This window comes from Mesorhizobium sp. WSM4819, from assembly GCF_055811215.1.
Genome location: NZ_JBVVQO010000016.1, coordinates 1 through 55,919 on the forward strand (window position 1 = coordinate 1; position 55,919 = coordinate 55,919).

Below are 55,919 nucleotides of genomic sequence, written 5' to 3' on the forward strand. Positions count from 1 at the left end.
GGGGAGTAGGGGAGTAGGGGAAGCAGTACTAACCGTGCGGCTTCGTGCCAGTTGTATTTTTCCTGGTCACTTATTCTTACTCCCCTACTGCCCTACTCCCCTACTCCCCTACTCCCCTACTCCCTTCCCTTCGGAACGTCTCCGGCGTCACCCCGTTGTTCGGACGTTATGGAGATACGCGGGTTCCTGTTGTTCTGGTCCATCTTGGCCGCCGTTGTCGCGGCGCTCAGCCTTGGGCCATCCTTCGCCCATGTCCTGGAATCAACTCCTCGGCTGACGAAATGGTCGCCTTCTCTCTGGCGCGAGACGACTGTCTTCAACGCCCAGTTCCAGCTGTTTGCCGTCATTGGCGCGCCACTGGACCTGGCCGCGATCGGCTGTCCGGGACTGCTCGCTTGGATGCTGCGCAATGACCGACCGGCGTTCTGGTACGCGTTGGCCGCTGCCGTACTCTATGCGGTGTCTCTTGCGATGTGGTTTGCTCTCGTCAAGCCGGCGAACGATATTCTGGCCACCTGGGTGCCTGGGCCGATTCCGGAGAATTTCGAAGCGATCCGGCTGCGTTGGGAAACCGGCCATATGATCGTCGCCGGCTTCAAGGCCGTCGGCTTCGTATCGCTGGTTGCCGCCCTGCTCTTCATCAGGCGCAGCTGACCGTTTCGGAAATGTCCGGCGACTGCGTTTGTTGCGCCGGTGAATGTGCTGTGGCAGAAGCGGGCCACGTCGCCCAGGAGATGCGCTTCTTGAAACCTTTTCGCGACAAACGCCGCGACAGCCGCTCGCATCAGCTCGCAAAGGGCGGGACGGAACCGCGCGGAACCGGCGCATCGGGCAACCGCACCGAGCCGATAGCCGCGCCGCGCGTCCTTTCCCGCCGCGACGGCGCCCTGCCCGCCGAATACCTGCCGCTGATCCTCGAAGTCGCGCCCAACGCCGACTACGCGTTGCTCGACAGCGGTGCCGGACAGAAGCTCGAGCAGTACGGCCCCCATCGCATCGTTCGGCCCGAAGGCCAGGCGATCTGGCAAAAAGCGTTGCCGGCCAAAGACTGGGACCGCGCCGACGCCATTTTCACCGGCGACACCGACGAGGAAGGCATCGGCCGCTGGCGTTTCCCCAGGACGCCGCTCGGCGAAACCTGGCCAATGAAGCATGACGGCATCGAATATCTCGGCCGCTTCACCTCGTTTCGCCATGTCGGCGTGTTCCCCGAGCAGGCCTCGCACTGGGATCACATGGCCGGGCTGATCGCGGCGGCGAAGCGGCCGGTCAAAGTGCTGAATCTGTTCGGCTATACCGGCCTTGCCTCGCTGGTGGCGGCGCGCGCTGGCGCCGAGGTCACCCATGTCGATGCTTCCAAGAAGGCGATCGGCTGGGCCAGGGAGAACCAGGAGATGGCGGGCCTGTCGCAAAAGCCGATCCGTTGGATCGTCGACGACGCCCTAAAATTCGCCGAGCGCGAGGAGCGCCGAGGCAGCCGTTACGACATCGTCCTGTTCGATCCGCCCGCCTATGGCCGTGGCCCCAGGGGCGAGGTCTGGCAATTGTTCGAGGATCTGCCGGCTCTGACCGACCTCTGCCGCTCGATCCTGACGCCGAAGCCGCTCGCTGTCGTGCTGACCGCCTATTCGATCCGCGCTTCCTTCTTCGCCATCCATGCCTTGATGCGCGACACTTTTGCCGGCATGGGCGGCACGGTCGAATCCGGCGAACTGATTATCCGCGAGAAATCCGCCGGCCGGGCGCTGTCCACCTCGCTGTTCTCGCGCTGGGTGGCCTGAATGAGCGAGCGGCACGCCGGCCCGCCAGGGCAGGTGAAGGAAGTCACCAGCCTTGCCAATCCGTTGATCAAGGACATCAAGGCGCTCTCGCTGAAGAAATACCGCGACCAGCAGAACGCATTCATGGCCGAGGGGCTGAAGCTGGTCATCGACGCGCTCGACCTCGGCTGGTCGATCCGGACGCTGGTCTTCGCCAAAGCCGGACGCGGCAACACGGCGGTCGAAAAAGTCGCGGCACGCACGGTTGCCGCCGGCGGCACCGTGCTCGAAGTTTCGGAAAAAGTGCTCGTCGCCATCACCCGCCGCGACAACCCGCAAATGGTGGTCGGCGTCTTTTCGCAAAAGTTCCTGCCGCTGAAGGACATCCGCGCTCAAGACGGCGATGTCTGGGTGGCGCTCGATCGCGTGCGCGACCCCGGCAATCTCGGTACCGTCATCCGCACCGTCGATGCCGTCGGCGCCAAGGGCATCATCCTGGTCGGCGAGACCACCGATCCTTTTTCCGTCGAGACCGTGCGCGCCACGATGGGCTCGATCTTCGCCGTGCCGGTGGCCAAGGCGACGCCGGAAGCCTTCCTTGCCTGGCGAAAAAGCTTTCCTGGCCTGGTTGCCGGCACACATCTGAAGGGTGCGGTCGATTACCGTTCGGTCGACTTTTCCAAACGCCCGGTGCTGCTGCTGATGGGCAACGAACAGCAGGGCCTGCCCGAAAGCCTGGCCGAAAGCTGCGACAGATTGCTGCGGATTCCACAGTCCGGTCGGGCCGATTCGCTCAATCTCGCTGTGGCCACCGGCATCATGCTGTTCGAGATCCGGCGCGGCGCGCTGAAACTTGCCCCGGAGGGCGCCTGACCGTGACATCCCGAACGGTGAAATCCCCAACGGCAAAATCCTGGTTGCCCTACGTCGTGCTGGTCGCCGCCGCAGTGACGCTCGACCAGTGGGTGAAATATCTGGTCGAGACCGGCCTCCCTTTTCAGGAAAAGGTCGATCTTGTCCCGTTCCTGGCATTGTATCGCACCTACAACACCGGCATCGCCTTCTCGATGTTTTCGTCCTTCGGTGACACCGGCCTGGTGGTCATCGCCGCTTTCGTCGTCGCTTTCGTGCTCTATCTCGCGGCCCGCACTCCGCCCGGCCACGTGCTTACCCGCATCGGCTTTGCGCTGATCGTCGGCGGCGCGCTCGGCAATCTGTTCGACCGCGTTACCTATGGTCACGTGATCGACTACATCCTGTTTCACACCCCAATATGGTCCTTCGCCATCTTCAACCTCGCCGACGCCTTCATCGCAGTCGGCGCGGTGGTGGTCGTCCTCGACGAACTCATTGGTTGGCGGCGTGAGGCCAAGCCCTCAAGCGATTGACCTGGCCTTCTGCCGCCATACAGTGTCCCATTCAAGAAGCCCGAGGAGAAGACATGCCCGAAACCTTCAAAGCCATCCTCGTTTCGCGCGACGCCGAGAAGAAGCAGTCGGTCGCGATCACCGACCTTACTGAAGCCGACCTGATGGAAGGCGATGTCACCGTCGCCGTAGAGGCGACGACGGTGAACTACAAGGACGGTCTCGCCATATCCGGCAAGGCGCCGGTGATCCGCCGCTGGCCGCTGGTGCCGGGCATTGATTTCGCCGGCACCGTCATCTCGTCCTCCCATGCCGACTGGCGCACGGGAGACAAGGTCATATTGAACGGCTGGGGCGTCGGCGAGACGCATTTTGGCGCCTATGCCGAGCGCGCCCGTGTCAAGGGCGACTGGCTGGTGCCGCTGCCCCAGGGCATGAGCCCGCATGATGCGATGGCGGTCGGCACGGCAGGTTACACCGCCATGCTTTGCGTTATCGCGCTGGAACGGCACGGCATCGTGCCCGAACGTGGCCCCGTCGTGGTGACGGGCGCGGCCGGCGGCGTCGGCTCGGTCGCGGTTTCGATTCTGTCCAGCCTCGGCTATCACGTCGTCGCCTCGACCGGCCGCAGCGCTGAAAGTTCCTACCTGACCGACCTGGGTGCTTTGGAGGTGATTTCGCGCGACGAGCTTGTCCAGCCGGCAAAGCCGCTCGCCAAGGAACGCTGGGCCGGCGGCGTCGACGCGGTCGGCAGTCACACCCTGGCCAACGTCCTTTCGATGACCTCCTATGGCGGCGCCGTCGCCGCCTGCGGCCTGGCCGGCGGCATGGATCTGCCGACGAGCGTCGCCCCGTTCATCCTGCGCGGCGTTTGTCTGCTCGGCATCGATTCGGTGATGGCGCCAAAAACGGTCCGCATGGAGGCGTGGCGCCGCATCGGCACGGACCTCGACCTCCAGAAGCTCGCCAACCTGTCCACGACCATTGGCTTCGATGGCATCATCGACGCCGCGCACGATATCGTCGAGGGCAAGGTCCGCGGTCGCGTGGTGGTGGACATGTGAGCTCTTCCTTTTTTAATGCATGTCGAGCAAAAAGCATGCCCTCGGGCCTGCAGCGGTTTGCGATAACGGCATGCATAAAAACAGCTACCTGAAGCGCCTCGCATGAGGCCGGCCAAACGCGACGCGCTTCAGGAGCGGAGAGGCAAAAAACGCGCGACCGCTAAAATTCGAACGATCCGCGGCAATTTTCCATAATCTCTGTCTGGCAAGGGTTTCCGCATGGTCACGGAATCCGGCATCAGAGAAACAGAGAGCGCCGAAAACGTCGACGGGATCGGCCCGGAGGCGCCAAGCCGGCAGCATATCGCGGCGCCGCCACTGGCGCCTGAATTGCCCGCCGCCAATCGCGAAGGCCTGCCGTTCCTGATGCTCGTCGCCATCGTCGTGCTGGCGGGCCTGTCGCATCTGACCGGCGCGCCGATCTTCATCACCGTCGGGCTTTTGTCGACTGGCATGGCAGGCCTTGCCGTGCATCTGCGTGCCAGGCGCACGGCGCGCCGCGCGGTTGCGCTGCTTGGCGAGACCGCAGCGCGCAGCCGCGCCGAGGTTGAGAGCCTGGCCGACCGCGTGTGGGAGATGCAGGAGAGCGAGGAACGCTTTCGCGGGCTGATCGACGCGCTCGGCGATCTCGTCGTCCATCGCGACCGTGACGGCCACGTCGTCTATGCCAACAAGGTTTTCGCCGAGCTTGTCGGAGCCGACCAGCGCGACCTTGCCGGCAGGGCCCTGGCCGACCTCGGCATCGACGTCGGCATCGTTCCCGATGCCGCTTTTTCCGACCATGAATGCCTGAGCTCCACCGACGTCGCCATTAGAACACCGAGCGGCCCGCGCTGGTTCTCATGGATCGAACTGTCCGTGCGCGACAAGGAGAGCGGTTCTGTCTCGCATCGCGCCATCGCCCGCGACATTACCGCACGCAAGCACGCCGAAACGTCGCTGATCACTGCCCGTGAGCGAGCCGAATATGCAAGCCAGGCCAAATCGCGCTTCCTCGCCACCGTCAGCCACGAGATCCGCACGCCGATGAACGGCATCATGGGCATGGCCAAGCTGCTGGCGGACACCGGGCTCTCGCCGCAACAACGGACCTATGTCGGCGCCATCTCGACCTCGGCCAGCGCCCTGCTGGCGCTGATCGAGGACCTGCTCGACTATTCCAAGATCGAGGCCGGCCGCTTCGATCCCGAGCCGCAGCCAATGTCGGTGCGCGAGATCGCCGACAACATCGTGGAACTCCTGGCGGCGCGTGCCTTCGCCAAGAACATCGGCCTTGGCTGCCATGTCGAACCCGACGTGCCGCAGATGATATCAGCCGATCCTGGAAGGGTCAGGCAGGTGCTGCTCAACCTCATCGGCAACGCCATCAAGTTCACCGACAGCGGCGGCGTGTTGGTGAGCATCGCTCGTGCCCGCACCGAAACCACCGACCGCATATGCTTCACCGTCACCGACACCGGTCCCGGCCTGCACGAGGACGACTTGGAGCGCATCTTCGAGGAATTCGAACAGGCTGACGGCACGTCGACCCGCGCGCATGGCGGCGCCGGGCTCGGTCTTGCCATCTCCAGGCGCCTGGTGATCGCCATGGGCGGCACGATCTCGGTGTCGAGCCAGTTCGGCCAGGGTTCGGAATTCGTCTTCGAAATCCCTGCAATATCGGCCACCGAGCCGCCGCAGAGCCGTCGGGATGCGCTGTCAGGGCGGCGCGCCGTGATCCTGTCGAAGAACGCCATCGAGGCCGACGCCATCGCCCGCACCATCCGCGCCAATGGCGGCAAGGTCGATCTGGCCACCACCGCCGCCCAGGCAGCGTCCTTCGCCGAAGGCTGCGACGCGCTTTTGGTCGATGCGGCCATGGAGGAAGGCGACGGCAGGTTGCTCAAGCGCCTTCGCCAGAGCGGCTTTGCCGATTGCGAGGCGATCACACTGATCGCGCCGACCGACCGCGGCATGCTGGGCGACTTCCGCGCCAGCGGCTACGCCACCTTTCTGGCAAGGCCGGTGCGTGGCGAAACGTTGCTTCGCGTGCTTTTGACCAGCAGCGTGCCTGCCCTCACCCAGCCGCAGCCGGAAAAGCGCGGCGCACCAACCGCCCGCGCCATTGGCAGCCGGCGGCGGGGCCTGTCCGTGCTGATCGCCGAGGATAACGACATCAACGCCATGCTTGCCCGTGCCACGCTGCTGAAGGCCGGGCATCGCGTGAAACTGGTCGGCAACGGCAAGGCCGCCGTCGAGGCCATCACCGGCACCGACCACAAGTACCGCTTCGACGTGGTGCTGATGGACCTGCACATGCCTGTCATGGACGGGCTGGACGCGATCGCCGCCATCCGCCGGCACGAGGAGGAAACCGCCGTGTCGCCGGTTCCGATCATGGTGCTATCGGCGGACAGTCAGGAAACGACCCGCCACGCAGTGCTCGCCCATGGCGCCAGCGGCTTCGTCACCAAGCCGCTCGACCCCGACGCGCTTGTCCATGCGGTCGAGGGTCACGTGGCCGCTTGATCCGCCGGCTGTCCTTGCCTGGCTTACCTGCAGAACATAGCCGGTTGAAGGGTTGCCCAGCCGACGAAGTATTGCCGGCAGGGCCGTATCACGTTACTGTCACAATCCTGTTGCACCTACGCCGTATCCCCGTGCCAAGAGGGATGGCTCGAAGGAGAATCACTCGTGCATACAGTTATGCCGGAATGTGACGCTCGGCCGAACGCCAGGGGTGCTTTGCTCACTGGGCGCAACGTCGATGCCGTCATAAAAGGCGAAGCGCTCGGCCGTATCGGCAACCTCGAAGTGCGGCTCGCACGCAACGAGGCCGAGATCGCCGCCGCGCAGGAAGTGCGCTACCAGGTATTCTATGACGAGCTCGGCGCCAGGAAAACCCTGTTTCAGGTGCAGGACCGCCGCGACGCCGACCATTTTGATCCGCTCTGTGATCATCTGCTCGTCTTCGACACCTCGCTGTCCGGTCCCGAGCATCGCCGCATTGTCGGCACCTACCGCCTGTTGCGGCAGGAAATCGCGGCAGCGGCCGGCGGCTTCTATTCCGAGGGCGAGTTTGAGCTGACCAATCTTATCGCCCGCCATCCCGGCCAGCGTTTCCTCGAGCTCGGCCGCTCCTGCGTCTTGCCGGAATACCGCTCGAAGCGCACCATCGAGGCGCTCTGGCAAGGTATTTGGGCCTATATCAACCATTATGGGATCGGCGTGATGACCGGTTGCGCCTCGTTCCCCGGCACCGTGCCGGCGGCGCACGCCGAAGCGCTGACCTATCTCGCCCATCACTGCCGCACGAATTCGGCCTGGGACGTGCGCGCGGTCGCCGGGCGCTACTGCTCCATGGATTTGATGCCGATCGAGGCGGTCAACGCCAAGGCCGCGATCGCGGCGATGCCACCGCTGGTCAAGGGCTATCTGCGCGTCGGCGCGCGCATCGGCGACGGCTGCGTCATCGACCGCGAATTCTCGACGGTCGACGTGTTCGTGGTGATGCCGGTCAAGGAGATCGGCGCCCGCTACGTCAGCTATTATGGCGGGGAAGCCCAGCGCTTCGCCGCCTGAGATTCCAATGAGTAGCGAATAGGGAGTAGCGAGTAGCGGGAGTTTCGCTGCGGATCGTTGTCCCTATTCGCTACTCGCCCTCATTTCACGGAATATCTTCCGGCCGCCGGCCGGGCCGGCTCTTGTAGGACGGAAAGGCCCAGCCGAACTTAAGCGCGCCGCCACGCACGCAGAAAGCGGCTATGAAGCCCACCAGGCCCGAGGCGAGCGGCGGCAGTCCGGCGAGATCGCCTGTTGTAAACAGGATGGCGCCCGCAAGGGCGGCGGTGACATAGATTTCTGGTCTCAAGAGCACCGAAGCCTCACCGGCCAGCAGGTCGCGCAAGATCCCGCCGAACGTGGCGGTGAGCACGCCGGTAACAACGGACACGGCCGGCGAGCCGGTGATGGCCAGGCCCTTGGCGGCACCCATCACCGAAAACGCGGCGAGGCCGACGGCGTCGAGCCAGAGCAGTAATTTCCAGCGGGATTCGAGACGGTGCGCCCCGAAAAAGACAAGCATCGCCACCACCGCGCAGATCAGCACATAGCCAGAGTTGGTAACCCAGAAGACCGGCAGATTGAGGATGACGTCACGAAACGTGCCACCGCCGATGCCGGTGACGCTGGCCAGGAACAGAAAGCCGATGATGTCGAGCTGCTTGCGCGAAGCGGCCAGCGCACCGGTCGCCGCGAAGACGGCGACACCGGCATAGTCGAGAAGCTCGATCGGGTTCAAGGGCATAGCGGAGTAGGAGAGCGGGTGAATAGGGATGTATGAATAGCACGAAGCCGGACGATTGGTACGGCTCCTTTACCCTACTGCCCCTACTGCTCCTACTGCCCTATTCCCTTAACTTACGCATCCTTCTCAGCTTGCTCATTCACCGGCCCTGGCTCGACCGGGGCGTCACCAGCCACATGCTTGGGACCGCCCTTGGCAACGCCGACCATGGCCGGCCGCAGCACCCGCTCGCCGATCGAATAGCCGGGCTGCACGACCTGGACCACCGTGTTGGCCGGCACCTCCGGATTGGGCACCTCGAACATCGCCTGGTGGAAATTCGGGTCAAATTTCTCGCCTTCCGGCTCGAGCTTCTTCACTCCGTGCCGCTCGAGCGCCGATAGCATGGCGCGCTCGGTGAGTTCGACGCCCTCGATCAGTGACTTCAAACCGGCATCACCTGACGCCTTGGACTCAGCCGGGATCGCATCCAGTGCGCGGCGCAGATTGTCCGATACCGACAGCATGTCACGGGCGAAATTGGCAACCGCATAGGCGCGTGCATCGTGCACGTCACGGGCGGTACGGCGGCGCAGATTCTCCATCTCGGCTGCGACGCGGAGCGCGCGGTCCTTCAACTCGTCGTTTTCCTTCAGCAGCCGCACAAGCGCCTCATAGTCGCCGTCGGCGCTGCCTTGCGTGTGTTCGGTGGCAGCCCCGGCCGTCTCGGCTTCATCGGGCGCGCGTTCGTCTTTTGCCTGGTCGCTCATCGCCGTTTCCCGTCATTTCAAATGATGTGGATTTTGTGCCCGATATCGAGGTTTGGCGGCCAAAAATCAAGGGGCAAGCGATACTGGACAGGCCGTTCGCGCTTTTGACGACGCATCATGGAGACCTTTCGATATTAATTCAAATTTTACTGTAACCACCGGCTTTGCTTGCCAAAATGCTGCGATGGGGGAACCATTCGTCTGCTGGAAGAGTTTCGAAACCGACACAGGATTTTGAGATGGCGACCCGCAACGACGGCGACCGTAAGAATGGCGCCCCCAACGATGACGAAAGACGTGAAAGGCTGGCGGCCGGCATCAGGCGCCAGTTCGGCACCGAGGCAACGATGCACTTTCTGCGCGCGTTGCCGGCGTTCCGGACGGAGAACGACATTCCCGATCGTTTCAGGGAATTGCTTGACCGCCTGGACGGCATCGAAAGCAGCGTAGCCGCCGGTGGCAACCGGCGATAGACAACACACACGCCTGTCGCTGCGCGTCATTGGCATGCCTTTTGCCGCAGCTTGCGCGTCGCGCGACAATTACCCGCAGTAACTTTGCGTGATGCCTGGCTTGCGGCGACGAAATGGTCCGTCTATGCTTCCTGATGAACATGATTTCCCCCGAAGCTGTAGCGAACAGCAAGCGTGCCTGGTTGAAGATCCTGGCGCGCTACAAGAAACCTGACAGGCGGCGCAGCGCCGTCGAACTTGCCATCACCCTCATCCCCTTTGCCACGCTGTGGGCACTGTCCTCGGCTGCCTATGCCTATGGCCATTGGTGGGGTCTGATCCTCATCCTTCCGGCCGCCGGCTTTCTGGTGCGGATCTTCATGATCCAGCACGATTGCGGCCACGGTTCCTTCTTCGCCAACCGCACCGCCGACGACTGGATCGGCCGCGGCCTGGGCATCCTGACGTTGACGCCTTACGATTGCTGGCGACGTGCCCACGCAACCCATCATGCCAGCGCCGGCAATCTCGATGAGCGCGGCACGGGCGACATCAGGACGCTGACTGTTGCCGAATATCGGCAAATGTCCTGGCGGGGCCGCCTTGCCTATCGTCTCTATCGCCATCCGCTCGTCATGTTCGGCCTCGGCCCCATTTGGCTTTTCATCTTTGAGCAGCGACTGCCGGTCGGCATGATGCGAGGCGGCCTCACGCCCTGGGTGTCGTCAATGGCCACCAACGTGGCCATCGCGGTTGCGGCCGCCGCCCTCATCTGGTTCGTCGGCCTCGAAGCGTTCCTGGTTGTCCACTTGCCCATCGTCGTTCTCGCCGGCTCCGCCGGCATCTGGCTGTTCTACGTCCAGCACCAGTTCGAAGAGACAGAGTGGGCAAAGGACTCCGAATGGGAGTTCCAGCATGCGGCCCTGCACGGCTCGTCCTATTATGACCTGCCGCCGGTGCTGAACTGGTTCACCGGCAATATCGGCGTCCATCACGTGCATCACCTCTCCGCCAAGGTGCCGTGCTATCGGCTCCAGGAGGTCCTGAGGGACTATCCGGAACTGCGCGAAATCGGCCGCGTCACGCTTCTCGACAGCCTGCGCTGCGTCAAGCTGGCGCTGTGGGATGAGAGCCGCAGCAAGCTGGTGTCGTTTCGCGAAGCGCGGATGACTGCGTAAAAGCATCACCCGAAAATCGAAATCGATTTTCGGAAGGATCATGCGCAGAATCAAGTTCTACAGCGTCCTTTGCGCGTCCCAAAAGGACGCGGCGCTGTAGTGCCGCCGCACCACAGGTGCGGCGGTTTCCAAGGCCCGACTCAAGCCGCCTTGCGTTCGTCGCGCATCAGGATCTCGCCGTGGCGGATCTCGGTGCCAAGCACTTTCAGGCATTCGCGCATGAAGGCGGCCAGCCCCGGCCAGCCCTTGGCCGACACCAGATTGCCGTCGACATGGGCGCCGGTCGGCGCGACATCGATATAGGTGCCGCCGGCGAGCGTGACTTCCGGCTCGCAATACTGCAGCGCCGCGACCTCCCTGCCACGCAGCACGCCGTCGACCGCCATCAGGATCTGGGCGCCGTGGCAAATGGTGAAGATCGGCTTGCCGGTCTCGTGGAAATGCCGCACCAGCGCCTGCACGCGCTTGTCGATGCGGATATATTCCGGCCCGCGCCCGCCTGCCGCATAGACGGCATCGTATTCAGCCGGATTGACCTCGGAAAACGTCTTGTTGAGGATGTAGTCGTGGCCGAGCTTTTCCGTATAGGTCTGGTGGCCCTCGAAGTCGTGCAGCGACGTCTTCAGGATATCGCCTGCCTTCTTGTCGGGACACACGACATGCACGGTGTGGCCGACCGCATGCATGGCCTGTTCAAAGACGAAAATCTCGTATTCCTCGCTGAACTCGCCAACGAGCATCAATATCTTCTTACCAGCCATACCCGGTTCCTCCCTTGGTGGCGAATTTATTTCGGATCGCGAAATAATAGGCCGTATCTTAAGGGGCGGATGCCGAAAATAAAAGATTGAATCGGCAAAGTGGTCCGACCAGATGCGACCTGATCCGTCGGGAAGATCAGCCGGCGCGCACCCGCCGCCAGGAATATTTGGGACCCTTGGCCTCCGGCTTCACGGTCGGCTGGTAGGACAGCGGCAGACCGCCGGTGCGGCCTTCCTCGAGCCGTTTCAGCAACACTGGATTTGATACTTCGAACTCGTCGAAGCCGAGGCGCAGCATATGCGGAAGCTGGTCGACCAGAACCTGTCCGGTGGCGCGGACCGCGCCCTCGAAACGGTAGCGGCTGCGCAGCAGTTCGCCCTTGGAGAAGGAGCGGCCGTCACTGAAAGCCGGGAAGGCCAGCGCCACCAGCGATATCTGGTCGAGCAGGTCCGCGATCTTTTCGAGCTGATCGCCGGGCTGAAGCAGCACGCCGAGGCGCTCCTTCGCCGACCGGCGCACCGCCGGATCGAGGTCGAGAAACGCCTGCAGCGGCAGGATGAAGCGGCCATTGCCGGACAGTGCGTCGGCGCTCTCGGCATGGCTCCACTCGTCCTCGCTAAAACCTGTCGGGGTCCAGAGGCGGGTGGCGTTTTCCACTATCGATTCACTCATCGAGAAATTCCCAAGTCCACAAAATTCCAAAGTTCAAAACGCTCGAGGGTGTGTTGAGATTCAGGTCAGGCCGAGCCGAGAATGGTGGCTTCCGAGAACCGGAGCGGAGCGTACTTTGGGTACGTGCCGCCATTCGCGGGCCAGCCTCACCTGAATATCGACATACCCTAAAGCGATGCGTCGGTCAGCGACTTCTCCAGCCCCGACAAATGGATGCCGCACTCGGTCTTGGCGTGCCCCACCCAGCGGCCGCTGCGTGCATCCTCGCCCGGCTGCACCGGCTGCGTGCACGGGAAGCAGCCTATCGAGAGATAGCCATAGGCGACCAGCGGATTCTCACGCAGCGCATGCGCGCGCATATAGTTGGCCTGGTCTGATGTCGTCCAATGCGCCAGCGGATTGATGCGAATGCGCGAGCCGACCGCCTCGAACACCGGCAAGGATGCCCGCGTCGTCGCCTGAAAACGCTTGCGGCCGGTGAACCAGGCGCGGAACGGCTCGACGCCGCGCGCCAGCGGCTCGACCTTGCGGACCTCGCAGCAGGCGTCGGTGTCGGTTTCGTTCAGATTACCGGTCGGATCGATCCGTTCGAGCGCCGCTTCTTCGGGAGTGATCACCCTTATATCGGTCAGCCCGAAATCGGCAACCAGCGCGTCGCGATAGCCGAGCGTCTCCTCGAAGTGCTTGCCGGTGTCGAGGAAGATGACCGGCAGCGTCCGGTCGATCTTGGCGATCATGTGCAGAAGCACTGCAGAATCCGCCCCGAACGACGAAACTGCGGCGATTTCACCGTGAAAGAATTCCCGGGCCGACCGCTCGATGATCTCCAGCGGCTTCAGATGACCATAGAGCGCATCGAGCCCCGCCGCTTCGGCGGCGATGCCGGCCTCGACGTCGACGATACGATCAAGCGGCCTTGGCTTCGCCAGCATAGAGCGCCTCCTTGAACGGCGCGGGACCGACACGGCGGTAGGCGTCGATGAATTTTTCGTTTCTGTCGAGCCGGAGGCCGAGATAGGTCTCGACGATCTGCTCGATGGCGTCGGTGATCTCTGCCGAGCTGAAGCCGCGGCCGATGATCTCGCCGACCGAGGTGTTCTCGTCGGCCGAGCCGCCGAGCGTGACCTGGTAGAGTTCGACGCCCTTCTTCTCGACGCCGAGGATGCCGATATGGCCGACATGGTGATGGCCGCAGGCATTGATGCAGCCGGAAATCTTCAGCTTCAATTCGCCGATCTCGCGCTGACGCTCGAGCGAAGCGAAACGACGCGAGATTTCCTGCGCCACCGGAATCGAGCGCGCCGTGGCCAGCGCGCAATAGTCGAGGCCCGGGCACGAGATGATGTCTGATATCAGGTTGGAATTGGCGGTCGCCAGTCCGATGTCGACCAGCGCGTCATAGACCGCCTTGAGGTCGGCGCGTGCGACATGTGGCAGGATCAGGTTCTGCTCATGGCTGACGCGCAACTCGTCGAAAGCATATTTTTCGGCAAGGTCGGCGACCGCTTCCATCTGGCTGTCGGAGGCATCGCCCGGCGCTTCGCCAATGCCCTTGAGCGAGATGGTCACGGCGGCATAATCGGGGTGACGGTGTGTCACCACGTTCTGGTCGAGCCATTCCGAAAAGCTCTTCGAATCGAGGCGGGCGAGCTTGACGGCCTCGTCGCCTTCCGGCCGTTCGGCCAGCACCGGTGGTGCGAAATAGGCATCGATGGCGCGGATGTCGGCTTCCGGCAGCTTTAGATCCGCATCCTTCAGCTCCTGCCATTCGGCCTCGACCTGGCGGGTGATCTCCTCGACGCCGGTCTCGTGGACGAGGATCTTGATGCGCGCCTTGTATTTGTTGTCGCGGCGGCCGTAGAGGTTGTAAACGCGCAGGATCGCCGTGCAATAGGACAGAAGGTCGGCCTCGGGCAGGAAGTCGCGGATCTTCTTGGCGATCATCGGCGTACGGCCCTGGCCGCCGCCGACATAGACGGCGAAACCGAGTTCGCCGGCAGCGTTCTTCTTCAAATGCAGGCCGATGTCATGCGTCTGGATGGCGGCGCGGTCGCGCTCCGCGCCGGTCACCGCGATCTTGAATTTTCTCGGCAGGAACGAGAATTCCGGATGCACCGACGACCATTGGCGCAAGATTTCCGCATAAGGACGCGGATCGGCCACCTCGTCGGCGGCGGCACCGGCAAAGTGGTCGGCGGTGACGTTGCGGATGCAGTTGCCGCTGGTCTGGATGGCGTGCATCTCGACACCAGCCAGATCGGCCAGGATCGCCGGAATGTCCGACAGCGCCGGCCAGTTGAACTGGATGTTCTGGCGCGTCGTGAAGTGGCCGTAGCCCTTGTCGTATTTGCGGGCGATGTGGCCGAGCATGCGCAGCTGCTTGCTGTTCAGCGTGCCGTAAGGCACCGCGATGCGCAGCATGTATGCGTGCAACTGCAGGTAGACGCCGTTCATCAGCCGCAGCGGCCGGAACTGATCCTCGGTGATCTCGCCGGCAAGCCGCCGCGCGACCTGATCGCTGAACTCGGCGACGCGGGCCTGGACGAAATCGTGATCGAACTCATCGTAACGGTACATGTCTGGTCTTTCCGGGCGCGTCCGCCCGTTGTCTTCAATGTCGTCGTTTACGCCGCCCGGGCGGCTACCGGGCGGGCCTGCTTGCCCAGGTCGTTGCGGTTGGTCGGGCCGGCGGCGCGGATCTTTTCGCGCAGCCGGACCGGCTCGACGACACCATTGGCGACGGTCACGTCGATCAGATTGACGTCGACCACTTCATTGTTGGCAGAGGCCGTGGCGCCGATCGCCTCCAGCCGGTCTTCAGCCGCCTTGTCATAGGCGACATCGGCATTGTCGATGGTCTCGGCCCAGCCGCCATTGGCGTACCAGACGGCTTCGCCGTCGGCGAGGCGGTTTGCAGTCAGAACTTTCATCGATCAGCTCCTTCGGCGGCTGTTTGGGCCGCGCCTTCATGCCTGTGTGCCGCCAGCGGCTCGGAACGTTCAAAATTGGCGCCGGCGACCGCATCGCCGATGATAGTCATGACCGGACCGGTAAGGTCGGCGCGAATCTCCAGCGACGGCAGGTCGGCGAGCGTGCCGTGGAAACGGCGCCGGTTGGCAAGGCTGGCATTCTCGACCACGGCGACCGCCGTATCCGGCGACAGGCCGGCCTCGATCAGCCGGCCGGCGACCTCGGCCGCGACCGAGCGGCCCATATAGACGGCGACCGTGGCGCCGGAAATGGCGAGCTTGGCCCAGTCGGGCAGCGAATTTCCCTTGAGGTCGTGGCCGGTGGTGAACACCATCGACGACGACACGCCGCGCAGCGTCAGCGGCAGCTCGAAATCGGCGGCGGCGGCGAAGGCCGCGGTGACGCCCGGAACCACCTCATAGGCGATTCCGGCATCGCGCAGCGCTGCCATTTCCTCGCCCGCCCGGCCGAACACCAGCGGATCGCCGGATTTCAGCCGCACGACGCGCTTGCCGTCGCGGCCGAGCTCGATCAGCAGCGCATTGATCTCGGCTTGGCTCTTGGTGTGGCAGCCCTTGCGTTTGCCTACCGGCAGACGCTCGGCGTCGCGACGGCCCATGGCGACGATCGCCTCCGGCACCAGCGCATCATGGACGATGACATCGGCTTCCATCAGCAGCCGGTGGGCGCGCAGCGTCAGCAGGTCTTCGGCGCCGGGACCCGCGCCAACCAGGGCAATGTGACCCGATGCCGGCGCGTTCGAAAGCAACAGGTCGACGGCGGCACCGTGCGCCTGCGAAAGCTGGCCAGCCTCCATGGCGCGGGCCGGCGCGCCGCCGAAAAACTCGCTCCAGAAGCGGCGGCGGGCATTGCCTTTCGGCAGCAATCCCTCAACAGTGCCGCGCAACGAGGCAGCAAGCGAAGCAAGCGGCCCGAGCGACGGCGACAGCATGCGGTCGATGCGGCTGCGCAGCATCTGGGCAAGCACCGGTCCGGCCCCTTCCGTGCCGATGGCAATGGTGACCGGCGCGCGGTTGACCAGCGCCGGGGTGAAGAAATCGCACAGCTCCGGCCGGTCGACGGCATTGACCGGAATGCCCAGCCGGCGCGCATCCTCGGCAACGCGGCGGTCAACCGCCTCGTTGCCGCTGGCGGCAAACACCATCACCGCGCCTTCGAGATGCGCGGCCTCATAGGCGGCAGCGATGTGGACGGCGCCATTCGCGGCGATGAAGGCCAGCAAATCATGCTCGGGGGCATCGGCTATGATGCGCAAGACGGCGCTTGACTGGCCGATCAGCCGCGCCTTGGCCAGAGCCTCCTCGCCGCCGCCGACGATGGCCACGGCTTCGCCAGCGACCCGCATAAAGACGGGAAAGGCGTTGAGCTTGGCGGGGGCCTGCGGCATAGCGAGCGGAATCCTGAATACGCTGTCGGTTTTACGCGCCGGCGCGAAAAAACAGAAGGAACGCACTCGCGCATCGCTTCGTGCGAAGCAATCGCTTTTCCGCAAGCACCAGAGGCAGGAGAAAAAAATTCCACACCCACGAGCGGAGCGGATCCAAGCCGCTGTTGCGAGCCTTGATCTGCGGCTGTTCTAGCGACAAGCGAAGTATATTACAAAACACTTTTTTCTAAATTCTACCAATCTAGTAGATTAAAGCCGACATGCTCTGAGCACCGTCATCCCCGCTGGTTGGCTTGCTCGCCGTGCTTGTCGTCACCGGAACATTCCTGCCTCGGCGCGCGTTTGCTCCTCTGCGAATCCGAGCCTGGCTGTCCAGCTGCGGCAATGGCTCCAGAGACGGGCCTGGAAAACCATGAAAAACAGAAAAAGGAGCGCTCCGGTGAACAACCTCAAGCTGAAACGCGGACTGTGGGTCGTGGTCGCCGACGGCGAGAAGGCACTGTTCCTTGAGAACCGCGGCGACACCCAATATCCCGACCTTCAGGTCGTGCAGGAGATGGAACAGGAAAATCCGGCGACGCGAGAGCAAGGTTCGGACCGCCCGGGTCGCTACAGCGACGGCCCATCCGTCCACCGCAGCGCAGTCGAGGACACTGACTGGCATCGCCTCGGCAAGGAGCGTTTCGCCGACGAAGTTGCCGAGCGCCTATACAAGCTCGCGCATCGCGGCGCCTTCAAGGAGATGGTGCTGATCGCACCGCCGCAGGTACTGGGTGACATGCGTCGAAAACTGCACAAGGAAGTTGCCGAGAAAATCACAGCGGAAATTCCCAAGACGCTGACCAACCACACCATCGTCGACATCGAAAACCTGCTGCAGGCCGCCTGATCGGGCATCAGGCGCGCAGGCAGAGGGGGTCGCCAGCGTTGCGGTCAAGCCCTTCTCCCCGTCGTTCACGGGGAGAAGTCCCGACAGGGGGATGAGGGGCAGCGTCAACGATCGATCAAAAGCTCACACGTGCTGGCCGCCATTGATATGGATTTCCGAGCCCGTCACATAGGACGCCTGCTGCGAGCACAGGAAGAAGATGATGTCGGCGACTTCCGCCGTGGTGCCCAGCCGCCGTAGCGGAATCGTCTCGACGATCTTTTCCGTGCCCGGTGACAGGATCGCCGTGTCGATCTCGCCGGGTGCGATGGCGTTGACGCGGATGCCGTGCGGGCCGAAATCATGCGCCATTTCGCGCGTCAGCGAGCCGAGTGCCGCCTTCGACGTCGCATAGGCGGTGCCGGCGAAGGGATGCACGCGAGTGCCGGCGATCGAAGTGACGTTGACGATCGAGCCTTTGGCCGACGCCAATTCCCTGAACAATCCCCGCGCCAGCATGATCGGCGCAAAGAAATTCACCTGGAACACGTCGCGCCAGACATGCATCGGCGTGTCGATCGAATTCATGCGGCTGTTGCCGTCCTTGAGCTTCGGCGAGATACCGGCATTGTTGACCAGCGCATGAAGTTGGCCGCCATGCGCCTCCAGCCGATGGCGGATCTCCGAGATCGCGATGCCGACATCCTCCTGGTCGGCGAGATCGACCTTGATATGGTCCTCCGGACCGGCCGGCCACGGGCAGTCGTCGGCAAAGGCCTGGCGCGAGCAGGTGATGACGCGCCAGCCTTCGCGCGAAAAGCGCTTGACCGTAGCGTGGCCGATGCCGCGGCTGGCGCCGGTCAGCACGATGGTCTTTCTGGTGTCGGTCTCGGCCATTGACGATCTCTCTTAAACCCGCAGATGTAGCGGAACACGGCAGCGATGACGAGGGGGTCAGCCGCCGGTGAGGATGTCGAGGATCGAGGTCTGCCGCTTCTTGACCGGGCCGCCGACATCGGCGGGCGGCACCGGGTGCTTGATCGATGCGGTGGTGCCGCCACCGCCCGGCATGCCGAAGCCGCCGGCATCGACCGTTTCGGGGGGACGCACGGCGCGAGGCGGCGACGCTTTTTGGGCGGACGGCGCGGATTGGCCAACCGAAGCGGACGGCACCGGCGCCGGTTGCGCCGTGTTGGGCGGTAATTCGTCCTGCACGATCGTATCGGCAGGCGTCGACCGCCATGTCCCGGGCAGCGGCCGCACCGGCACGCCTTCGTGCGCGGCGACCATGAACTCATGCCAGGCCTGCGCCGGCAGCGCGCCGCCGGTGACCTTCTTCATCGGACCGCCATCGTCATTGCCGAACCAGACTCCGGTGGTGAGATTGGCGGTATAGCCGATGAACCAGGCGTCGCGCGAATTCTGGCTGGTGCCGGTCTTGCCGGCGGCCGGCCAGGCAAAGGCCGCCTTCCTGGCAGTGCCGATTTCAACGGTGCCCATCATCATAGAGTTCATCATGCCGACGATCTCGGGCTTGATGACGCGCGGGGCGCCGCCATTGTTGTCGTAGAGCACCTTGCCGCCGGCTGTCGTCACGCGGCGGATGAAATGGACATCCGGCCGGTAGCCGCCATTGGCGAAGGGGACATAGGCCGACGTCAGTTCCAGCGGTGTCACTTCGGACGTGCCGAGCGCGATCGAGGTGTTGGCCGTGAGGTCGGACTCGACACCCATGCGATGCGCCGCCTCGACGACCGCGTCAGGCCCGACTTCCATGGTCAGCTGGGCGGCCACCGAGTTCAGTGACTTCGCCAGCGCCGTCGCCAGCGTCACCTTGCCGAAATACTTGCCGCCGTAATTGGTGGGCGTCCATTTGCCAATTTTGATCGGCGCGTCATTGCGCACGCTGTCGGGCGTGCGGCCGGCTTCCAGCGCCGCCATGTAAACAAAGGGCTTGAACGCCGAGCCGGGCTGGCGGCGCGCCTCCGAGGCGCGATCGAACTGGCTGGTCGAATAATCATAGCCGCCGACCATGGCGCGTACCGCGCCGGAATTGTCGATCGACACCAGCACGCCCTGGCTGGCATTGAGCTTCTTGCCGCTGCCCTCGATCAGCCGGCGGATCGATTGTTCGGCGAGCTTCTGCAGCGTCAGGTCGACGGTGGTGTCGACGATGATGTCGCCGCGCACGTCGCCGATCAGGTCGGGCAGTTCTTCCACGATGGCGTCGGCGACGTAGTTTTCCGAGCCCGTCCAGTAGGATGCCACCCGCGACGCCGGCGCGCTCATCGCCGTGGTCAGTTCCTTGGCGCTGATCTTGCCTTCGTCGCGCATGGCGGCGAGAACAAGCTGCGAGCGCCGCTCGGCGGCCTTCGGGTCACGCGCCGGAGACAGTCGCGACGGCGCTTTCAACAGGCCGGCGAGAAGTGCGGCTTCGGGCAGCGTGACGTCGCGCGCGCTCTTGCCGAAATAGCGGCGCGAGGCCGCTTCGACACCATAGGCGCCGGAGCCGAAATAGACCCGGTTGAGATACATTTCGAGGATCTGGTCCTTGGTGTGCTTGTGCTCGAGCCACAGCGCCAGAAGCACTTCCTGCACCTTGCGTTCCAGCGTGCGATCGGGTGTCAGGAACAGGTTTTTCGCCAATTGCTGGGTCAGCGTCGAGCCGCCCTGCGAAAAACGCCCGCCGACAACGTTGGCCACCATGGCTCTGGACAGACCGATCGGGTCGATGCCCAAATGCGAATAGAAGCGGCGATCTTCGATGGCGATGACGGCCTCGGGAATATAGGTCGACATTTCATGCAGGCCGACGGCTTCGCCGCCGCTCATGCCGCGATTGGCGAGCAGTTTTCCGTCGACCGAGACGATCCTGATATTGGGCGCGCGATCGGGGATGGCCCAGGTGGTGGCCGCCGGCATTTTCGCGCCGTAATAGACGACGATGCCGGCGGCGGCGATGCCGCCCCAGATGGCCAGCACGAAGCACCAGTAGGCCAGCCGGCCGAGCACGCCGAACAGGCCGCGCCGGCTTTTGCCGCGCCCGCGACGCGACGCTTTTGTCCTGGCCGATTGGCGCTTTGCAGAGGTGTTGCGGTTGCTCGGCACGACGCGATCCTCCTCGCTCACCGAAAAACCGGCCGAGGATTTCGCCCGCGGCGGTCCCTCGAAGCTCGGTTCGATGCGGCTGTCTCTGCGGTTCGCCATGCGCTGTGCTGTCTGTCCCGATGCCTGTCGCATCGGCCTGAAAATCGGTATCGATTTTCGGAAAAGCCGATGCGAAGCTTCAAAGTCTTAGAGCGCGCGTCCGAAAGGACGAACGTTGCTCCATGGCGTCCGGGTGCAGAGTAGATGCGGCGATTTAAGGGCGGGTTAAGTCGTATGCGAGCACTGCCGCTCGACCGTCAGAGCGCGGCTCGCACAGCCTCACTGGCTTTGAAGTCGATCTGGGATATCACCTGAGAACCCTAAGGGAAGGGCTGAAATAGCGGATATGATGTGGCAAGGTCGTCGGCACCTTGGCCGCGCCAACCCAACGCCGCTCAATTCCGCTGGATCGATATTCCCTTGTCGTCGATCTTGAGTTCCACGCCCTCCGGCCTGGTTTGCTCGCGATAGACATAGATGCCGAGCGCGATGACCACGACGACGAGCGCGCCGATGACGAGATAGAGCATGTTCTGTTTCATGGCGCGCCCTTGATGTGCTTCGCAGGATCAGGCCTGCTTCACCAGCTTGATCAGCACGAGCAGGATCACCGCGCCGATCGTGGCGTGGATAATGGCGGCAAGTATGCCACCGCCTATGGCGAATCCCAGCCTTGGGAAGAGCAAGCCGGCTATCAAGGCGCCGACGATGCCGACGACGATATTGCCGATCAGGCCGAGCCCGAAGCCCTTGACGATCAAGCCGGCGAGCCAGCCGGCAATGGCGCCGATGATGATGAAGACAAGCAGGCTCTCAGTACCCATTGCAGATCCCTCCCGCGCGAATGGTCGCGGAGCAGAAAGCTCCGAATCGACCTCCGATTGCAACAGGTCCAACCTATTGGAAAGAAACCGGCGCCGCCAGCGGCGTCATTCGCCGTCGTCATCCCCGGATGCAGGCCGCCAGCTGATCGGCTCGATCTTTCTTTGCGTATGACCGTCCGTATAGGCCCACCAGCCGATGTCGTTCTCGTCCCAGTCGCCGCCGGCCGCTTTCAGCCGGTCGAGCGACCTGTACTGCGCGATGGATTCGTTCATCACCCCGTCGCTATCCTTCCAGTGGACGGTGACCTTGGAGCCATCCCTGGGTGCTGTTTCGATTGGTTTTCTGGCAGCCATTTCATCCCCTCCATCGATCGATAGAACGTCGAGGCGAACACCTGGTTCCACTTAGCTGTGGGCGAAGATGTCTGCCTCATCCCAGCCCATCAGGTCGAGTTTCGCACGCGTCGGCAGGAAGCGGAAGCAGGCCTCGGCCTCCTTGCTCCGGTTGTCGCGCGCCAGCCGCATCGTCAGCACATCGCGCAGCTGGTGCAGGTAAAGCACGTCGGAGGCTGCGTATTCGAGTTGTTCGGGCGACAGCGTCTCCGCCGCCCAGTCCGACGATTGCTGCGCCTTCGACAGGCTGACGCCGAGAAGCTCAAAACAAATGTCCTTCAGCCCGTGCCGGTCGGTGTAGGTTCGGGTCAGCCGCGAGGCGATCTTGGTGCAAAACACCGGCTCGGGCATGACGCCGAAGGCGTTGTAGAGGACGGCGAGATCGAAACGGCCGAAATGGAACAGCTTGGTTATGCTGCGGTTCCTGAGCAGGCTGACGAGGTTTGGCGCCTTCTTCTGGCCGGGCGCGATCTGGATGACGTCGGCGGAACCATCGCCCGGCGAGATCTGCACCACGCAAAGCCGGTCGCGATGCGGATTGAGCCCCAGCGTCTCCGTGTCGATCGCGACCGCCCCGACGTCGTAGTGCAAGAGCCCGGGCAGGTCGTTCTTGTGGAAGCGGATATCGCTCATCGTCTTCTCCGGTCGCGGCCCATTCGTGCGTCCAACTGGGCGCGGCGTCGCTCTATCCCGTCCTCGCCGCGATCCGATGAAAAATCAACAGAAAGTTGCAGTCTGGCCCTCTCAGCGTGTCAGCGCGTCGAGAATGCGCGCCCACGAGCGCTGGCCCTTGTGGAAGGAACTCATCTCGTATTTCTCGTTCGGCGAATGGATGCGGTCATCGTCGAGCCCGAAACCGACAAGCAAGGATTCGATGCCGAGATAAGTCTGGAAATCGCCTACCACCGGGATCGAGCCGCCGCTTCCCGTGGTCACCGCCGGCTTCGGCCATTCGTCGGACAGCGCGTCCTTGGCCTTGGCGAGAAATGGCGAGTCGTAGGAAAGCTGGATCGCCGGCGAGCCGCCATGCGGGTGGAAATCGACTGAGCAGTCGGCCGGGATGCGCTCCCTGACGAAGGTCTGGAAAGCGGCGCGGATCTTTTCCGGGTTCTGCTTGTGGACGAGGCGGAAGGACACTTTTGCCGAGGCTTCCGCCGCGATCACCGTCTTGAACCCTTTGCCGGTATAGCCACCTATAATGCCGTTGAACTCGGCAGTCGGCCGCGCCCAGGTGAGTTCGAGCACCGAGCGGCCGTGTTCGCCGGAAGGGATCGACAGGCCGACGGGCCCAAGGAACGTCTCAGCGGTCTCGCCGAGCGCCTCCCACGACTTCAGGATCTGCGACGGCGTCTCCTCGACACCGTCATAGAAACCGGGAATGGTGACGCGGCCGTCCTTGTCGTGGATGTCGGCCAGGATCCTGGCCAGGATGCGAATCGGATTGGCGGCAGCACCGCCGTAGAGACCGGAATGCAGGTCGCGGTCGGCGGCTTTCACCGTGATCTCCTCACCCACCAACCCGCGCAGCGCGACGCAGATGGACGGTGTTTCGCGGTCCCACATGCCGGTGTCGCAGACAAGCGCGAAGTCGGCCTTGAGTTCGGCCGCATTTGCCTCGAGGAACGGCTTCAGCGATGGCGAGCCGGACTCCTCCTCGCCCTCGAACAGAATTGTGATGCGGCACGGCAGCCCGCCATGCACCTGCTTCCAGGCGCGGCAAGCCTCGACGAAGGTCATCAACTGCCCCTTGTCGTCGGCCGAACCACGTCCCGTGATCACCTGGCGGCCGGGCTCGATCTGCTTTACCGAAGGTGCGAACGGATCGCTTTCCCAAAGCTCGATCGGGTCGACCGGCTGCACGTCGTAATGGCCATAGAACAGGACATGCGGGGCGCCCGCCGGCCCGTCATGCTGCGCCACCACCATCGGATGGCCTGGCGTGTCACGCACACTGGCGTCGAAGCCGATCCGTCTGAGCTCGGCCACCAGCCATTCCGCCGCCTTGCGGCAGTCTGCGGCATAGGATGGATCGGTGGAGATCGACTTGATCCTGAGCAGGCCAAACAGGCGCTCCAGGCTCTCGTCGAGATTTTTGTCGAGGCGGTCGAGGACGGGAGAAATTCTGGACATTTTATAAAGCCTTTCGATTCTGAGCGGCAACCCTAAAGCTGCGAGGCAGAAACGAAAAGCCGGCGGTCGTTGGACCACGGGCACCGAAAGGCAAAAAGCGGTCGTTGGACCACGGGCACCGAAAGGCAAAAAAATGCCGCCGTGGTGGAGGGGGAACCACGGCGGCCTTTACTCGAAACGATGCGGCAGCCCGGAGAGGGGGGATAGGCTGCCGCAAGTGTCCGGGATAGGCGGGGGACGGGCCTTACTCCGGACCTCGGCGAAAAATGCCGATGGCGTTTATCTGTGTCTCCGAACGTGGCGATTCAAGGGCACGAAGATTACACTTTCGTAACATAGCCGTGATCGGATCGACGTGTCAGGGATGTTGCCGGAACCGGTGGTTGAGGCCGCCTTTGGCATGGACCACAACGCCGCGCCGCGCTATCCCTTCGTCCCATGAAAAAAGGCGATCATCTCTTCCTTGTCGACGGCTCCGGCTACATCTTCCGTGCCTATCACGCGCTACCGCCACTGACCCGCAAATCCGATGGGCTGCCGACCAGTGCCGTGCTCGGCTTCTGCAACATGGTGTGGAAGCTGACGCAGGACGCCCGCAACACCGATGTCGGCATCGTGCCGACGCATTTCGCCGTCATCTTCGACTATTCGTCGAAGACCTTCCGCAACGACCTCTACCCCGAATACAAGGCCAACCGCTCGGCACCGCCGGAAGATCTGATCCCGCAGTTCGGCCTGATCCGCCAGGCGACCAGGGCCTTCAACCTGCCCTGCCTCGAGACGGAAGGCTACGAGGCCGACGACCTGATCGCCACCTATTGCCGGCTTGCCTGCGAAGCCGGCGCCGACACCACCATCATCTCCTCCGACAAGGATCTGATGCAGCTGGTCGGCCCTTCGGTCGCCATGTACGACCCGATGAAGGACCGCCAGATCGGCGTTCCCGAGGTGATCGAGAAATGGGGCGTGCCGCCGGAAAAAATGATCGACCTGCAGGCGCTGACCGGCGATTCGGTCGACAATGTGCCGGGCGTGCCCGGCATCGGGCCGAAGACGGCGGCGCAATTGCTGGAACAGTTCGGCGATCTCAATACGCTGCTCGCCCGTGCCGCCGAGATCAAGCAGGACAAGCGCCGCGAATCGATCATCGCCAATGCCGACAAGGCGCGCATCTCGCGTGAACTGGTGACGCTGAAGAACGACGTGCCGTTGAACGGCGGGCTCGATGATTTCGTGTTGCACCCGCCCGACGGACCAAGGCTGATCGGCTTCCTCAAGACGATGGAATTCTCCTCGCTGACCCGCCGCGTGGCGGAAGCAACCGGAACAGAAGCGGCTGACGTCAAACCCGTTCCCGTCATTATCGAGCGCGCCGACACCGCGCATGGTCCCGATATGGGGTTTGGCGTGCCGGGCGCCGCCGAAAGCGCGGCGGGCACAGTGACAGACGAAGCCGGGGAAGCGGTGCCGGCCACCGTCAAGGTGGAACCCAAGCAAGGCGACACCCCATCGCTTCTCTCGGCGCTTCGCTTCGAGGACGCCACCGCCAGCAAGATCGACACCAGCGCCTACGTCTCCATCCGCGACACTGAAGTGTTGAAGGCATGGGTGGCCGTGGCGATGGACGCCGGCATCGTCGGCTTCGACACCGAGACCAATTCAGCCGATCCGATGCAGGCCGAGTTGATCGGCCTGTCCATAGCCACTGCGCCCGGTCGCGCCGCCTATGTGCCGCTCGCCCACAAACGCGGCAATGGCGACCTGCTCGGCGGCGGAGTGGTCGAAAACCAGATTCCGATCCGTGAGGCGCTTGCCATCCTGAAGCCGTTGCTGGAGGACAGGTCGGTTCTCAAGATCGTTCAGGAGCTGAAATACGACATCGTCGTCATGAGCCGCCACGGCATCGATATCGCCCCCTTCGACGACACCATGCTGATTTCCTACGTGCTCGACGCAGGCACGTCCGGCGGCCACAGCATGGCGGCTCTGTCGGAAAAGTGGCTCGGCCACTCGACCATTGCCCTCAAGGAACTGGCTGGCTCTGGAAGAAGCTTCGTCGGCTTCGACCAGGTCGACATCGACAAGGCAACGGCCTATGCCGCGGAGCACGCCGATGTGACGCTCAGGCTCTGGCGGGTGCTGAAGCCGCGGCTTGCCGCCAAGGGCCTCGTCTCGGTCTACGAGCGGCTGGAACGGCCGCTGGTGCCGGTTCTGGCAAGGATGGAGCAGCGCGGCATCTCCGTCGACCGGCAGATCCTGTCGCGGCTCTCCGGCGAATTGGCACAGGGCGCCGCGCGGCTGGAGGACGAGATCTACCAGCTCGTCGGTGAGCGCATCAATATCGGCTCGCCAAAACAGCTCGGCGATATCCTGTTCGGCAGGATGGGCCTGCCCGGCGGCTCCAAGACCAAGACCGGCCAATGGTCGACCTCGGCGCAGCTCCTGGAAGACCTCGCCGCAGAGGGCCACGAGCTGCCGCGCAAGATCGTCGACTGGCGCCAGCTGACCAAATTGAAATCGACCTATACCGATGCGCTGCCCGGTTTCGTCCATCCCGATACGAAGCGCGTCCACACCTCATACGCGCTTGCCGCAACGACGACGGGCCGGCTGTCTTCCTCCGATCCCAATTTGCAGAACATTCCGGTACGCACCGTCGAGGGGCGAAAGATCCGGACGGCGTTCATCGCCGACAAGGGCAACAAGCTGGTTTCCGCCGACTACAGCCAGATCGAGCTGCGCGTGCTCGCCCATGTCGCCGAGATCCCGCAGCTCAAGCAGGCGTTTGCCGACGGCGCCGACATCCACGCCATCACCGCCTCGGAGATGTTTAACGTGCCGGTCGAGGGCATGCCCTCGGAGGTACGCCGCCGCGCCAAGGCGATCAATTTTGGCATCATCTACGGCATTTCCGCCTTTGGCCTGGCCAACCAGCTGTCGATCCCGCGCGAAGAGGCCGGCGCCTACATCAAGAAATACTTCGAACGCTTCCCCGGCATCCGCGATTATATCGACGCGACCAAGGCCTATGCCCGCGAATACGGCTATGTCGAAACGATCTTCGGCCGCCGCATCCACTACCCGGAGATACGGTCGTCAAACCCGTCGGTCCGTGCCTTCAACGAGCGCGCCTCGATCAACGCCCGGCTGCAGGGCACCGCGGCCGACATCATCCGCCGCGCCATGATCCGCATGGACGAAGCGCTGGAAAAGGCGAAGCTGTCCGCCCGCATGCTGCTGCAAGTGCATGACGAACTGGTCTTCGAGACGGCCGAAGCGGAGGTCGAGGCGACGATCCCCGTCGTGCGTCATGTGATGGAGAACGCCGCGATGCCGGCGGTGTCGATGTCGGTGCCGCTGCACGTCGACGCCCGCGCCGCCGACAATTGGGAAGAGGCGCATTAGCGCCTCATGCGGATGCTTGCAGCCCGCTAGGTCGAGTTCCTTCGCACCCCCCTCTGTCCTGCCGGACATCTCCCCCGCAAGGGGGGAGATCGGCCGTCACTTCACGTTTTCGCCAATCTCCAACGTTGCAAGAATGAGCGGAGGGCGGAAGCTGCCAATCTCCCCCCTTGCGGGGGAGATGTCCGGCAGGACAGAGGGGGGTGCTGTCCCTCCAGCATCAATAGGTTAGCTGGCCTAGCCCTTAAGCCGCCTCGGCCAGGCATTTGGCACACGTCCCGCGGAACTCGATCACCGCCTTCTTGGCGGCGAAGCCGGTCGAGCGCACCCATTCGTCGAGCCGGTGTCCGACATCATGGTCGGAAAATTCGGTCACCTGCCCGCATGTGTCGCAGATGGCAAAGGCGGTCATCGAATGGCTGTGGTCGTGCGGCTCGGCGCAGGCGACAAAGGAATTGAGGCTTTCGAGCCGGTGCACGAAGCCGGACTTCACCAGCGTGTCGAGCGCGCGATAGACCTGCAGCGGTGCGCGAAAACCCCGATCGCGAAGCTGGTCGAGCAATGTATAGGCGCTGAGCGGCCCGCTGGCGGCCTCGAGTTTCTCGAGCACGCACAACTGGTTTTTCGTCAGCACATCCCTTGCCGCCATGATCCTGTTTCCAACCCGTTTTGCGCCGCTCGCACGTCATTTCCGCATGCAAGCGGCTCCATTTCTCTCCAGATAGCGACGAACCGGCCTCTTTGCTACTGTTTCTGTGTCGGCATGGCCCAGAAGCCGGCCAACTCCGAGGCATTGTTTGGCTATGCCAATCGATGCAAACCTGAAGTGATTGTCACTTCCGAGACGGACCCTTGCGCTCGGCGGAGGCGGCCCACAGATTGATGTCGGCCTCGCGCGCGTAGGTGTCGATTTCGGCGAGCTCGGCATCGCTGAAGTCGAGCGCCTTCAGCGCGCCGACGCAATCCTCGACCTGTTCCGGCCGGCTGGCGCCGATCAGCGCCGAGGTCACCCGGCCCTTGCGCAGCACCCAGGCCAGCGCCATCTGCGCCAGCGTCTGGCCACGTCGGCCGGCAATCGCGTTCAGCGCCTTGATGTTGGCGATGGTCTTGTCGTTGATGAATGCCGGCCGCAGCGACTTGCCCTGGCTGGCGCGGCTGCCCTCAGGGATGCCGCCGAGATATTTGTCGGTCAGCATGCCTTGCGCCAGCGGCGTGAACACGATTGAGCCGACGCCGAGCCCCTCCAGCGTGTCAAGCAGACCATCGTCCTCGACCCAGCGGTTGAGCATCGAATAGCTCGGCTGATGGATGATGCAAGGCGTGCCGAGTTGCTTCAATATGTCGGCGGCCTCGCGTGTGCGCTGCGAATTGTAGGAGGAGATGCCGGCATAAAGCGCCTTGCCCGAGCGCACCGCGTGATCGAGCGCGCCCATCGTTTCTTCCAGCGGAGTATCAGGGTCGAAGCGGTGCGAATAAAAGATGTCGACATAGTCGAGCCCCATCCGCTTCAGGCTCTGATCGAGGCTGGCCAGCACATATTTGCGCCCGCCCCACTCGCCATAGGGTCCGGCCCACATCTCATACCCGGCCTTGGTCGAGATGATCAGCTCGTCACGAAAAGAGGAGAAATCCGTCCGCAGGATTTCGCCGAAAGCCGTCTCCGCCGAACCGGGAGGCGGGCCGTAATTGTTGGCGAGGTCGAAATGCGTGATGCCGAGATCGAAGGCCTTGCGCGCGATCGCCTGCTTGGTCCGGTGCGGCGTGTCGTCACCGAAATTGTGCCAGAGCCCGAGCGAGATCGCTGGCAATTTCAGGCCGGATCGCCCGCAGCGATTGTAGACCATGTTCTCGTAACGGTTTTCGGCGGGCACATAGGGCATGGAATATCCTCAAATCAAAAGCGAGCCCGGCAGTTGCCACCGCGAAAAAAGGGTGAGTCGGCTCTGCCTCTCACCCTTAGCCTCTCGCCGTTCCTATGGGGAGAGGGATCGCTGAAGCGCTTGCGTTACTTCTTCTTCGCCAACAGCCCTTTCTTCTTCGCCAACAGCCCTTCCGCATCCTTGACGCCCAGTGCCGCAGGCCGTTCGCAGGTGGTCTGCATGGCAACGAACTTTCCGCTCGCGCCCGACCGCAACATGCCGGTCATCACATCGACGGCATGCAGCGCCAGTTCCATCGAACAGCGATGCGGCCGGCCCTCCGCGATAGCCAGCGCCATGTCGGCGAGACCGGCGGTGCGGTAATTCGCCATCATGCCGTGCGAATGCATCTGGTTGGCCACGCCGAACGGATGCTGCCACTTTGGCAGCTTCTTGACCAGCTTGGCGCCATTTGTGAAGCGAACGTCGCCGCCGAAGAAATTCGGATCCGGCAAAAACACCGTGCCCAATTCGCCGTAGAGTTCCATCGGCGCATGGCCATGGCTCCACACGTCCCAGCTGGTATTGAGCGTCACCACGGCGCCATTCTCGAACTCCATCACGCCGTGGATCGTCGTCGGCGTGGCGACCAGGATTTTTTCACCCGCGCGCGGCTTGGACGAGATCGTCCGTTCCGTCGACGGAATCGTCGCCAAGGCCGCCACCTGCTTCACCGGCCCGATCAGCTGGATCAGGTTGGTGATGTAATAGGGTCCGATATCGAGCACCGGACCAGCGCCAGGCTGGAAGAAAAAATCCGGATTGGGGTGCCAATGCTCCATCCCATGGCTCATCACGTGGCATGTGCCGCTGGTGATCTTGCCGAGCTTGCCACTGTCGATCAGGTTGCGGACAAGCTGGTGCGCGCCACCGAGGAAAGTGTCGGGCGCCGAGCCGATGCGCAGTCCGTCTCTCTCCGCCAGTTTCTTCAGGTCGAGCCCTTCCTTGACCGACAGCACGAACGGCTTTTCCGAATAGACGTGCTTGCCGGCATCGAGGATCTGTTTCGACACCTCATAGTGCACCGCCGGAACGGTGAGGTTGACGATGATGTCGATGTCGTCGGCCTTGAGCAGCCCTTCGACTGTCTCGGCGCGCAGCTTGAACTCCTTCGCCCGCGCCTTGGCTGCATCCATGTTGATATCCGCGCAGGCGCGCATCTCGATGCCGCGAAACAGCGGCGCCAGTGAAAAATACGCCTTCGAGATGTTGCCGCAGCCGATGACGCCGACCCCAAGTTTTCTTGCCATGCTGGTTTGCTCCTAAAAGGTCTTGGCGGCTGCGATCGAGCGGCGGGCGAAGCGATCGATATCGTTGGGGTTGTCGTGTTCCATGACGTAGTATTTGGCGGCGCTGTTGGCGCGCAGCGCCTGGATCAGAGCGGCCCAGTCGATCGTGCCGTTGCCGACGTCCGACCAGCCGTCCTCGTCGAGGCCCTCGCCGGGCTTGGCGATGTCCTTGACATGGACGGAGGCGATGCGTTTGCCATGCTTCTCGATCCAGGGCAGCGGATCTTCGCCGCCGCGCACCACCCAGGCGACGTCCATCTCCCAGCCGATGTCGGGCGCTACCGCCAGGATATGGTCCTGCGGCACCGAACCGTCGGCAAGCTTCTTGAACTCGAAATCATGATTGTGCCAGGCAAAGCCGTAGCCGGCCTTTTCAGCCGTCTCGCCGACCTTGGCCAGGCGTGCGCCGAAGCTGCGCCAGCCGGCCGTGTCGGCCGGCCTGCTCTCGGCGACCAGATAGGGGCAGATGAGCAGCGTGATGCCGAGCGCGTCGGCGATTTTGCGCACGCCGTCGAAATCGTTCTCGAGCGCATCGATCGAGAAATGGCCGGTCGGCATGGCGAGGCCGTTCCTGTCGAGTTCGGCACGAAAAGCCTTGGGATCGTCATAGACGCCGCCGAACCCTTCGACTTGCGCGTAGCCGAGCTCGCCCAGCATCTTGAGCACCCCTGCCCAAGGCTGGAAGTTGCGGGCGCTGTAAAGTTGGAATGACCAATTCATCGTCTCTGTCCGTTCTCTGGGGGATGGATGTGCTTGAGGGTGAAATTCCCGGGGTATTACAGGCGGGTGTTACAGGCGGGTGCCGGTGGCAGCGTCGAACAGTGAAGCGCGCATCGGGTCAAAACCGATGCTCACGGTGTCGGCGTTGTTTGGCGTGCGCTCAGATGTCACCCGCACGGTGAAATTCTGATTTGCGAGCTTCAGCCAGACCAGCGTGTCGGACCCCATGGGTTCGACGACGACGACATTTGCCGTGGCTGTGAACGGCCATCCGGAGCTGCTGTTGAAGGCGACATGCTCGGGCCGGATACCGAACACCGCCGATCCCGGCACGGGCTCCTTTTCGAAAGCGTAGGTGGCAAGCGGGATCCGCACATCCTTGGCGACGAAGTGCCAGTTGCCATCGTCCTTCTCCAGCCGGCCGTCGAGGAAATTCATCGCCGGCGAGCCGAGGAAGCCGGCGACGAAACGGTTGACCGGGCGGTTGTAGATGGTCTGCGGTGCGTCGAGCTGCTGGATGACGCCGCCCTTCATCACCGCGATACGGTCGGCCAGCGTCATCGCCTCGATCTGGTCGTGGGTGACATAGATCATCGTGTTCTGCAGCTTGCTGTGCAGCAGTTTGATTTCGACACGCAGCTCGGCGCGCAGCTTGGCGTCGAGATTGGAGAGCGGCTCATCGAACAGGAAGACGTCGACGTCGCGCACCAGCGCCCGCCCGATCGCCACACGCTGGCGCTGGCCGCCCGAAAGCGCCGACGGCTTGCGTTGCAGCAATGGCTCGATCTGCAGGATCTCGGCGGCCCGCGCGATGCGCTTGGCGATCTCGTCCCTGGGAATGCCGGCAACGCGCAGCCCGAACGACAGGTTCTTCTCCACCGTCATCTGCGGGTAGAGCGCATAGGACTGGAACACCATGCCGATGCCACGGTCCTTGGGCTCCTCCCAGGTGACGTTCTTGCCCTTGATGAAGATGCGGCCGTCCGAAACGTCGAGCAGACCGGCGATGCAGTTGAGCAGGGTCGACTTGCCGCAGCCGGACGGCCCGAGCAGCACGATGAACTCGCCCTCGGCGACGTCGATGTTGAGTGTTTCCAGCACCGAGATTGCACCGAAATTCAGCGAAAGGTCCTGGATTGAGACGCTGGGATTTTCGAGTCTTGTCATCATCATCCTTTCACCGCGCCGGCGGCGATGCCACGCACGAAAAGCTTGCCGGAAACGAAGTAGACGACGAGCGGTACCAGGCCGGTCAGGATGGTGGCGGCCATGTTGACGTTGTATTCCTTCACGCCTTGCACAGAGTTGACGATGTTGTTGAGCTGCACCGTCATCGGATAAGTGTCGGGGCGGGTGTAGACGACGCCGAACAGGAAGTCGTTCCAGATGCCGGTCACCTGCAGGATGATGGCGACGACGAAGATCGGCAGCGACATCGGCAGCATGATCCGGAAATAGATGCCCCAGAAGCCGGCGCCGTCGACGCGCGCCGCGCGGAACAGTTCCTCCGGCATGGAAGTGAAATAGTTGCGGAACAACAGCGTCAGGATCGGCATGCCGAAAATGGAATGGACGATCACCAGGCCGCTCAGGCTGCCATAGAGGCCGATCTCGCGCAGGATGATGACGATCGGATAGATCATCACCTGATAGGGGATGAAGGCGCCGACGATGAGGATCACGAAGAAAGTATCGGCTCCCTTGAAGCGCCAGTTGGCAAGCGCGTAGCCATTCACTGAAGCGATGGCGATCGACAGGACGACCGACGGGACGGTTATGCGCACCGAATTCCAGAAGCCGCGCGAGAGCCCGTCGCAGTTGAGACCGGTGCAGGCGCTGGACCAGGCCTTCACCCAAGGCTCGAAGGTGATCTCGAGCGGCGGCGAGAAGATGTTGCCGAGGCGTATCTCCGGCATGCCCTTGAGCGATGTCACCACCATCACGTAGAGCGGCAGCAGATAATACAGCGCCACCACGATGAGCGTGCCATAGAGGAAGATGTTGCGGCGCGAGAACACATGCCGCGGCTTCGGCCCTCGCGGCCCGGATGCCTCAAGCCCGATAGAGCCCGTACCGGCAGGCAGGGGAACGGCAAGGTCAGCCACGCTTCTTGCCTCCGAATTCGAGATAGGCCCAGGGAACGATGACGACCACCACCGACAGCAGCATCATGGTCGAGGCAGCAAAACCCTGGCCGAGGTTCTGGGCGAAGAACATGTAGTCATAGACATATTTGGCCGGCACTTCGGAGGCGATGCCGGGACCGCCGCTGGTCTGGGCGACAACCAGGTCATAGACCTTGACGATGCCGGCGGCGATGATGACCAGCGCGGTGATGAAGACCGGCCGCATCATCGGGATGATGATGAACAGATAGGTCTTCAGGGTGGGTATCCCATCCACCCGCGCGGCCTTCCAGATATCCTCGTCGATGCCGCGCAGGCCCGCCAGCATCAGGCACATGATCAGCCCAGTGCCTTGCCAGAGCGCGGCGATCAGGATGCCGTAGATGACGATGTCGGAATTGTAGAGCGGATCGAAGCTGAAGCTTTCCCAGCCGAGGCCGCGCACCACCCCCTGGATTCCGAACTCCGGGTTGAGCAGCCACTGCCAGACCAGGCCGGTGACGATGAAGGAGAGCGCGAACGGGTAGAGGAAGATGGTGCGGAACGTGTCCTCGAAGCGGATCTTCTGGTCGAGCAGCGCCGCCAGCATGAAGCCGATGACCAGAGAGAACACCAGCGACAGCACACCGTAGACCAGCAGGTTTTCGATCGAGACCAGCCAGCGCGGCGTCGACCACAGCCGATAATACTGGTCGAGCCCGACGAAGTTCAGCCGCGGCAGCAGTTTTGAATTGGTGAAGGAATAGAGCACCGTCCACGCGCTGCCGCCGACGAAGATCACCAGTGCGGTGAGGACCATCGGAATAGAGGCGACCTTGGCGTTGAGGTTGCGGAAGAGTTGGTTGGGGCGTTCGCTCTTGCTCATCTGCACAGCCGGGCTGGATCGGGTAAGGCCAAAGGGTTAGGGCCAAGGGTCAAGGCCGAAGAGTCAGGGCCTTGACCCTGAGCTCCCGGCCCCGCGGCGGGCCGGGAGCGAGCGGTTCGTCGATCGTCAGTCCGCTGAGGCGACGATGTCGGCGAAGCGCTTTTGCGCCTCTTCCACGGTCATGTCAGGCTTGGCGAAGAACTCGGAGAAAAGGTCCTCCTTCTGCTTTTGGGTGTCTTGCGACAGCAGCTGGTCCGTCCAGGGCATGACGCTGCCCTTGGCCAGGATGTCGAGCCCTTTCTTCATGCAGTCGTTCGCCGCCTCGAGGTCGATATCGCCGCGCACCGGCAGCGAGCCCTTCTTGAGGTTGAAGGCGACCTGCGTCTTGGGATCGAGCAGCGTTTCGGCCAGCGCTTCCTGCGCCTTGGACTTTTCCGCGTCCTGCAGCAGCGGGAAGTAGAAGGCATCGCCGCCGGTGGCGATGACCTCGTTCAGGCCAAGGCCGGGAAGACACGTATAGTCCTTGCCGGCGGTCTGCCCGGCAACCTGGAACTCGCCCTGCGCCCAATCGCCCATGATCTGGCCGCCGGCCTTGCCGGAGATGACGAGATTGGTGGCCTGGTTCCAGTCCTGCACATTGGTGTTCTTCGCCATCTTGCGGGCATCGTCCGCGGCCTTGAATACCTTCGCGACCTCGGGCCCGGCGGCGAATTCGGCATCCTTGTCGCGATAGACCTTCAAGAAAGCGTCCGTGCCGCCGACCGCCGTAAGCAGCACGTCGAAGGCACCCGAGGACTGCCAGGGTTGCCCGCCGACCGCCAGCGGTATGATGCCTGCCTTCTCCAGCGCAGGGGCCGCTGCAACATATTCATTCCAATTCTTCGGCACCGGCACACCGGCCTTTTCGAAAGCTGCGTTCGACAGCCACAGCCACTGCCAGGAGTGAATGTTGACCGGCACGCAATAGATCTTGCCGTCGAGGGTACAGCCATCGAGCAGGCTCTTCGGCTGGACGATTTCCGCCCACTTGTCCCTGGTGGCGAGCTCGGTCAAATCGCGCATCAGACCGGCCTGCACCAATTCTTCCGCTTGCCTTCCGTGGTTGAACTGGGTGGCGCCCATAGGGTCGCCGCCAGTGATGCGGCTGATCATGATCGGCCGCGCCGTGCCGCCGGAGCCGGCGATGGCGCCGTCGACCCAATGATTGCCTGTCGCGTCGAACGCCTTGGCGAATTCGGCGACCGCCGCCGCCTCGCCGCCTGAAGTCCACCAATGGGTGACTTCCAGATCCGTCGCTGCCGCCGGGGCGGCGAGCGCGGTTGTCACTGCCAACGCAGCGGTCATGATTTGGTATCGCATTTCGGCTCCTCCCAGAATCTGAAACGTTACAGATTTTCGATACGGCAATTGTTGGAGGCGCGCAACCCCCGAACAGGAGCAGCTCGGCATTTTTTTCGAGCCGCGAACAAACCCGCCGCGCAATGTCCGCCTACTGCACCGCAGCAAGGCAGGTTGCCTTGCAAGAATGATGCTGCAATGCGTGAAATTCAGCGAAACCTTGCTCAGCAGGCAAGCCTTGCCGACGCACACCGACTTTGCGCCGAACGAACCGCCGCTCATCCAGGCCAGCTTTTGCTGGCCGCTGCGCGATGGCAAGTGACAATCTGTAACGTTTCAGTGTATAGGGTGTTCATCGCCGATTGCCGACCTGCACGGCAACTGCTATGCGGCTGACGGGCGGGATGAATGGACAGAGATCAGACGGAAAAGGACGACGAGGCCTCGGCACTGGGCAGGCCGACATTGAAGACGCTTGCCTTCATGACCGGGCTGGGCGTCACCACCGTGTCGCGGGCGCTGAAGGACGCGCCCGAGATCGGCGCCGAGACCAGGCGACGCGTCCAGCTCGTCGCCAGGCAGATCGGTTACCGCCCCAACCGTGCCGGTGTGCGCCTGCGGACCGGCAAGACCAACGTCATCAGCCTCGTGCTCAACACCGAGCGCGAGATCATGAGCTTTGTCTCGGACATCATTTATGGCGTCTCGGAAGTCATCGCCGACACACCCTACCACCTGATCGTCACGCCCTATTCACGCTCTCAGGATCCCCTGGACCCGATCCGTTATCTTGTGGAAACCGGCTCCGCCGACGGCGTCATCATTTCGCGCACCCAGCCGAATGACCCAAGAGCCCGTTACATGCTTGAGCGTGGCATCCCCTTCGCCACGCACGGCCGCACCGATATGGGGCTGATCCACCCCTATCATGATTTCGACAATTACGCGTTCGCCGCCGAGGCTGTGCGCCACCTGGCCGGCATCGGCCGCCGCAGGCTGGCTCTGCTGGCGCCTCCAGTCGAGCTGACCTACCACAGTCATACGCTGAACGGCTTCACCGATGCGCTGAGCGAGGTCGGCGCCAGCGAGATCCCGTTCAACACCGTTTCGGTCGACCATTCGATCGAGCAGATCAGGATGAGGACCGCGCAGCTGATGCGCCGCGACGTCAGGCCGGACGGTTTCGTCAGCAGCGCCGCTGCCGCGACACTCGCCATCGTCGCCGGTATCGAGGACGTCGGCCTCAAGCTCGGCCGGGACGTCGACGTGGTATCCAAGCAGTCATCCGACCTGCTGCACCTGTTCCGCAGGGAATTGCTGGTGGTCAACGAGAACTTCCGGCTGGCCGGCGCCGAACTCGCCCGCTCGGTGCTGGGCTGGATCGGCGGCGCGGCACCTGGCTCCTTGCAGAGCCTGAGCATGCCTGGCGAGGTTGTGGCCTATCGCCGTCCCGACTAGAGCGGATACGTTCAAATTGAACTGGCATCCCGCTCCATCTATTTGTCTTAGCCGCATTTCTGCGGCGCCAAGTGATTCCACTTGGCTGCAAAATGCGCGCTGCTGACTGGCAGGTTTGGGGCGGAAACGGACCGGCAGCTGCGGAACCTGGACCTTCAGAATCGGACAGGGGTGACAGCGACGGCCGTAAAAGGAGCATCGAAGACAGGTGGATGCACGGAGATGATGGCGCCACTCCAATCAGCTTCCCAATGCTAGTCTTACGGCTGAGATCTGAAGCGGTTCATCTCGGTCTCTAATCACATGAAATCCGAGGTTCTCCGCGACGAGATGTGGAGGTAGAACACGGATACCGGCGAGAATATCTGCGGAGACCAGAATAGGTTGACCGAGAGCCTTGGATAGCGACTCCAGACGTCCGGTGGTATTCACGACATCGCCGAAATACGCAATCTTGTGTCGCTCAAGGCCAATCTCAGCCGTAACCACCGACCCGCAATGCAGGACGGCGCGAAACTCCGGCACTTGCCCGAAACGCGCTTGCCACGCCGCCGCCTGATCCCTTATGGCCGCCGCGAAGTCGAAGACGCAACGAAGACACGCGGCGTCCCGCATGCCGCGATCCAGGGGCCAGGTGACCACCGCCATAATCGCCGATGTAGTCGTCAATAGAGCCCTGGGAGCGACGAACCGGCGACGCAAGTGCGTTGAATATCTGTCCGAGGTAGGCCTGGGTCTCCAGATCTCCGTACCGATCCGCGAATTTCGTGGAGCCACTGACATCGAGGAACAGAAGATCCGCTCCTCCTTGATGGGACGGTGATAACGACCGAGAAGCAGGCTGGTGAACAGGCTTGGCCCGATAAGGTCACGCAGTCGGAACACGAATGCGACGAGGGTGGAGACGCCGAGTGAATACAAAAGACCAGACTCCGACATCACCATGGCTTCGCGAGCGGTGCTCATATAGCCGAGGAGATGGTGAAGCGCTGTGCCGGCGGCAGCGTTGCCGATCAAGATCATCAACACGCAGGTTGCGATCGTAGCCACGACGAAGACAGGCGTTGCCGCTTGCCGGATCACATTGCGCCATCGGCGCAAGATAACGCCGCGCTCATACAACAGAATAGGAGTTCCGATGAACACGCCCCTGACTGCGGAGTGCACGGCCTCGACGTCGACCATCAGTGCGTAAGCCAAGCCCGCTACTGCCCCCACAATGGGTGCGAGGAGCCACTGCAAAGGGCGACGAAAGCGGTCGCGGCCAGTGTTCATTTCGTATCCTGCTCGATGACATCCGGGGACTGCCCCGGCCTGTTGCTCGGTGCGGTTGTGATTTCATAGTTTCGCCCTGGGCACCCTCGATCATGTATCGTGGTATTGCCGTTTGCTCAGGCTAGACTCGCCACCTGAATTATGGCGTCTGCAAATGCCTTCGGTGCTTCCTGAGGAAGATTATGCCCTATGCCGCCGGATATGAGCCGGTGCTCGTATTTGCCGGAGAACATCTTGGCGTAGGCGCTGGGGTCGGGATGCGGCGCGCCGTTGGCGTCGCCCTCCAGTGTGATCGTCGGCACGGCGATGACCGGAGCTTTCGCAAGTCGCCGCTCCAGTTCGTCATATTGTGGCTCGCCCTCCGCCAACCCGAGCCGCCAGCGGTAGTTGTGTACTACGATGTCGACATGATCCGGATTGTCGAAGGCGGTAGCGCTGCGCTCGAAGGTTGCGTTGTCGAAATTCCACTGCGGAGAAGCGAGCTGCCAGATCAAATTGGCAAAATCCCGCCTGTATTTTCCGTAGCCAACGCGGCCCCGCTCGGTGGCGAAGTAATATTGGTACCACCATTGCAGCTCGGCTTTCGGCGGCAGCGCCATCTTGTTGGCCTCCTGGCTGCCGATCAGATAACCGCTGACCGAGACCAAGGCCTTGCAGCGTTCCGGCCACAATGCCGCGACGATGTTGGCCGTGCGTGCGCCCCAGTCGCAACCGCCGACGATCGCCTTGTCGATCTGCAGTGCATCCATCAGCGCAATGACATCAACCGCGACCACCGCCTGCTGGCCATTGCGTGGCGTTTTGTCGGAGAGGAACCGCGTGGTGCCATAGCCGCGCAGATATGGAACGACGACCCGAAAACCTTTCGACGCCAAGATCGCCGCAACGTCGACATAGGTGTGGATGTCGTACGGCCATCCATGCAGGAGGATGACGACCGACCCTTTGCCAGGACCGACCTCGGCATATCCAATGTCGAGGTCGCCAGCTTGAACCTGCTTCAACGGACCGAACGACGTGTTTGCTGGTGGTTCGATTGTGCTGGCGTCCGGTTTCGTAATGCTGGACTGCGCATTTGCCGAGCCCGTCATGGCAAACTGAGCGGCCGCGACGGTGGTGACGGCCACGCCCAACAAGTGGCGTCGATGGAGGTCGATCTGTTCGGTCATAGCGGTTTGTATCCGTTGATAAGGCATGGTGCCTGGTGGAAGATTATCTTCGGTCGATCGTCACATCGGACACGTCGACCGTGATAGGTGCGAATGCTTGGTTTGCGATCCCCTCGGCGTCATGTAGGAGCACACGCCGCCGTGTCGGGAATACAAACCCGTCTTTACTCAGGCTGACTCATTGAGTTTGGTTACGCAGCCACGGCGACGCCGTACCGCGCCGGCGAGGTCTTGAGCGAAAGGTTCGGGATGAGTTTCTGCCGGGCCGCTTCATAGGCGTGCCAGTCGGCTACGTCGGGAAGCGAGGGAATAGTCACCAACTCGCCCTGGTCGAGGCCGGCAAGGGCCGCGTCCACGAGGTCATCGGACTGCATGATCGCCTTGCTCGGCAGATCGTCGAGCGAACCTCCTGACACGTCCCAGAAGTTGGTGGCGATGGCGCCGGGCAGAACCGCCTGGATGCGCAGCCTCTTGTCCGCAAGCTCCTTGTGGAGCGACAGGCTGAAAGCGAGCACAAAGGCTTTCGTCGCGCCATAGACACCGTTGAGGATTTCCGGCGCGATGGCGACCGCTGACGAGATGTTGATGATTGTGCCGCCGCCGCGCGCCACAAAGGCGGGAGCCGCGGCATAAGTCAGGCGGGTCAGCGCCGTGATGTTGAGCCCGATCATCGCTTGCATCTTGTCGATGTCGGATTCCAGGAGCGGCGCGACGGCGCCGATGCCAGCGTTATTGACCAACATCGTGATGGCGGGATCGGCGCCGAGCAAGGTCTCGATCCGGCCCAGATCCGCCTTGTCGTTGAGGTCAGCGGCAACGGCGCTGACGTTGCAATTCGTTGAGCCGGCGATGCGCTTGGCCACTTCGTCCAGCCTCTCCTGGCTGCGCGCCACGAGAATGAGGTCATAGCCGCGGCGCGCCAGCCGGTCGGCGTAGATCGCTCCGATCCCGGCCGAGGCGCCGGTCACCATCGCGATGCCCATTTTGGAGTGCGTCATGATCGTTCTCCCATTCGATTGCGCCGGCAACAGCGCGTGAAACATCAGCGGCAAACCAGGCTTGGATCGCCGGTTGAGCTGGGCGGCGGGACGGCGACCCGTCCCGCTCACCCGATTTGGGTTGCTGCTTAGAGCGGCAGCGGCTTGCCCGCCTGCTCCGCCACCATGTACTTGGCGTACCAGTCCGGCCAATTCTCATCGCGTTGGCCGCCATTGCGCTTCTCGTGCTCGCCATGAGCCTCAGATGCCCGCCGCATCGCAGAGGCCAGATCGGCCTCAGAAGCGTAACTCGTCATGTTGGTGTCGATCCGGCCGGGAAACCGGGTGGTGACTTCCTGCAGCAGCCATTCATTGCCGTCGGGATCGCTGAATGTCGCGTATGTGAAATAGCTGCGGCGCTCCGGATCCGGACCGCTGATCACAGGCTTTCCAGGCCCGGCGCGGTGGAAGATCTCGCCCACCTCGACACCGTGAGCGATGAGCTCGGCACGCGCTGCGACGATGTCCGAGACGACCAGATACAGTCCTCGAGCCGATCCCGGGGTGGCCGACGTGATCCCCTTTCCGAAGTGAATCGAGCTCGGCGAACCTGGGGGCGTGAACTGAACGGCGTGAAAGTCGTCCCCGACGGCAAAGTCGGCGTCAAGCCGCCAGCCCAGCTCGCCGTAGAAGCGCTTGGAACGCTCGACATCCGAGATTGGGATAACGACGACCTCGAGCTTCATGTCTGTCGCCTGCGTGGAGGACGCGACATCTCGTGCAATAACAGCCTGGTTCATGATGGTCTCCTATTTCCCGTTGGTTGTGTTGACGTGCGCATGCTTCGCTGGGTGCTAGGCGCTATTCATCCAGCGCCACGAGCGGCTTTCCTTTTTCGACGATGTAGGTAGCGAGCTCGAGCGCTTTGCCGCTGCCCACGTTCTTGGCCGTGTGGCTTGTTCCCTGGGGGATAAAGAGCGTATCGCCGGCGTTGAGTGTCAGCGGCGGCTTACCCTGGAGCGTGTACTCCAGCTGGCCCTCGACGACATAGGCGATCTCTTCGCCAGGATGCGCGTGCCAAGGCGCCGTCACGCCCGGTGCGAATTCGACAAGCACCTGAATGACTTCACGTCCGGGGGTGCCGAGGTCCGCCCGCAGCAAGTCGGTGCGCCCAACACCGGGCAATTGTGCCTCTTCGGTTTGCGCTAGCAACGGCGTGAGAACAGCACCGGCGAAAAGCGTCGCCGCCGCGATCATTCGAAACGTTTTCATGGCTATTTTCCTTTGGCGTTCGCGGTTTGAGTATTAGTGTGCCGGCCGCAGAGACCTGAACGCGGCGCGCAGTTCGGCCGAGAAGAGTTCCGGCTCCTCCCAGGCGGCGAAGTGTCCGCCCTTGTTCACTTCCTTGAAGTAGATCAGGTTGGGATAGGCGCGGCGGGCCCAGGTCTCGGGCGCTCGATAGACCTCTTCGGGGAATACCGAGATGGCGACCGGGAGCCCGATATCGGAGGTTTTCTGCGCCGCTGCGAGAAGGACACTCTGGCCCATCGTCTCCCAGTAGAGCCGGGCCGCCGAAGTCGCGCTGTTCGTCAGCCAGTACAGGGTGACGTCGTCCAGCATCTCGTCCTTGCTGAGCAGGCGCTCGGGTTCGCCGTTGTTGTAATCGTACATCCAGCCGGCGAGCCCGGCCGGCGAATCCGTCAATGCGTAGCCGATCGCCTGAGGCCGCGTGCCCATCATTGCCGCGTAGGCCCGATATTTCTTGTAAAAGGTTTCGAGCGAACCAAACGCGACACCTTCCTTCTCGGTGAGGCTGGCTGGCGCCGGCCCGCCGGCGGCAAGGACTGCGGCCACGTCCGCCGGTATCGTTGCCGGCAAATTGATGTGGATGCCAAGCAATCCCTTTGGCGCCTGGCGTGCCATCGCGCTGGAAACGGGCGCGCCCCAGTCGCCGCCCTGGGCAACAAAGTGGTCGTAGCCCAGGCGCTGCATCAGTTCGGTCCAGGCACTTGCGATGCGGTCTGGATTCCAGCCCACGCCGCGCGGCTTGCCGGAGAATCCGTAGCCGGGCATCGAGGGCAGCACCAGGTCGAAGGCATCCTCAGGCTTGCCGCCATGCTGCGCGGGGTCCGTGAGCGGGCCGACCGTCTGGAGCAGTTCGAAGACGGAGCCGGGCCAACCATGCGTCATGATCAGCGGCAGGGCGTTGGGTTGCTTCGACCGAATGTGCAGGAAGTGGATATCGAGCCCGTCGATCTCGGTCATGAACTGCGGCAGGGCATTCAGCTTTGCCTCAGCCTTGCGCCAGTCGTACTCGGTTCCCCAGTAGCGGACGATCTCCTGCAATCGTGCGAGCTGAATGCCCTGCGACCGATCGGCGACTGTCTCCTGGTCAGGCCACCGTGTCGCCATGATGCGCCGGCGAAGCTCGTCAATCGCTTCCTGCGGGATGTTGACCGTGAACGGACGGATCGAACTGCTGGTGGCTGCAGCGTTAAGCGTTCCCGGAAGCAGGCCCACGGCCCCGGCGGCGGCGGTCGCAACAAGAATTTCGCGCCGAGTAAGTGACCGTGCCGACATGACACCCTCCCTGTTTGCTGATGCTTTTGGACGGCACACAGATCGACTGTCAGGCGAGGCAAATCTATTGCACGATGGTATCGGCGATACCTTTGTATTGGCCCGGCGATGCCTCATCGTCCCGTCGGACCGACACCAAGGCACAATGGACGCCGCTATCACGCCGGCGCATTGTCACGGCACGCGATAATCGCGAAAGGACCGCAATGGAGATCGAGCAGAGCCGCGTTTTGGATGCACTTCCGGCTATGGTGTGGACCGCGAAACCGGACGGGCATGCCGACTTCGTCAATCGACGCTGGTCAGACTATACGGGGCTCGATCTTGATCAGGTCCGCTTCTCCGGGTGGCAGGCTGCGATCGACCCGCAAGACTTGCCGAACCTGACCGAGAGTTGGCGATCGATACTGGCTTCCGGGGATCCCGGCGAAATAGAAGCGCGCATGCGGCGCGCCGACGGCCAATACCGATGGTTCGTGATCCATTGCAGTCCGCTGCGTGACGATGTTGGTCGTATCGTCGAGTGGTATGCGATCAACACCGACATCGATCAAAGGAAACGCGCCGAAGAAACGCTTCGGCAGGACGAGGCGAGGCTGACCGCCGCAGAGCGAGATATTCGGCAGACGATCGATACGATCCCCGTATTCGTTGCAACATACAGTCCGGACGGAACGCGCACTTTCGTGAACCAGACGTGGCAAGACTACATGGGCCTGACGCTTGAGGACGCCACAGGTCCATCTGGGAAGACATTTCCGCATTTCTATCAAGATGATGTAGAGCGCAACGATGCGGCGTGGAGAGTTGCACTGGAAAGCGGCGAGCCGCTTACCATTGACGTGCGGGTTAGGCGCGCCGATGGACAATATCGCTGGCACACATCTCGCCGCGTGCCCCATCGCGACGAAAACGGACGCGTCATCCGTTGGTATTCGGTCGGCATAGACATTGACGACCAGAGGCGCGCCGAAGAGGCCCTGCTTGCGAGCAGGCACGATCTTGGCCTCATCATCAACACCATACCTGTGATGGCATGGTCGGCTCGTCCTGACGGGTCACCTGAATTCTTCAACCAGCATTATCTCCACTATGTCGGCCTCTCCATTGGCCAGTCGAAGGATTGGGAGCCGGCCGGTCCATTGTCCGAGTATTGGGACTTGACTGCGGCTGTCCATCCCGACGACGTGGACCGGCTTGCCGCCACATGGGAGGCCATATTGGCGTCAGGCAAGTCGGGGGAAGCGGAGGCGCGCCTCCGCCGCTTCGACGGCAAGTATCGGTGGTTCCTGTTTCGGGCCAATCCCCTGCGCGACGAAGCCGGAAACATCGTCAAATGGTACGGCACGCATACCGACATCCACGGGCGAAAGCGTGCGGAAGACGCGCTCAAGCGCAGCGAAGCGTTCCTGTCGGAGGGTCAGTACCTTGCCCGCATGGGGAATTTGTCCTGGCAAGTCGCAACGGGCAAGATCACCTGGTCCGAGCCTCTTTACCGCATCTTCGAGTTCGAGCCGGGTACGCTCGTAACGCTCGAAAGAATAGCCAGCCGAGTTCATCCCGAAGACCTGCCTCTGATGGGGGACATGGTTGAACGGGCGCTGCGCGGTGATAGCGACTTTGAATACCAGCACCGGATTCTCTTGCCCGACCTGTCGGTCAAGCACCTGCACTTGATCGCCCACCGCGCACACAACGATTCCGGCCCCATCGAGTATGTCGGCGCGGTTCTTGACATCACACAACGGCGGCGCTCCGAAGAGGCGCTGGAGAAAATCCGATCCGAACTTGCACAAGCTACGCGGACTATGAGCTTGGGTGTGTTGACCGCGTCGATTGCACACGAAGTGAACCAACCGCTCTCGGGCATCGTCACCAACGCCGGCACCTGCCTTCGCATGCTGGCGGCCGACCCGCCTAACGTTGACGGCGCGCGGGAAACTGCGCGGCGCACAATCAGGGATGGCAACCGCGCGGCTGATGTGATCGCCCGGCTTCGCGCGCTGTTCGCCAAAAGGGCCACGTTAGTTGAACCGATCGATCTCAACAACGCTGCGGCAGAGGTGGTCGCATTGTTTTCCGGAGACCTTCAGCGCAACAAGGTGCTCCTTCAGACCCAGCTTGCAGACGGACTCCCGCTCGTCGGCGGCGATCGGGTCCAACTGCAACAGGTCATCATGAACCTGTTGCGCAACGCATCCGACGCGATGGTCGCCGTCGACGATCGACCAAGACTTGTCGTGCTTGGCACTCGGCTCGGGGAGGACGGTAAGGTGCACCTTTTCGTGCGGGATAGCGGAATCGGGTTCGATGCTCAGGGTGCGGAGCGGCTTTTCGAAGCCTTCTACACGACCAAAGCCGAGGGCATGGGAATAGGCCTGTCCGTCAGTCGTTCCATCGTCGAAAGCCATGGCGGGCGGCTTTGGGCGGAGGCGAATGTCGGTCCTGGATCGACCTTCTCGTTTTCGATCCACGAATATCTACGCGCAGAACCACCACCTGCCCATCCGTCTGGCGCCATATCGGCGCCGACCAGCAGCAGCGCCTCAATCCAACGAGGTTTTTCATGAACGCTCGCCGCCCACTCGTGTCGATCGTCGATGACGATGAATCCGTGCGCGAGTCCCTGCCCGACCTGTTGAGCGAGTTCGGCTTCCGTGCCGAAGCGTTCTCTTCGGCGGAGCAGTTTCTGCGGTCAGGCATCATCAACGAGACCGAGTGCCTGGTGCTTGACATCAGCATGCCCGGCATGACGGGGCCTGATCTCGAACGAGAGTTGGCGCGCCGGGGCCAGGCTATCCCAATCATCTACATTACGGCGCAGAGTTGTGAGACCGCGCGGCCGGACCTTTTAAAAAAGGGTGCGGTAGAATGCCTATCCAAGCCGTTTAGCGACACAGCCCTGCAGAAAGCGCTCAACCTGGCCTTCGCTAATGATTGAACGCGACTTGCTATGCCGATCCGCAACGGATACTTCCGCACACACGGATTTGGCAACTGCACCGAGCAAGGGCAAGGCCGGCATCATGTCACACGAAACGCCTGTCGTATTCGTCGTTGACGACGACATTTCTGTGCGTGAATCGCTGGAATTGCTCATCCGTTCAGCGGGCTTCCATCCGGAGCCCTGCTCATCGGCGCAGGAATTTCTCTCTCGGCCCCGAGCCCTGGTTCCGAATTGTCTGATTCTTGACGTCAACCTTCCCGATCTCAGCGGGCTCGACTTGCAACAACTTGTTTCCGTCGAGCGAACCGACATGCCGATTATCTTCGTCACCGGCTACGGCGACGTGCCGATGACAGTCAAAGCGATGAAGGCTGGAGCCGTAGAATTCCTGACCAAGCCGTTTGGGGACGACGTGCTCATGACGGCCGTCGAGTACGCACTTGAACGTAGCCGGGCTGCACGTGCGAACGAGTTGGACAAGCAAGTGCTCCGTGAGCGCTATTCATCACTCAGTCACCGCGAAGCGGAGGTGATGGCGCTGGTCGTAACGGGACTGTTGAACAAGCAGGTTGGCTTCGAGCTCGGCATCAGCGAGATCACAGTAAAAGCCCATCGCGGCCAGGTTATGCGAAAGATGAAGGCCGGTTCCCTTCCCGAACTGGTCAACATGGCTGCACGGCTGAATCTCGGGCAGTCACCGCATCTCAGCTAGTGCGTCCTGGCGCGACGGCTAAATAGCCAAATCAAAAATTCGGTGCACACTGTTGGCGCGCAATTCACCACCATGACCGCTTCCAGCAAATAGCAACGCGGGTTCCGATTTCGCGGCGCAAAGCGGAACGGCGCTTATACAGCCGTGTTTCGGCCTTTTGATCCGAGTTCCCGTGCCAGCTCAACGAATGCTCTGTGCGCCGCGGATGGATTCCGTCGTCCCGGGTAATAGATGCAGAGTTCGTCGGAAGGCGGCAGCCACTCCTTCAGAACACTGATCAGCCGCCCTGCCTCAATATCCTCGCGCACGTCACGTTCCATTACGTAGCCCAGCGCCACACCTTCTAGCACGGTGCCGCGGGACAGGCTTGCCTCATCCAAAGTCATCGGTCCGTTCACATCGATCAATAGCGGTTCCCCATGCTTCTCGAAGCGCCAGCGAAAGAGCGCGCCATTCGGCAGCCGGATACGGATACACCGATGTTGAAGCAGGTCAGTCGGCGTGGAAGGCGTACCATAGCTTTTCAAATAGTCGGGCGAGCCTATGACCACATTTCTCTGCGGCCGACCCAGCGAGATCGCAATCATGTCACTCGGCACGAGGGTGGCGCGACGCACGCCCAGGTCGAAGCCTTCCGCGACGATGTCCAAGAGCCGTCCCTCGGTGACCAGATCGATATGGACCTGCGGGTAACGCCTGATGAACTCCAGAAGCAGGGGTGAAAGGATTTCTCGCGCGGCAGTGGCATAGGAATTGATGCGGAGCGTTCCCGTGGGGTTTGCCTGCTTTGAGCGCGCTGCATCCATGGCACCGTGGATGTCCTGCAACGCAGGACCGACGTTCTCGACGAACAGGCGACCGGCATCCGACAGGGATACGCTGCGTGTGGTTCGGTTGAACAAGCGAACGCCAAGGTGGGCCTCCAGCTTGCCGACGGCATTGCTAAGGGCAGTCGTCGACATTCCCAGTTCAAGCGCCGCGCCGCGGAAAGAGGATCTGCGAGCAACGGCTACGACAGCTTCCAGATCGTGAAGGCCAGGCCTCGCCATTATCCCACTTTCCGCAATTCGACATCCATGTTTATCCCAATTATCCGAACACCGGAATACGCCTACTTGTGGAGCGAACAACCCCAAGAGGAGATGAGAGATGCAACTGCCTCAGGCGATCCAGGCATATTTCGAAGCGGATCGGAAGAACAACTGCGAGGCTCTGCTGGCCTGTTTCGCGCCGAGCGCCGCTATCCATGACGAGGGCCGCTCCCACTCCGGGCACTATGCCATCGGCAGCTGGTGGGAATACTCGAAAGCCAGGTATCGGCACGTCGTCGAGCCGCTCGAGGCCCTTACCGACGAGCATGGAACGAAGGTGATCGCCATGGTCACCGGTGAATTTCCCGGCAGCCCTGCAAATCTCACCTACGTTTTCCGTCTGATGGGCGACAAGATCGCAGCCTTGGAGATCGGTGCATGAGCGACTTCCTGAATCTCTCAGGCAAGCGCGCCCTGATCACCTCCGGCACAAGGGGAGCCGGGGCGGCGACCGTCGACCTGTTTCGCAAACTCGGCGCGCGGGTGCTGACGACGGCCCGCTCGTTCCCCGCAAGTTCTTCGGCGGACCTCTTCGTGGCTGCCGACCTCACCACCAGCGAAGGCTGCTTTGCGGTCGCCAAGGCAGTCAGGGGGCAGTTGGGCGGCGTCGATCTCATCGTTCACATGCTCGGCGGTTCTTCCTCGCCGGCCGGCGGCTTCTCGGCGCTTGGCGAAAGTGATTGGCACAAGGAACTCGATCTCAACCTGTTTCCCGCCGTGCGGCTCGACCGAGAACTGATACCGGGAATGATCGCGCAGGGCAGCGGCGTGGTGATCCACGTCTCTTCCATCCAGAGGCTGCTCCCCCTGCCGGAAGCCACGACCGCATACGCCGCGGCGAAGGCGGCGCTGTCGACCTACAGCAAAAGCCTCTCCAAGGAGGTGTCGCCGAAAGGCGTGCGTGTCGTTCGCGTGTCTCCGGGCTGGATAGAAACCGAGGCTTCCGTCAAGCTCGCCCGACGTCTCGCCGATGAGGCAGGCACCGACATTGAAGGCGGCAAGAAGAAGATAATGGCCTCCCTCGGTGGAATCCCCCTCGGTCGCCCGTCAAGCCCGGCCGAGATCGCCAATCTAGTTGCCTTTCTGTCTTCCGATCGTGCCTCTTCGATCACGGGTGCGGAGTACGTAATCGACGGAGGAACCGTGCCTACAGTGTAAAAAAAGCCTCCCATGCTTGCCGGCTTAGGCCGTGCTCCTCCAGACGCCCGTATGTTCATAGATCGCGTCACGCAGCTCCCTGACGTCACGGTTGATCTGGTTGAGATGCGCTGGGCTTTGTCCTGAGGAGGAAAGCAGAGCGTCAGCAAGGCAGCCTGCACGAGATCTGAGTTCGCGTCCCCTGTCAGTCAGCGCAACCACGACCTGCCTCTCGTTCGCGGGATTCCGTGTCCGGCGCAGAAGTCCTGCCGCTTCGAGCCGTTTGAGCAAGGGCGTCAGAGTGCTCGACTCCAGCGCCAGCCTTTCGGCGATGCTGCCAACGGTCAGCTTGTCCTCGCGCCAGAGGACATTGAGTACGAGGTATTGGGGATAGGTCAGGCCCAAATCGTCCAGCAGTGGTTTGTACACTCTCTGGATGGCCATGCCGGCAGAGTAGATCGCGTAACAGAGCTGATCGTCGAGCGGCAATGGGTTGTTGAGTTTTTTCGGCGGCATGGGTGGCTCTCCTTGGACTCGATATAGCCTACCCGATCGCAAAAAAGAATATCGCGATAAAAATTATGCTGGACATATCGCGGCTGGAACCGTAGAGAGAAACATATCGCGATAATCATTATCCTACAAACAAGAGGAGATCAGCATGACTTCCAGGACGACAAACCTTCTGGCCGCAACTGCCGCTGTCGCAGGAATTGCCGCAGCCACGGCCGCGCACTCTGCCGAGATAATTCCCGACAACCAGACCGTCCGGAACGTGGTGCTGGTGCACGGCGCGTTCGCTGATGGATCGGGTTGGCGCGGCGTCTATGACGAACTGACCGCCCGCGGCTATCGCGTGTCGATCGTCCATAACCCGCTTACCTCGCTAGCGGACGACGTTGCCGCCACCAAACGCATTCTTGACCGTCAGGATGGACCTGCGGTCCTTGTGGGACATTCCTGGGGCGGTACCGTGATAACGGAAGCAGGCACCCATTCAAACGTCACAGGCCTGGTTTACGTATCGGCCTTGTCGCCGGATGCCGGAGAGACGACTGCGCAGCAGTACGAGGGTTTTCAGACCCCGCCTGAATTCGTCATCGAAACCACCGCGGACGGCTTCGGCTTCGTTTCTCCCGAAAAGTTCAAGATTGGCTTCGCCAACGACACGACGGACGCGGATGCCGCTTTCATGCGGGACTCTCAGGTGCCGATAAACATGTCCGCCTTCGCAACCCGGCTCGAGCATGCCGCCTGGCGAAGCAAGCCGAGCTGGGCAGTGATTGCAACCGACGACAAGGCCTTCGACCAGCGTATGTTGCAAGCGATGGCAAAGCGCATCGGGGCGACAATCACGGAGGTCGCGGCAAGCCATGCAGTCTTTATGACCCAGCCAAAGGTCGTCGCTGACGTGATCGACGGAGCTGCCCGCAAGAGATCTGTCGAAGCGCGATAGTTCGCCACGCACCGTGTGCGGACATTTCGAGCATTAAGGTGTCATAACGAAAATACGACCGCCGGATGGCGCATCCGGCGGTTTTGTTTCGAGAGTGTTTCTCTCCAACGCCCGCAGACCGGTTGCGCGGGCAACGCCTATCGGCCGCGCTCGGCGCGCCACGTTTTGAACCTTTCGGCGTGTTCGTCTCGCGTGCAGGGATAGAGCCCGATTATCGGAACGCCCCCCTTGACCTGTTCGACCACGAAATCCTCGTAGACCGTCATCTCAGCCGCCTCATCCGCCACCTCGCCGGCGATTTCCCGCGGAATGACGATGACGCTATCATCGTCTCCAACCACGATATCTCCGGGGAACACAGCCACGTCACCGCAACCGATCGGCACGTTCAGGTCCAATGCCTCGTGCATAGTGAGATTGGTCGGGCTGGACGGCCGCGTATGGTAGGCCGGGATATCGAGTCCGCCGATCACCGCGGCGTCGCGGAACCCGCCGTCCGTAACGACGCCGGCGACCCCGCGCACCATCAGGCGCGTCACCAGGATGTCGCCCGCGGATGCCGCCCGGGGATCCTTGCGGCTGTCCATGACGAGCACGTGGCCCGCCGGGCAGGTTTCGACGGCGACGCGCTGCGGATGATCCGGCTTGCGGAATTCAGTGAGTTGGTTGCGGTCCTCGCGCGCGGGGATGTAGCGCAGCGTAAAGGCCGGCCCGACCATGTTGCGGCCTTTTCGCTGCAGCGGACCCACGCCCTGGATTACCTGGTTGCGCAGGCCGCGCTTGAACAGCGCTGTGGCCAGGGTGGCGACGGAAACGCCCATCAGTTTTTCGCGCAGTTTCTCGTCCATGTTCGCTTCCTCAATTCAGGTGCTGGCACTGCAAGCGCCGTGGTTTCTCCGGTCGCCGGTGTGGGCGGAAGGCAATTCGCAATTCAGTTGGGATTTCCAGCCGCAAGGCGGTTCGCGACTAAAAAGGCGTCGAGCCTCGCCTGCTGCGCCGAAGTGAGCGGCCAGGCCGAGGGCGGGCGCGTCGGTCCGCAGCCAAGGCCCTGCGCGATCAGCGCCGCTTTTACGCCGGTCACGTTGGCGCCGCCCATCTCCTCCGCGCGGATGTCCTCGAAGACTCGCATTCCATCGATGAGCGCGTTCGCCTTCTCGAATTCGCCGGCATCGAGTGCGGCATGGATCGCGACCGACCGTTCGGGCCATACGTTTATCAGCCCGGAGGTGAACCCTCGCGCGCCGACGGCATAAAAAACCGGCGCCCAGACCTCGGCGAGCCCTCCCACCCATACGATCGACGGGTCGCAGGCGGCCCGCGCTTCCGCCAGGCGCAGCGGGTTCGGTGTCGCCCACTTCACGCCCTTGACGCCTGGAAGGCCGCACAGCTCGGCGATGGCGCGCGTGCCGATCGTGTCGTTGCGCAGATAGAGCATCATGGGCAGGCCGCCCGACGCGTCGGCCACCGCGTTCAGGTAATCGACCAGCCCTCGCGGCGCGACGAATGCGTCGGGCGGCTGGTGCACCATCAGCGCCGCGGCTCCGGCCTCGGCGGATGCTTTCGCCAGCTTTCGCGCGTCACGGATGCCCCGGCCGACGCCCGCGAGCACCGGCGCGCGGCCGGCTACCATCGAGACGACCTCACGCGCCATCGTCACCGCCTCGTCGGTTGTCAGCGCATAGAACTCGCCGGTGTTGCCGTTGACCACCGGCATGTGCACGCCGGCGTCGAGCGCCCTGCCGAGGATCGGGGAAAGCCGTTCGGGCGCGACGTCGCCGCGTTTGTCGTAAGGCGTAACCAGAATGCCCGATATGCCGGTCAGCGCCTTGTCGAGGGAAAATGTCATGCCTGGCCTTTCAGAAGATGTCCGGTTCGCCGGTTGAAGCGCCGAAATCGCGTTCGAGGAAGTCGAAGTCGCAACCTTTGTCGGCCTGCGTCACATGACGCGAGAACATCCAGCCCCAGCCCCGTTCGAAATGCGGCGCCGGAGGACACCGTTCGGCCCGGCGTCGCGCCAGTTCGTCGTCGGCCACCAGCATGTCCAGGCGCCGGTTCGGCAAATCCAGCCGCACGATGTCGCCTGTCCGCAGCAGCGCAAGCGGCCCGCCGATGTAGGCCTCCGGCGCGACGTGAAGCACGCACGCTCCGTAAGAGGTTCCCGACATCCGCGCATCGGAGATGCGCAGCATGTCGCGGTGACCCTTTCTGATCAGCGCCCTGGGGATCGGAAGCATGCCCCATTCGGGAAAACCCGGTCCGCCGAGCGGGCCGGCGTTCCTCAGCACCAGCACGTGGTCCGGCGTGACGTCGAGATTTTCGTCGTCGATCGCCGCCTTCATCGCCGGATAGCTGTCGAAGACAAGAGCCGGGCCTTCGTGAATATGGAATCGAGGGTCGCAGGCGGCCGGCTTGATGACGGCGCCATCGGGGCAGAGGTTGCCGCGCAGCACGGCGAGCGACCCTTCTGAATAGACCGGGTTGGACAGCGAGCGGATCACGTCGTCGTTCCACACCTGCGCGCCCTCGAGCGTTTCGCCGAGCGATTTGCCGGTGACCGTCAGCGTGGAAAGGTCGAGCCGCTCGCTTAATTGCGCCATCAGCGCACGGAGGCCGCCGGCGTAGTAAAAATCCTCCATCAGGTAGTCCTTGCCGGCGGGGCGGACGTTGGCGATGAGCGGGGTGGCACGGCCGAGCGCGTCAAGATCGTCGAGAGTCAGCGGCACGCCGGCGCGGCGCGCCATCGCGATGAGGTGAACCACGGCGTTCGTCGAACAGCCGGTGGCCATCGCGACGATAGCCGCGTTCCTGACGGCTGCCGCGGTGACGATCTTATCGGGGGTGAGGTCGTCCCAAACCATGTCGACGATGCGCCGTCCGCATGCTGCCGACATGCGCTGGTGGTCCGAATCGACGGCGGGTATCGAGGAAGCGCCCGGCAGCGATAGCCCCAGCGCTTCCGTGATCGCGGTCATCGTCGAGGCCGTGCCCATCGTCATGCAAACGCCGGCCGACCGCGCGATGCCGCCCTGGATACCCGTCCACTCGTCATCCGAAATCTTGCCCGCACGCCTCTCGTCCCAGAATTTCCAGGCATCCGAACCGGAGCCCAGCGTCTTGCCGGCGTAGTTGCCGCGCAGCATCGGGCCGGCGGGAAGGAAGATCATCGGCACACCGGCGCTGAGCGCGCCCATCACCAGCCCCGGCGTGGTCTTGTCGCACCCGCCCATCAGCACCACGCCGTCGAGCGGATGCGAGCGGATCATCTCCTCCGTCTCCATCGCCAGCATGTTGCGATAGAGCATCGAGGTCGGCTTGGTGAAGCTCTCGTCGACCGACAGTGCAGGCAATTCGACGGCGAACCCGCCCGCCTGAGCGACGCCGCGCTTCACGTCCTGCGCCCGCTCGCGAAAATGCGCGTGGCAGGAGTTGAGCTCCGACCAGGTGTTGAGAACCCCGATCACCGGCCTGTCGCGAAAATCCTCCTCGGAATAACCGAGCTGCATCAGCCGCGACCGGTGGCCGAAGCTGCGCAGATCGTCCGGCGCAAACCAGCGCGCCGACCGCAGCGACGCCGGTGTTCTGCGGTTGTCGTCGGGCATGACATCCTCCACGCGTATCGCTCGATGTATGCGGTAACATTCATGTTTGTCAATTTGGTGCGTCCGCGTAGAACAGAATTTCTACCCGCCAATGTCGGTACGGTTGACAGAAACGCTCGTTTTCGTGCATGAGGATGTATGCGCTAACATAGATGCGCATGGGAGCGGGTTGTGCGGCAGTGGGAGATTGCCGCGCGACCCTGAGATCGCGCCGCGGGTTCCGCGGCCCAGGGAGGACATCATGAAACTGACCCGCAGATCCCTTCTCGCAACAGGAGCCGGGGCCGCCGTCGCGCTGGCGAGCCCGTTCGTCGCGCGTGCGCAGAGCCTGCCGCGCAACATCCGAATGGTCATCGGTTCGACTTCGACGGGCGGCGACACCTACCAAAACTCGTCGATCGCCGCCGAAGCGCTGGGGCAGAAGCTGGGCGTGAACATTCGCGTCGACCCGGTGGGCACCAGTGAGGCGCTGAACGCCACCGGCCGCGATTCCCGCGGCACGACGATCATGCTGCACCACGACCAGATTTACCTCTCCTATCTCTACGGAGTGCCGGGCGTCCCCGATGCCTTCGCCGATTTCGCGATCGGACCGACTGTGGCGATCAACCCCGGCGACTGCTTCCTCGTTCCCAAGAAGTCCCCCTATCAGTCGATGGAGGACGTTTTCGCGGCAGCCGCAAAAGGCGAGAAGGTTCGCGTCGCCATCCAGCCTGGCGGCGTCTCGGAGATCGGTTTCACCGGCATGCGCAATGCTGCCCGCGTGCGCAATCCGGGATCGGAAGCCAACATCGTGGCGGTCAACACCGGCTCGCAGGCCGACAAGAACCAGGCGATGTGGGACGACCTGGCCGACGTGATCAACGGTTCGATCCAGGCCAACGAGCAGTTCACGCAACTGCCGGAAGACGACCGCACCGCGATGCGCTTCGTCTGGATCACCGCGCGTCCCGAGACATTGGCGCAGGCCCCCGAGGCGGGGATGGGTGGAACGAGCCGGGAAGAAATGCTCAAATTCACCAGCCCCCAGACCAGCGTCACGCTCGACGGCAGCAAGGATTTCACGTTCGACAAGGAGTTTTTCCTGCTGTTCAACAAGGAGATGGACGCCGCCATGGCGTCCGAGATCGACGCCGCGCTGAAGGAAATCTACGCCGCCGGCGAGATCCAGAAGCGGCAGGCCAAGGCCTTTTTCATCCCCAACTACCTGCCTCAGGCCGAGGCGAAGGCGCATCTGACGTCCAAGCGGGATACGGTGGCCTCGATCATCGAGAAGCTGAAGGGCTAGAGCATCGGGCCGAAAAGTGGATGCCGGTTTTCGGCAAAACCGATGCGAAAACAAAAAGCTGGAGCGAGCCGCCAATTGGGCGGCTTGCTCTAGGGGTATAGTCTTTCGTCCGGCCTGCACGCAGGCCGGACGCTGCTCGCGCATGGAGGAGCACACGGCAGATGGGCGATTTTACGCGCGTCACGATCGATTTCCAGACCTCGCACCTGGTGTTTCCGACACTGATCGGCGGCATTCTGCTTGCGCTGGGGATGGCCATTCTCATCACGCGCCGGCAGGCGATCGCTGGCGCCGGCCGGTACTGGTCGCAGACCTTGGCGGCGATGGACAAGCCGCGCTTCTTCGGGACGATCGCTTTGACGCTGGTTTATTTCCTGCTGATGGTCCCTGTCGGTGACATCTGGCCCAACACGGGCATGGGCTTCCTAATCTGCTCCATCCCGTTCGTGGCGCTCAGCGGGCTGCTCTACCTGCAGGAGCGTACAAGGTCCGCCGTCATCGTGCTTGGCGTGGTGGCGGTCGCCGCGCCCGTGCTGGTGTGG

At 62.7% G+C, this 55,919-nt stretch carries 54 protein-coding genes (1 of these 54 running past the window's edge); 20 read left to right on the forward strand and 34 right to left on the reverse strand.

Annotated elements, in window-relative coordinates:
• The first annotated feature begins 168 nt into the window (after nt 1-168).
• The 7 genes from AC0L18_RS16265 (at nt 169) to olsB (ending at nt 7,752) form a co-directional block, all read left to right on the forward strand.
• Nucleotides 169-654 carry a DUF1772 domain-containing protein gene (locus AC0L18_RS16265; protein ID WP_473493276.1) on the forward strand — a complete coding sequence of 162 codons (486 nt, stop codon included), beginning with the start codon at nt 169-171 and terminating at the stop codon, nt 652-654.
• An 89-nt stretch (nt 655-743) separates the two neighbouring features.
• Nucleotides 744-1,781, forward strand: a complete 1,038-nt coding sequence (locus tag AC0L18_RS16270; protein ID WP_473493277.1) for an RsmD family RNA methyltransferase — start codon at nt 744-746, stop codon at nt 1,779-1,781.
• Entirely contained in the window at nt 1,782-2,633 is an 852-nt protein-coding gene (locus AC0L18_RS16275) for a TrmH family RNA methyltransferase (protein WP_473493278.1), read from the forward strand.
• A gap of 2 nt (nt 2,634-2,635) precedes the next feature.
• Nucleotides 2,636-3,148 carry a signal peptidase II gene (gene lspA / locus AC0L18_RS16280; protein WP_473493279.1) on the forward strand — a complete coding sequence of 171 codons (513 nt, stop codon included), beginning with the start codon at nt 2,636-2,638 and terminating at the stop codon, nt 3,146-3,148.
• Nucleotides 3,149-3,201: 53 nt separating this feature from the next.
• Nucleotides 3,202-4,191 carry an acrylyl-CoA reductase (NADPH) gene (gene acuI, locus AC0L18_RS16285; RefSeq protein ID WP_473493280.1) on the forward strand — a complete coding sequence of 330 codons (990 nt, stop codon included), beginning with the start codon at nt 3,202-3,204 and terminating at the stop codon, nt 4,189-4,191.
• 219 nt (nt 4,192-4,410) lie between these two features.
• Complete coding sequence (locus AC0L18_RS16290) at nt 4,411-6,699, forward strand: ATP-binding protein (RefSeq protein WP_473493281.1); 2,289 nt, start codon at nt 4,411-4,413, stop codon at nt 6,697-6,699.
• A gap of 177 nt (nt 6,700-6,876) precedes the next feature.
• Nucleotides 6,877-7,752, forward strand: a complete 876-nt coding sequence (gene olsB, locus AC0L18_RS16295; RefSeq protein ID WP_473493381.1) for a l-ornithine N(alpha)-acyltransferase — start codon at nt 6,877-6,879, stop codon at nt 7,750-7,752.
• 85 nt (nt 7,753-7,837) lie between these two features.
• Here the strand turns inward: olsB and AC0L18_RS16300 are convergent, their stop codons facing one another.
• Both AC0L18_RS16300 and grpE read right to left on the reverse strand, forming a co-directional pair.
• Nucleotides 7,838-8,470, reverse strand: a complete 633-nt coding sequence (locus AC0L18_RS16300; protein WP_473493282.1) for a trimeric intracellular cation channel family protein — start codon at nt 8,468-8,470, stop codon at nt 7,838-7,840.
• A gap of 119 nt (nt 8,471-8,589) precedes the next feature.
• Nucleotides 8,590-9,225 (reverse strand): nucleotide exchange factor GrpE, encoded by a 636-nt coding sequence (grpE, locus tag AC0L18_RS16305; RefSeq protein WP_473493283.1) that lies wholly within the window; start codon nt 9,223-9,225, stop codon nt 8,590-8,592.
• 239 nt (nt 9,226-9,464) lie between these two features.
• On the opposite strand from grpE, the gene AC0L18_RS16310 reads away from it, so the two are divergent.
• Complete coding sequence (locus AC0L18_RS16310) at nt 9,465-9,698, forward strand: hypothetical protein (RefSeq protein ID WP_023797430.1); 234 nt, start codon at nt 9,465-9,467, stop codon at nt 9,696-9,698.
• Nucleotides 9,699-9,832: 134 nt separating this feature from the next.
• Nucleotides 9,833-10,855: a fatty acid desaturase gene (locus tag AC0L18_RS16315; RefSeq protein WP_023797429.1), complete on the forward strand. Its 1,023-nt coding sequence runs from the start codon at nt 9,833-9,835 to the stop codon at nt 10,853-10,855.
• Nucleotides 10,856-10,995: 140 nt separating this feature from the next.
• Here AC0L18_RS16315 and AC0L18_RS16320 read toward each other — a convergent pair whose 3' ends face one another.
• The 6 genes from AC0L18_RS16320 to cysG all read right to left on the reverse strand — a co-directional run bounded on the left by AC0L18_RS16320 (nt 10,996) and on the right by cysG (nt 16,667).
• On the reverse strand, nt 10,996-11,616 hold the full coding sequence (locus AC0L18_RS16320) for a DJ-1/PfpI family protein (protein ID WP_023797428.1): 621 nt from the start codon (nt 11,614-11,616) through the stop codon (nt 10,996-10,998).
• Between the two features lie 136 nt (nt 11,617-11,752).
• Nucleotides 11,753-12,289, reverse strand: coding sequence for a DUF934 domain-containing protein (locus AC0L18_RS16325; RefSeq protein ID WP_473493284.1), 537 nt, complete (start codon nt 12,287-12,289; stop codon nt 11,753-11,755).
• Nucleotides 12,290-12,456: 167 nt separating this feature from the next.
• Complete coding sequence (locus tag AC0L18_RS16330; RefSeq protein ID WP_287122714.1) at nt 12,457-13,221, reverse strand: phosphoadenylyl-sulfate reductase; 765 nt, start codon at nt 13,219-13,221, stop codon at nt 12,457-12,459.
• Entirely contained in the window at nt 13,196-14,866 is a 1,671-nt protein-coding gene (locus AC0L18_RS16335) for a nitrite/sulfite reductase (protein ID WP_473493285.1), read from the reverse strand. The genes AC0L18_RS16330 and AC0L18_RS16335 overlap by 26 nt, the downstream gene beginning before the upstream one ends.
• 47 nt (nt 14,867-14,913) lie before the next feature.
• Nucleotides 14,914-15,219, reverse strand: a complete 306-nt coding sequence (locus tag AC0L18_RS16340; protein WP_023797424.1) for a DUF2849 domain-containing protein — start codon at nt 15,217-15,219, stop codon at nt 14,914-14,916.
• Nucleotides 15,216-16,667 carry a siroheme synthase CysG gene (gene cysG, locus AC0L18_RS16345; protein ID WP_473493286.1) on the reverse strand — a complete coding sequence of 484 codons (1,452 nt, stop codon included), beginning with the start codon at nt 16,665-16,667 and terminating at the stop codon, nt 15,216-15,218. The genes AC0L18_RS16340 and cysG overlap by 4 nt, the downstream gene beginning before the upstream one ends.
• A gap of 439 nt (nt 16,668-17,106) precedes the next feature.
• Here cysG and AC0L18_RS16350 point away from each other — a divergent pair, with 439 nt between their 5' ends.
• Complete coding sequence (locus tag AC0L18_RS16350) at nt 17,107-17,556, forward strand: baeRF12 domain-containing protein (RefSeq protein WP_027153079.1); 450 nt, start codon at nt 17,107-17,109, stop codon at nt 17,554-17,556.
• A 123-nt stretch (nt 17,557-17,679) separates the two neighbouring features.
• Here AC0L18_RS16350 and AC0L18_RS16355 read toward each other — a convergent pair whose 3' ends face one another.
• From AC0L18_RS16355 to AC0L18_RS16385, 7 genes are all read right to left on the reverse strand, one after another.
• Nucleotides 17,680-18,432 carry an SDR family NAD(P)-dependent oxidoreductase gene (locus AC0L18_RS16355; RefSeq protein WP_065010150.1) on the reverse strand — a complete coding sequence of 251 codons (753 nt, stop codon included), beginning with the start codon at nt 18,430-18,432 and terminating at the stop codon, nt 17,680-17,682.
• A gap of 57 nt (nt 18,433-18,489) precedes the next feature.
• Complete coding sequence (locus AC0L18_RS16360) at nt 18,490-20,742, reverse strand: transglycosylase domain-containing protein (RefSeq protein ID WP_473493287.1); 2,253 nt, start codon at nt 20,740-20,742, stop codon at nt 18,490-18,492.
• A 335-nt stretch (nt 20,743-21,077) separates the two neighbouring features.
• Entirely contained in the window at nt 21,078-21,224 is a 147-nt protein-coding gene (locus AC0L18_RS16365) for a hypothetical protein (RefSeq protein ID WP_027153083.1), read from the reverse strand.
• 27 nt (nt 21,225-21,251) lie between these two features.
• Nucleotides 21,252-21,506, reverse strand: a complete 255-nt coding sequence (locus AC0L18_RS16370; protein ID WP_128169674.1) for a GlsB/YeaQ/YmgE family stress response membrane protein — start codon at nt 21,504-21,506, stop codon at nt 21,252-21,254.
• A gap of 105 nt (nt 21,507-21,611) precedes the next feature.
• The gene (locus AC0L18_RS16375) at nt 21,612-21,860 is read right to left on the reverse strand and encodes a hypothetical protein (RefSeq protein ID WP_473493288.1); all 249 of its coding nucleotides are present in this window, start codon (nt 21,858-21,860) and stop codon (nt 21,612-21,614) included.
• A gap of 51 nt (nt 21,861-21,911) precedes the next feature.
• The gene (locus AC0L18_RS16380; protein WP_128184720.1) at nt 21,912-22,532 is read right to left on the reverse strand and encodes a ribonuclease D; all 621 of its coding nucleotides are present in this window, start codon (nt 22,530-22,532) and stop codon (nt 21,912-21,914) included.
• Between the two features lie 111 nt (nt 22,533-22,643).
• The gene (locus AC0L18_RS16385) at nt 22,644-24,029 is read right to left on the reverse strand and encodes a M20/M25/M40 family metallo-hydrolase (protein ID WP_473493289.1); all 1,386 of its coding nucleotides are present in this window, start codon (nt 24,027-24,029) and stop codon (nt 22,644-22,646) included.
• Nucleotides 24,030-24,467: 438 nt separating this feature from the next.
• Between AC0L18_RS16385 and polA the strand changes: the two genes are divergently transcribed.
• Nucleotides 24,468-27,434 (forward strand): DNA polymerase I, encoded by a 2,967-nt coding sequence (gene polA, locus AC0L18_RS16390; RefSeq protein WP_473493290.1) that lies wholly within the window; start codon nt 24,468-24,470, stop codon nt 27,432-27,434.
• Between the two features lie 241 nt (nt 27,435-27,675).
• Here polA and AC0L18_RS16395 read toward each other — a convergent pair whose 3' ends face one another.
• The 8 genes from AC0L18_RS16395 to AC0L18_RS16430 all read right to left on the reverse strand — a co-directional run bounded on the left by AC0L18_RS16395 (nt 27,676) and on the right by AC0L18_RS16430 (nt 35,709).
• The gene (locus tag AC0L18_RS16395; RefSeq protein ID WP_023797411.1) at nt 27,676-28,080 is read right to left on the reverse strand and encodes a Fur family transcriptional regulator; all 405 of its coding nucleotides are present in this window, start codon (nt 28,078-28,080) and stop codon (nt 27,676-27,678) included.
• A 184-nt stretch (nt 28,081-28,264) separates the two neighbouring features.
• On the reverse strand, nt 28,265-29,311 hold the full coding sequence (gene mgrA, locus AC0L18_RS16400; RefSeq protein ID WP_473493291.1) for an L-glyceraldehyde 3-phosphate reductase: 1,047 nt from the start codon (nt 29,309-29,311) through the stop codon (nt 28,265-28,267).
• A 125-nt stretch (nt 29,312-29,436) separates the two neighbouring features.
• The gene (locus AC0L18_RS16405; protein ID WP_473493292.1) at nt 29,437-30,600 is read right to left on the reverse strand and encodes a Gfo/Idh/MocA family protein; all 1,164 of its coding nucleotides are present in this window, start codon (nt 30,598-30,600) and stop codon (nt 29,437-29,439) included.
• Nucleotides 30,601-30,612: 12 nt separating this feature from the next.
• Nucleotides 30,613-31,359 (reverse strand): sugar phosphate isomerase/epimerase family protein, encoded by a 747-nt coding sequence (locus AC0L18_RS16410; RefSeq protein WP_473493293.1) that lies wholly within the window; start codon nt 31,357-31,359, stop codon nt 30,613-30,615.
• A gap of 69 nt (nt 31,360-31,428) precedes the next feature.
• Nucleotides 31,429-32,526, reverse strand: coding sequence for an ABC transporter ATP-binding protein (locus AC0L18_RS16415; RefSeq protein WP_473493294.1), 1,098 nt, complete (start codon nt 32,524-32,526; stop codon nt 31,429-31,431).
• Between the two features lie 2 nt (nt 32,527-32,528).
• Nucleotides 32,529-33,464, reverse strand: coding sequence for a carbohydrate ABC transporter permease (locus AC0L18_RS16420; RefSeq protein WP_027153093.1), 936 nt, complete (start codon nt 33,462-33,464; stop codon nt 32,529-32,531).
• Nucleotides 33,457-34,350 carry a carbohydrate ABC transporter permease gene (locus tag AC0L18_RS16425; RefSeq protein ID WP_027153094.1) on the reverse strand — a complete coding sequence of 298 codons (894 nt, stop codon included), beginning with the start codon at nt 34,348-34,350 and terminating at the stop codon, nt 33,457-33,459. The genes AC0L18_RS16420 and AC0L18_RS16425 overlap by 8 nt, the downstream gene beginning before the upstream one ends.
• A gap of 126 nt (nt 34,351-34,476) precedes the next feature.
• Nucleotides 34,477-35,709 (reverse strand): ABC transporter substrate-binding protein, encoded by a 1,233-nt coding sequence (locus AC0L18_RS16430; protein WP_473493295.1) that lies wholly within the window; start codon nt 35,707-35,709, stop codon nt 34,477-34,479.
• A 387-nt stretch (nt 35,710-36,096) separates the two neighbouring features.
• Between AC0L18_RS16430 and AC0L18_RS16435 the strand changes: the two genes are divergently transcribed.
• The gene (locus AC0L18_RS16435; protein WP_473493296.1) at nt 36,097-37,146 is read left to right on the forward strand and encodes a LacI family transcriptional regulator; all 1,050 of its coding nucleotides are present in this window, start codon (nt 36,097-36,099) and stop codon (nt 37,144-37,146) included.
• Nucleotides 37,147-37,386: 240 nt separating this feature from the next.
• Here the strand turns inward: AC0L18_RS16435 and AC0L18_RS16440 are convergent, their stop codons facing one another.
• From AC0L18_RS16440 to AC0L18_RS16465, 6 genes are all read right to left on the reverse strand, one after another.
• Nucleotides 37,387-38,421 (reverse strand): adenylate/guanylate cyclase domain-containing protein, encoded by a 1,035-nt coding sequence (locus AC0L18_RS16440; protein ID WP_473493297.1) that lies wholly within the window; start codon nt 38,419-38,421, stop codon nt 37,387-37,389.
• A 116-nt stretch (nt 38,422-38,537) separates the two neighbouring features.
• Nucleotides 38,538-39,590: an alpha/beta fold hydrolase gene (locus AC0L18_RS16445; RefSeq protein WP_473493298.1), complete on the reverse strand. Its 1,053-nt coding sequence runs from the start codon at nt 39,588-39,590 to the stop codon at nt 38,538-38,540.
• A 191-nt stretch (nt 39,591-39,781) separates the two neighbouring features.
• Complete coding sequence (locus AC0L18_RS16450) at nt 39,782-40,588, reverse strand: SDR family NAD(P)-dependent oxidoreductase (RefSeq protein WP_473493299.1); 807 nt, start codon at nt 40,586-40,588, stop codon at nt 39,782-39,784.
• 128 nt (nt 40,589-40,716) lie between these two features.
• Nucleotides 40,717-41,367 (reverse strand): VOC family protein, encoded by a 651-nt coding sequence (locus AC0L18_RS16455; protein ID WP_473493300.1) that lies wholly within the window; start codon nt 41,365-41,367, stop codon nt 40,717-40,719.
• Nucleotides 41,368-41,428: 61 nt separating this feature from the next.
• Complete coding sequence (locus tag AC0L18_RS16460) at nt 41,429-41,839, reverse strand: cupin domain-containing protein (protein ID WP_287223215.1); 411 nt, start codon at nt 41,837-41,839, stop codon at nt 41,429-41,431.
• A gap of 33 nt (nt 41,840-41,872) precedes the next feature.
• Nucleotides 41,873-43,147, reverse strand: coding sequence for an epoxide hydrolase family protein (locus AC0L18_RS16465; RefSeq protein ID WP_473493301.1), 1,275 nt, complete (start codon nt 43,145-43,147; stop codon nt 41,873-41,875).
• A 206-nt stretch (nt 43,148-43,353) separates the two neighbouring features.
• Between AC0L18_RS16465 and AC0L18_RS16470 the strand changes: the two genes are divergently transcribed.
• The 3 genes from AC0L18_RS16470 to AC0L18_RS16480 all read left to right on the forward strand — a co-directional run bounded on the left by AC0L18_RS16470 (nt 43,354) and on the right by AC0L18_RS16480 (nt 46,806).
• Nucleotides 43,354-45,717, forward strand: coding sequence for a PAS domain-containing sensor histidine kinase (locus AC0L18_RS16470; RefSeq protein ID WP_473493302.1), 2,364 nt, complete (start codon nt 43,354-43,356; stop codon nt 45,715-45,717).
• Nucleotides 45,714-46,088 (forward strand): response regulator transcription factor, encoded by a 375-nt coding sequence (locus tag AC0L18_RS16475; protein ID WP_473493303.1) that lies wholly within the window; start codon nt 45,714-45,716, stop codon nt 46,086-46,088. The genes AC0L18_RS16470 and AC0L18_RS16475 overlap by 4 nt, the downstream gene beginning before the upstream one ends.
• Before the next feature lie 85 nt (nt 46,089-46,173).
• Nucleotides 46,174-46,806, forward strand: a complete 633-nt coding sequence (locus AC0L18_RS16480) for a response regulator transcription factor (protein WP_473493382.1) — start codon at nt 46,174-46,176, stop codon at nt 46,804-46,806.
• A 134-nt stretch (nt 46,807-46,940) separates the two neighbouring features.
• Here the strand turns inward: AC0L18_RS16480 and AC0L18_RS16485 are convergent, their stop codons facing one another.
• Nucleotides 46,941-47,855: a LysR family transcriptional regulator gene (locus AC0L18_RS16485; RefSeq protein ID WP_473493304.1), complete on the reverse strand. Its 915-nt coding sequence runs from the start codon at nt 47,853-47,855 to the stop codon at nt 46,941-46,943.
• A 100-nt stretch (nt 47,856-47,955) separates the two neighbouring features.
• Between AC0L18_RS16485 and AC0L18_RS16490 the strand changes: the two genes are divergently transcribed.
• Together AC0L18_RS16490 and AC0L18_RS16495 are read left to right on the forward strand one after the other, a co-directional pair.
• On the forward strand, nt 47,956-48,279 hold the full coding sequence (locus tag AC0L18_RS16490; RefSeq protein WP_473493305.1) for a nuclear transport factor 2 family protein: 324 nt from the start codon (nt 47,956-47,958) through the stop codon (nt 48,277-48,279).
• The gene (locus AC0L18_RS16495; protein WP_473493306.1) at nt 48,276-49,055 is read left to right on the forward strand and encodes an SDR family oxidoreductase; all 780 of its coding nucleotides are present in this window, start codon (nt 48,276-48,278) and stop codon (nt 49,053-49,055) included. Before AC0L18_RS16490 ends, AC0L18_RS16495 begins: the two co-directional genes overlap by 4 nt.
• A gap of 24 nt (nt 49,056-49,079) precedes the next feature.
• Here AC0L18_RS16495 and AC0L18_RS16500 read toward each other — a convergent pair whose 3' ends face one another.
• Nucleotides 49,080-49,550 (reverse strand): MarR family winged helix-turn-helix transcriptional regulator, encoded by a 471-nt coding sequence (locus AC0L18_RS16500; protein WP_473493307.1) that lies wholly within the window; start codon nt 49,548-49,550, stop codon nt 49,080-49,082.
• A gap of 145 nt (nt 49,551-49,695) precedes the next feature.
• On the opposite strand from AC0L18_RS16500, the gene AC0L18_RS16505 reads away from it, so the two are divergent.
• Complete coding sequence (locus AC0L18_RS16505; protein ID WP_473493308.1) at nt 49,696-50,490, forward strand: alpha/beta fold hydrolase; 795 nt, start codon at nt 49,696-49,698, stop codon at nt 50,488-50,490.
• Nucleotides 50,491-50,627: 137 nt separating this feature from the next.
• Here AC0L18_RS16505 and AC0L18_RS16510 read toward each other — a convergent pair whose 3' ends face one another.
• From AC0L18_RS16510 to araD, 3 genes are all read right to left on the reverse strand, one after another.
• Entirely contained in the window at nt 50,628-51,338 is a 711-nt protein-coding gene (locus AC0L18_RS16510) for a ribonuclease activity regulator RraA (protein ID WP_473493309.1), read from the reverse strand.
• Nucleotides 51,339-51,421: 83 nt separating this feature from the next.
• Nucleotides 51,422-52,336 carry a dihydrodipicolinate synthase family protein gene (locus AC0L18_RS16515; RefSeq protein WP_473493310.1) on the reverse strand — a complete coding sequence of 305 codons (915 nt, stop codon included), beginning with the start codon at nt 52,334-52,336 and terminating at the stop codon, nt 51,422-51,424.
• Nucleotides 52,337-52,346: 10 nt separating this feature from the next.
• Nucleotides 52,347-54,089, reverse strand: coding sequence for an L-arabinonate dehydratase (gene araD, locus AC0L18_RS16520; protein WP_473493311.1), 1,743 nt, complete (start codon nt 54,087-54,089; stop codon nt 52,347-52,349).
• Between the two features lie 241 nt (nt 54,090-54,330).
• On the opposite strand from araD, the gene AC0L18_RS16525 reads away from it, so the two are divergent.
• Nucleotides 54,331-55,377, forward strand: a complete 1,047-nt coding sequence (locus AC0L18_RS16525; RefSeq protein ID WP_473493312.1) for an ABC transporter substrate-binding protein — start codon at nt 54,331-54,333, stop codon at nt 55,375-55,377.
• Between the two features lie 161 nt (nt 55,378-55,538).
• Nucleotides 55,539-55,919, forward strand: the 5' portion of a protein-coding gene (locus AC0L18_RS16530; RefSeq protein ID WP_473493313.1) for a tripartite tricarboxylate transporter TctB family protein. The gene runs 39 nt beyond the window's last position; only the first 381 of its 420 coding nucleotides appear in the window; it begins with the start codon at nt 55,539-55,541; its stop codon lies beyond the right edge, outside the window.

Excerpts from the sequence above, each read along its gene's own strand:
- AC0L18_RS16265 (WP_473493276.1), top strand. The coding sequence starts at position 169 with ATGGAGATACGCGGGTTCCTGTTGTTCTGGTCCATCTTGGCCGCCGTT.
- AC0L18_RS16275 (WP_473493278.1), top strand. The coding sequence starts at position 1,782 with ATGAGCGAGCGGCACGCCGGCCCGCCAGGGCAGGTGAAGGAAGTCACC.
- acuI (WP_473493280.1), top strand. The coding sequence starts at position 3,202 with ATGCCCGAAACCTTCAAAGCCATCCTCGTTTCGCGCGACGCCGAGAAG.
- AC0L18_RS16290 (WP_473493281.1), top strand. The coding sequence starts at position 4,411 with ATGGTCACGGAATCCGGCATCAGAGAAACAGAGAGCGCCGAAAACGTC.
- olsB (WP_473493381.1), top strand. The coding sequence starts at position 6,877 with ATGCCGGAATGTGACGCTCGGCCGAACGCCAGGGGTGCTTTGCTCACT.
- grpE (WP_473493283.1), bottom strand. The coding sequence starts at position 9,225 with ATGAGCGACCAGGCAAAAGACGAACGCGCGCCCGATGAAGCCGAGACG.
- AC0L18_RS16310 (WP_023797430.1), top strand. The coding sequence starts at position 9,465 with ATGGCGACCCGCAACGACGGCGACCGTAAGAATGGCGCCCCCAACGAT.
- AC0L18_RS16315 (WP_023797429.1), top strand. The coding sequence starts at position 9,833 with ATGAACATGATTTCCCCCGAAGCTGTAGCGAACAGCAAGCGTGCCTGG.
- AC0L18_RS16320 (WP_023797428.1), bottom strand. The coding sequence starts at position 11,616 with ATGGCTGGTAAGAAGATATTGATGCTCGTTGGCGAGTTCAGCGAGGAA.
- AC0L18_RS16325 (WP_473493284.1), bottom strand. The coding sequence starts at position 12,289 with ATGAGTGAATCGATAGTGGAAAACGCCACCCGCCTCTGGACCCCGACA.
- AC0L18_RS16330 (WP_287122714.1), bottom strand. The coding sequence starts at position 13,221 with ATGCTGGCGAAGCCAAGGCCGCTTGATCGTATCGTCGACGTCGAGGCC.
- AC0L18_RS16335 (WP_473493285.1), bottom strand. The coding sequence starts at position 14,866 with ATGTACCGTTACGATGAGTTCGATCACGATTTCGTCCAGGCCCGCGTC.
- AC0L18_RS16340 (WP_023797424.1), bottom strand. The coding sequence starts at position 15,219 with ATGAAAGTTCTGACTGCAAACCGCCTCGCCGACGGCGAAGCCGTCTGG.
- cysG (WP_473493286.1), bottom strand. The coding sequence starts at position 16,667 with ATGCCGCAGGCCCCCGCCAAGCTCAACGCCTTTCCCGTCTTTATGCGG.
- AC0L18_RS16355 (WP_065010150.1), bottom strand. The coding sequence starts at position 18,432 with ATGGCCGAGACCGACACCAGAAAGACCATCGTGCTGACCGGCGCCAGC.
- AC0L18_RS16360 (WP_473493287.1), bottom strand. The coding sequence starts at position 20,742 with ATGGCGAACCGCAGAGACAGCCGCATCGAACCGAGCTTCGAGGGACCG.
- AC0L18_RS16365 (WP_027153083.1), bottom strand. The coding sequence starts at position 21,224 with ATGAAACAGAACATGCTCTATCTCGTCATCGGCGCGCTCGTCGTCGTG.
- AC0L18_RS16370 (WP_128169674.1), bottom strand. The coding sequence starts at position 21,506 with ATGGGTACTGAGAGCCTGCTTGTCTTCATCATCATCGGCGCCATTGCC.
- AC0L18_RS16375 (WP_473493288.1), bottom strand. The coding sequence starts at position 21,860 with ATGGCTGCCAGAAAACCAATCGAAACAGCACCCAGGGATGGCTCCAAG.
- AC0L18_RS16380 (WP_128184720.1), bottom strand. The coding sequence starts at position 22,532 with ATGAGCGATATCCGCTTCCACAAGAACGACCTGCCCGGGCTCTTGCAC.
- AC0L18_RS16385 (WP_473493289.1), bottom strand. The coding sequence starts at position 24,029 with ATGTCCAGAATTTCTCCCGTCCTCGACCGCCTCGACAAAAATCTCGAC.
- polA (WP_473493290.1), top strand. The coding sequence starts at position 24,468 with ATGAAAAAAGGCGATCATCTCTTCCTTGTCGACGGCTCCGGCTACATC.
- AC0L18_RS16395 (WP_023797411.1), bottom strand. The coding sequence starts at position 28,080 with ATGGCGGCAAGGGATGTGCTGACGAAAAACCAGTTGTGCGTGCTCGAG.
- mgrA (WP_473493291.1), bottom strand. The coding sequence starts at position 29,311 with ATGCCCTATGTGCCCGCCGAAAACCGTTACGAGAACATGGTCTACAAT.
- AC0L18_RS16405 (WP_473493292.1), bottom strand. The coding sequence starts at position 30,600 with ATGGCAAGAAAACTTGGGGTCGGCGTCATCGGCTGCGGCAACATCTCG.
- AC0L18_RS16410 (WP_473493293.1), bottom strand. The coding sequence starts at position 31,359 with ATGAATTGGTCATTCCAACTTTACAGCGCCCGCAACTTCCAGCCTTGG.
- AC0L18_RS16415 (WP_473493294.1), bottom strand. The coding sequence starts at position 32,526 with ATGACAAGACTCGAAAATCCCAGCGTCTCAATCCAGGACCTTTCGCTG.
- AC0L18_RS16425 (WP_027153094.1), bottom strand. The coding sequence starts at position 34,350 with ATGAGCAAGAGCGAACGCCCCAACCAACTCTTCCGCAACCTCAACGCC.
- AC0L18_RS16430 (WP_473493295.1), bottom strand. The coding sequence starts at position 35,709 with ATGCGATACCAAATCATGACCGCTGCGTTGGCAGTGACAACCGCGCTC.
- AC0L18_RS16435 (WP_473493296.1), top strand. The coding sequence starts at position 36,097 with ATGGACAGAGATCAGACGGAAAAGGACGACGAGGCCTCGGCACTGGGC.
- AC0L18_RS16440 (WP_473493297.1), bottom strand. The coding sequence starts at position 38,421 with ATGAACACTGGCCGCGACCGCTTTCGTCGCCCTTTGCAGTGGCTCCTC.
- AC0L18_RS16445 (WP_473493298.1), bottom strand. The coding sequence starts at position 39,590 with ATGACCGAACAGATCGACCTCCATCGACGCCACTTGTTGGGCGTGGCC.
- AC0L18_RS16450 (WP_473493299.1), bottom strand. The coding sequence starts at position 40,588 with ATGACGCACTCCAAAATGGGCATCGCGATGGTGACCGGCGCCTCGGCC.
- AC0L18_RS16455 (WP_473493300.1), bottom strand. The coding sequence starts at position 41,367 with ATGAACCAGGCTGTTATTGCACGAGATGTCGCGTCCTCCACGCAGGCG.
- AC0L18_RS16460 (WP_287223215.1), bottom strand. The coding sequence starts at position 41,839 with ATGAAAACGTTTCGAATGATCGCGGCGGCGACGCTTTTCGCCGGTGCT.
- AC0L18_RS16465 (WP_473493301.1), bottom strand. The coding sequence starts at position 43,147 with ATGTCGGCACGGTCACTTACTCGGCGCGAAATTCTTGTTGCGACCGCC.
- AC0L18_RS16470 (WP_473493302.1), top strand. The coding sequence starts at position 43,354 with ATGGAGATCGAGCAGAGCCGCGTTTTGGATGCACTTCCGGCTATGGTG.
- AC0L18_RS16475 (WP_473493303.1), top strand. The coding sequence starts at position 45,714 with ATGAACGCTCGCCGCCCACTCGTGTCGATCGTCGATGACGATGAATCC.
- AC0L18_RS16480 (WP_473493382.1), top strand. The coding sequence starts at position 46,174 with ATGTCACACGAAACGCCTGTCGTATTCGTCGTTGACGACGACATTTCT.
- AC0L18_RS16485 (WP_473493304.1), bottom strand. The coding sequence starts at position 47,855 with ATGGCGAGGCCTGGCCTTCACGATCTGGAAGCTGTCGTAGCCGTTGCT.
- AC0L18_RS16490 (WP_473493305.1), top strand. The coding sequence starts at position 47,956 with ATGCAACTGCCTCAGGCGATCCAGGCATATTTCGAAGCGGATCGGAAG.
- AC0L18_RS16495 (WP_473493306.1), top strand. The coding sequence starts at position 48,276 with ATGAGCGACTTCCTGAATCTCTCAGGCAAGCGCGCCCTGATCACCTCC.
- AC0L18_RS16500 (WP_473493307.1), bottom strand. The coding sequence starts at position 49,550 with ATGCCGCCGAAAAAACTCAACAACCCATTGCCGCTCGACGATCAGCTC.
- AC0L18_RS16505 (WP_473493308.1), top strand. The coding sequence starts at position 49,696 with ATGACTTCCAGGACGACAAACCTTCTGGCCGCAACTGCCGCTGTCGCA.
- AC0L18_RS16510 (WP_473493309.1), bottom strand. The coding sequence starts at position 51,338 with ATGGACGAGAAACTGCGCGAAAAACTGATGGGCGTTTCCGTCGCCACC.
- AC0L18_RS16515 (WP_473493310.1), bottom strand. The coding sequence starts at position 52,336 with ATGACATTTTCCCTCGACAAGGCGCTGACCGGCATATCGGGCATTCTG.
- araD (WP_473493311.1), bottom strand. The coding sequence starts at position 54,089 with ATGCCCGACGACAACCGCAGAACACCGGCGTCGCTGCGGTCGGCGCGC.
- AC0L18_RS16525 (WP_473493312.1), top strand. The coding sequence starts at position 54,331 with ATGAAACTGACCCGCAGATCCCTTCTCGCAACAGGAGCCGGGGCCGCC.